Source organism: Mesorhizobium sp. B2-4-12, assembly GCF_006441575.1.
Classification (GTDB): Bacteria; Pseudomonadota; Alphaproteobacteria; order Rhizobiales; family Rhizobiaceae; genus Mesorhizobium.
This window is the reverse complement of sequence record NZ_VFVC01000004.1, coordinates 57,500-115,170: the sequence shown is the minus strand read 5'-3', so window position 1 is coordinate 115,170 and position 57,671 is coordinate 57,500. Positions and strand designations below refer to the sequence as shown.

Sequence of the window (57,671 nt, the reverse complement as noted above, 5' to 3'; positions counted from 1 at the left end):
TACCGCCAGCATGAGGTCGATGGCCTGGTTGTTGATCAGGTCCTTGGCGAGTTGGCCGGCTCGTGACGGATCCGACTGCGTGTCCTGGTCGAGGATCTCGATGCTGTATTTCTTGCCGCCGATCTCGAGGCCGCCGGCCAGTGCCTTGCGGGCAAGGTCGAGCACGTAACCGTCGGTCTGGCCAAAGCCTGCCAGCGGCCCGGTGCGCGGGCTGACGAAGCCGACCTTGAGCGTGTCGCCTGTCTGGGCGAAGGCTCTCTTGCCGCCAAGCGCGAGTGCCGCGCCACCGGCGATCGAGGTGGCGATGAACTGGCGTCGCGACACGCCACGAATGATGGGCCTGCTGCCGATGGAATGGGTCATGCGTTTCCTCCCTCTGTGCTCCTCGGTCGGTACAGTGCACCTGCGGTTTGGTTCAGTAAAATGATATTTTGCGGTGTTTTATTAACTCCTGGGTTAGGAGACTCCGCGCCGCAGCCGAGCTCGGTTCGAACCGTCCTGGGGCTCATGCGCCAGGCCGTGCCGCCTCGCGAATGGTTTGCAGCAGGATCATGAAGGCGGGCGAGGGGGCGGTGTCGGTGCGCATCGTCAGGCCGACCGGTCCTTTGGTTTCGTCCGTGTCGACCGGCAGGGCGACGAAGGCGCGGCTTGCGAGCTCGTTGGCGACCACGCCGGCCGAGATGATCCACACCGCGTTGCTCTGCCGCATGAAGGAGCGGCCGAAGGAGTCCGAAACCGTCTCGATTTCCGTCGCCGGCGCAGTCATGCCATTGGTGATGAACAGGCGATCGACAAAGGGGCGGATGACGGATTCCCGAGTTGGCATCAGCACCGGGAATTCGTCGAGCCTCGCGAAGATGTCGGCTCCCGGTTCCAGCAACGGATGCCCGGCCCGCACCACGAACAGCACCTGCTCGGAGTAGAGGTGCTCGAAGAAGAACCCGGTCATGTTTTCGGGCGCCGCGAGCCGTCCGACAACGAGATCGAGCGCGCCGATGCGCAATTGCTCAAGCAGCACGGCGTTCTCGCCGGTGACGATCTTGATCGCCGCCCCGGTGTTTTCCCTGAGAAACAGGCTCATGGCTTGCGGCATGACCTTCGCCGACACTGTCGGCAGGGCGCCGATGCGGATCGGATGGCGGTTGACGGCGCCGTCCTGGCGAACGGAATCGACGCCGCGCTTCAACGCCGTTATCGCCGAGCCGGCATGGTCCAGGAAGATTTCGCCAAGCCTTGTGACGCGAATGCCGCGCCCGTCACGCTCGACGACGGCCACGCCCAGCGCCTCCTCCAGTTCGCGCAGGGTCTTGGTCACCGCCGGCGCGCTGACATGCAGGAAGTCCGCGGCACGGGCCACGCTGCCCTGCCGTGCGACTTCCAGGAATGCTTGCAGATGACGGAACCGGATGCGGCTGTCGGGCATGAATTTGATAACCCTTGAGTTAATGAAATGGCGCAAAATATCATTTTACCGAACCAAACGCGGCGTGCAATGTGGAGATGGAGGATCGAACCCGTGCCATTCGTCACCATTGGCGGCATCACGCTGCACCACCGATATGTCGAGGCGAAAGGCAAAACGCCCCCGGTCGTGTTCATCAATTCGCTCGGCACCGATCTGCGGATATGGGATGAAGTCGTTACGCTTCTGGCCGGTGAGATGCCTCTGCTCGTCTACGACAAGCGCGGTCACGGCCTTTCCGACAATGGCAACGGCGTCCGTTCGATTGACGACCATGTCGACGATCTCTGCGCCCTTGTCGATCATTTCGGTTTCGACAAGGTCGTGCTGTTCGGTCTGTCGGTCGGCGGCATGATTGCGCAGGGCTTCCATGCCCGCCGTCCGGAACGTGTCGAGGGCCTGATCCTCAGCGACACCGCTCACAAGATCGGCACCATCGAAAGCTGGAACAGCCGTATTGCGGCCGTGGAGCGCTTCGGCATCGACGCGATCGCCGACGGTGTGATGAAAGTGTGGTTCACGCCGCATTTCCATGCCGCCCGCGCCGCCGACCTTGCCGGTTGCCGCAACATGCTGACCAGGCAGGCGCTGCCCGGCTATATCGGGACATGCAAGGCTGTCCGCGACGCCGATTTCACCGAGAGCGCGCGCCGCATTGCCGTGCCGACGCTCTGCATCGCCGGCGATCAGGACGGTTCGACGCCTCCCGATCTTGTCCGCTCTCTGGCCGATCTGATCCCGGGCGCGCGTTTCGAGATCATCCGCAATGCCGGACATATTCCCTGCATCGAACAGCCGGAGGCGCTGGTCGCGCTGATCCGCGGTTTTATCGCATCGCTTGCCCCTGGAGCAGAAACCCATGGATGAAGTCCCCGGCAACACAGCCAGATATCGGAAGGGTCTCGCCGTCCGACGATCGGTGCTCGGCGACCGCCATGTCGACCGCGCCGAGGTCGGCGCCACCGATTTCGATCAACCGTTTCAGGAACTGATCACCGAGGCCGCCTGGGGAACGGTGTGGTCGCGACCGGGCTTCAGCAAACGCGAGCGCTCGATCGTCACCCTGGCGCTGCTGGCGGCGCTTGGCCATGATGAAGAGGTCGCCTTGCATCTGCGCGCAACCGCCAACACCGGCGCCACACGCGACGATATCTGCGAAGCGTTCCTGCATGTCGCCATCTATGCCGGCGTGCCGGCTGCCAACCGGGCCTTCAGAATTGCCAAGGATGTGTTTTCGGAAATGGATGGAGCCAAGAATGCCTGAGTCCGGCTCGAACCGGGTGCCCGAGACCGGCGCTTTCTTTCAGCGCGACCGGACGTGGCACCCGCTGGCGCTGACGCCGGGCTACAAGAGCTCGGTATTGCGCTCGCCGCAGAAGGCGCTGCTGTCCTTCGACAACACGCTGTCGGAGATATCGGGCCCGGTCTTCGGTCATGCCATGCTCGGTGAACTGGACAACGACCTGATCCACAATTTCGCAAGGCCGGGCGAGAGCGCCATCGGCGAGCGCATCATCGTCCATGGCCGGGTGATCGACGAACGCGGCGTTGGCGTTCCCGGCGTGCTGCTGGAGTTCTGGCAGGCTAATGCCGGCGGCCGTTACCGCCACAAGAAGGATGGTTACCTGACGCCGCTCGACCCGAATTTCGGCGGTTGTGGCCGCACCTTATCGGGTGAGGATGGCGGCTACGCCTTTCGCACCGTCAAGCCCGGACCGTATCCCTGGCCGAACGGTCCCAATGACTGGCGTCCGGCGCATGTCCATTTCTCGGTTTTCGGCCATGGCTTTGCACAGCGGCTGATCACGCAGATGTATTTCGAGGGCGACCCGCTGATCTGGAAATGCCCGATCGTGCGCGGCATCGCCGATAAGGCGGCCATAGAGGCGCTGACGGCTGTTCTCGACACGCAGGCGACAATTCCGATGGATGCGCTCGCCTACAAGTTCGACATCGTGCTGCGCGGGCGCCGCTCCTCGCTGTTCGAAAACCGGATGGAGGGCAATTGATGGCCCAGTCGCTCGACCGGCTCAGGGAAAGCCCCTCGCAGACCGCGGGACCCTACGTCCATATCGGGCTGACGCCCAATTTCTGCGGCATCGGCGCTGTCTACCCCAGCGACCTCGGTGCAGCCATGGTCAACGACAAGACCAAAGGCGAGCGCATCAAACTTCACATCCGGGTTCTCGACGGCACCGGCACGCCGCTCAAGGATGCGCTGATCGAGATCTGGCAGGCGGACGCGGATGGGTTTTACAATTCGCCGGCCGAATTGCGCGGTGCCGCCGATCCGAACTTTTTTGGCTGGGGCCGTTGCCCGACCGACATGGAAACCGGGCTCTGCGCCTTCGAGACGGTCAAGCCGGGCCGGGTGCCTTTCCCAGATGGCCGCCTGATGGCGCCGCACATCACGTTGTGGATCGTCGCGCGCGGCATCAATATCGGCCTGCATACGCGGCTTTATTTCTCCGACGAGGAAGAAGCCAATGCCGGGGATCCGATCCTGGCGCGCATCGAGCACCGCGTTCGCGTGCCCACCCTGATCGCCGCGCGCCAAGGCGATACCTATGTCTTCGACGTCCATCTCCAGGGGGAGAAGGAAACGGTCTTCTTCGACAGCTAGGCGACCCCTGACATGACTGTCTCGCCCTTCGACCATCCGCTGCTCTCCGCGCTTCTGGGCGACGTGGGGGCGGCCAGGCATTTTTCCGTCGAGGCGGAAATCGAGGCGATGTTGGCCTTCGAGCGCGCGCTGGCGCAAGCCGAGGCCGAAAGCGGGGTCATCACCCAGGACGCTGCGTCGGCGATTACGGCGGTGCTGGCCTCGTTCCGGCCGGACACGGCCTTGCTGCGGTCCGCCGCCGCCAAGGATGGCGTCATTGTGCCGGAACTGGTGCGCCAGCTCAGGCTGGCGGTTAGCGAACCGCATGGCGACAAAGTGCATTTCGGGGCCACAAGCCAGGATGTCGTCGATACCGGTCTTGTACTTCGGCTGAAGTCCGTGGTCGAGCATCTCGGCCTGCTCCTGACCGAGACTGTTTTGCGCCTCGTCTCGCTCGAGGAGCGCTTCGGGGGCAGGGCGCTGGCGGGCATGACGCGCATGCAGAAGGCGATCCCGATCACCGTGGCCGACCGTATCGCGGCGTGGCGGACGCCGCTGCAACGGCATCAGGAAAGACTGTCGGAACAGTCCAGGCGCCTGCTGGTGGTGCAGTTCGGCGGTGCCGCCGGCACGCTGGAAAAGTTGGGTGGCAAGGGGCCCGCGGTGCGCGCGGCGCTTGCCGAAAAACTTGGCCTTGCCGATGCGCCGCAATGGCACAGCCAGCGCGACGCGCTCGCCGATTTTGCCGGCTGGCTGTCGCTGCTGACCGGCAGCCTCGGCAAGTTCGGCCAGGACATCGCGCTGATGGCGCAGGGTGGCACCGACATCGCGCTGTCGGGTGGTGGCGGCTCGTCGGCCATGCCGCACAAGCAGAATCCGGTTAAGGCCGAGGCGCTGGTGGCGCTCGCCCGTTTCAACGCAACGCAGCTTTCCGGCATGCATCAGGCGCTGGTGCACGAGCAGGAGCGTTCGGGCGCGGCCTGGACGCTGGAATGGCTGCTGCTGCCGCAGATGGTGGTCGCAACCGCCGCATCGCTGCGCCTGGCGGCCGAGCTGGCCCGGCAGATCGAAAGTCTCGGCCACTGATGCGCACCCAGGTCGTCATCGTCGGCTCGGGACCCTCCGGTCTGCTGCTTGGGCAGCTTCTGGCCGGCATCGGCGTCGAGACAGTCATTCTGGAACGCTCGAGCCGGGCGCATGTGCTTGGCCGTGTGCGAGCAGGGGTGCTCGAACAGGGTACCGTCGAACTGCTCGGAGAGGCCAGAGCGGCGGCGCGGCTGCATGCCGAAGGCCTACCGCATTCCGGCATCTCGCTGGCGTTCGACGGGCGTCTGCACCGCATCGATCTCGCGGCGCTCACCGGCGGCCAGCATGTCACCGTCTACGGCCAGACCGAGGTGACGCACGATCTGATGGACAAGCGCGAAGAGGCAGGGCTCGTCACCGTCTATGAAGCCTTGAATGTCGCACTGCATGACTTTGACGGTGACGCGCCTTTCGTCACCTACGAGAAGGACGGCATCACTCATCGCGTGGACTGCGATTTCGTCGCCGGCTGCGACGGCTATCACGGTGTCAGCCGCAAATCGGTGCCGGAGCGCGCGCTGAAAACCTTCGAGCGGCAGTATCCGTTTGGCTGGCTCGGCGTGCTGGCCGAAGTGCCGCCGGCCGATCATGAACTGATCTATGCCAATCACGAGCGGGGTTTTGCGCTGTGCTCGATGCGCTCGACACACCGCAGCCGCTACTATGTACAGTGCCCGCAGGACGATCGCGTCGAGGACTGGTCCGATGATCGCTTCTGGGACGAGTTGCGCCGCCGCTTGCCGGAGCAGACGGCGGCGGGCGTCACGACAGGGCCATCCTTCGAGAAGTCGATCGCGCCGCTGCGCTCCTTCGTTGCCGAGCCAATGCGCTTTGGCCGGCTTTTCCTGGTCGGCGACGCCGCCCATATCGTGCCACCGACCGGCGCCAAGGGCCTCAACCTCGCCGCCAGCGATGTGCGCTATCTCTTCAACGGGTTTCGGGAGTTCTATGAGGCCAAATCTCAAACAGGTCTCGACGCGTATTCCGGCAAGGCACTGGCGCGGGTCTGGAAAGCGGTGCGCTTTTCCTGGTGGATGACGACCATGCTGCACCGCTTTCCAGACACCGGCGAATTCGGCCAGCGCATCCAGGAGGCGGAACTCGACTATCTCGTGCATTCGCGCGCGGCATCGACCGCGCTCGCCGAGAACTATGTCGGCCTTCCATATTGAGGGCGGCTCGCCCTTGATGCCGGGCGGCATCGAACCGCCGGTATTCGCGTCGCATGATCCCGCATGACGTTGCACGTCATCTATAGCCCCTGTCGCGAGCGCATGCTGGAAGCGCAGAAGAAGCACCTGCCGACGTTCCAGGCGGTTCCGATTGCCACCGTCCGAGCAGGTTGCGCTCGACGTTCTCAGATGCGCCAGCACAACCGCCCCGCCAATGTCTTCGTCGCCGGCTTCATCGGCTCGCCGAAGATGAAAATGCTGCCTGTGCGGGTTCTCTCGGGCGGTGGAGAGGGCGTTGCCGTTGCCCTGCCGGGCGGCTCTAGTCTGGTCGTGCCGGTCAAGGCAGGAACGAATGCCGCGAACGCCGAGCTGCTGCTTGGCATCCGGCCCGAACATATCCGCACCGCCGATGCCGGCCAGTTCAAGGGTGAGGCCGTGCTGGCCGAACGGCTTGGCGGCCTGACCATCCTGCACGCCGACATTGGCGAGAAGGCAAGGCTTGTCGTGCAGACCGAAGGCACCGACACCACCCCGCTTCACAGCCCCATCGCCATGCAGGTCGATCCGGCCCACTGCCATCTCTTCGCCGCCGATGGCAAGGCGCTGGCGCCGCTCGGCAAAACCTGCGCCGCCTGACATCGTCAGCGCATCGAAAAATGGCCGGAGCAGCAAATGCCTCGGCCATTTGCATTGCTAAACGGTCGCGCCGGTCACTCGGCGGGAACGATATCAGCCGGCAGACTGTCGTCGGCTGTTCCGGCCAATGCCCTCGCGAGCTTCGCCTGATCGAGCTCGCCTTCCCAGCGCGCCACGACCAGCGTGGCGACGGCGTTGCCGACGAAGTTGGTCAGCGCCCGGCACTCCGACATGAAACGGTCGACGCCGAGGATCAGCGCCATGCCGGCGACGGGCACCGAGGGCACGACAGAAAGCGTCGCGGCAAGGGTAATGAAGCCGGCCCCGGTGATGCCGGCGGCGCCCTTCGAGGACAGCATCGCCACCAGAAGCAGCAGGATCTGGTCGCCGAAGGACAGGTGGATGTTCGTTGCCTGCGCGATGAACAGCGCCGCCAGCGTCATGTAGATGTTGGTGCCGTCGAGGTTGAAGGAATAGCCGGTCGGGATGACCAGCCCAACCACCGAGCGCTTGGCGCCGGCCTTTTCCATCTTCTCCATCAGCGAGGGGAGGGCTGCTTCCGACGAGGACGTGCCCAGCACCAGCAGCAGCTCTTCCTTGATGTAGCGGATGAGCGACAGGATGGAGAAGCCGTTATAGCGGCAGACCGCGCCCAGCACGACGAACACGAAAAGGAATGACGTCGCGTAGAAGGTGCCGACCAGCATGGCGAGATTGATGACCGAGCCGATGCCGTATTTGCCGATGGTGAAGGCCATGGCGCCGAAAGCCCCGATGGGGGCGGCCTTCATCAGCACGCTGACCAGCTTGAACATCGGCGCCATCAGCGCCTGCAGGAAATTGAGCACCGGCGCGCCCCTGTCGCCGACCAGCGCCAGCGCAATGCCGAACAGCACCGAGAAGAACAGCACCTGCAGGATATCGCCATCCGCGAAGGCGCCGACGATCGTGCCGGGAATGATGTTCATCAGGAAGCCGGTGACCGACTGGTCATGCGCCTTGGCGGCGTAGGTGTTGACGGTGGAGGCGTCGAGCGTCGCCGGGTCGATGTTGAAGCCGGCGCCCGGCTGCACGACATTGGCCACGACAAGGCCGATGATCAGCGCCAGTGTCGAGAAGGTGAGGAAGTAGAGCATCGCCTTGCCGGCGACGCGGCCGACCTTCTGCAGGTCGCTCATGCCGGCGATGCCGGTCGCAACCGTCAGGAAGATGACCGGGGCGATGATCATCTTGACCAGCTTGATGAAGGCGTCGCCGAGCGGCTTCATGCTCTCGCCGATCGACGGATAGTAGTGGCCGAGCAGGATGCCGACGGTGATCGCCACCAGCACCTGCACGTAGAGTTGGGCATAGAGGGGCTTGCGCTGCGCGGCAGGCGCGGCCGATTGGTCTGCGATGTGCATCGAACTCTCCCTGGCCGGATGGACGGCAAATGCACCGCCCTGCGTGACTTCTCCCATCGCGGCGTTCCGGTCGCCCGCCGCTAGCCAGGACTTTTGCAAGCGGCGTGCCAGATCGGGGAAAGACCGGAATCCCGGGATTCCGGGCGTTGTTCAGCGTCCTTCGGCTGGTACGTGTGCGGATTTCCGCACAGGGATCGTTTGCCTGGGCGGAATTTCGCATTAGAGTGCGGACAGGGCCGTGAGGAAAGGAGCAGGCAGACGCCGCCAGCAGACACCAATAGTGGCTATCCAGGCCTTGCCGGTCGCGAAGTGCTGCGCGACGCGGTGGCGCGGCTGCGCGATGGCCGCTGGCTTGCCGCCGTCATCGCCCTCGCGATCCTTGCCGGCGCGATCGCCATTGCCGGACGCATCGCCGCCGGCCAGGCGGCCGGCGATCTGCGGGACGGCGCGCTCGCCGCCCTGCCGCTGGCGGCGGGCACCCTGACCGGCGAGATCGAAAAGCAGCGTCTGGTGCCGCTCGTGCTGGCGCGCGACGACGCGGTGCGCGACGCCTTGCGCCGGGCCGGAAAGACGGCAGAGACCGCTCTCAACGAAAAGCTGAAAGCCATTGCCGGCGATGCCTCGGCGTCCGCTATCTACGTCATCGATACGGCGGGCATCGCGATTGCCGCCAGCAATGCCGGCGAGCCGACGAGCTTCGTCGGTATCGACTACAATTTTCGGCATTATTTCCAGGAGGCGATGGCGAAGGGGGCTGCCAGCCAGTACGGCCTCGGCACGATCAGCGGCCGGCCCGGGCTCTACCTTGCCAGCCGCGTCGATGATGGCGGCAAGCCGCTGGGCGTCGCGGTGCTGAAGGTTGAACTCGACGGCGTGGAGGCCAATTGGCGCTCCAGTGGGTTCCTGGTTTTCGTCACCGACGAACGTGGCGTCGTGCTGGCCACCAGCCAGCCCGAATGGCGGTTTCATGCACTGGCGCCGCTGTCCGCCGAAGACGCCGCCGCCGCCCACGAGCAGCTGCAACTGGCCGATGCGGCCTTCGACCCGCTGCCGATACGGCGCGGCACCGGTGACGGCCTGGCGACGATCGACAGCCCCGGCAAGCCGCGTCAGTTCGTCGAGGTGGTGCAGGGTTTGGCCGGTGCGGTCCCTGGCTGGCGTCTCTGGCTGCTGACGCCGGCCGACGCCGCGCTCTCGGCCGCCGCCAACACGGCGCGCCTGACGACATTGCTGGGGCTGCTGCTGACCGGCTTGCTTGCCTACGTGCTCACCCGCCGCCGACGCACACGCCGGTTGCGGCAGGAAGCGCTGGCGCGGATGAACGCCGAGCTGGAAAGCCGGGTCTCCACGCGAACGGCCGAGCTGACGCGCTCCAACACCGCCCTTGCCGGCGAAATCGCCGAGCGTGAGAGCGCCGAAGCCAAGGTGCGCCGGCTGCGTGACGATCTCGCCCAGGCCAACCGGCTTTCGATTCTCGGTCAGATCGCGGCCGGCGTGGCGCATGAGATCAACCAGCCGCTCGCCGCGATCCGCACCTATGCCGAGAATGCCGGCCGGTTCCTCGACAGCGGGAAGAGCGAACCGGCGAGTGCCAATCTGACGTCGATCGTCTCGATGACCGAGCGCATCGGCGCGATCACCGGCACCTTGCGCACTTTTGCCCGCCGGCCGGGCACCGCTGCCTCGCCGCTGCCGGTGCGCGAAGCGATCGACGGGGCACTGTCGCTGCTGTCCGGCCGCATCCGCGATTCCGGTGTCACCATCGTCAAGCCGCGTGGCAACGCGTCGCCGATGGTGATGGCGAGCCGCATCCGGCTGGAGCAGATCCTGGTCAACCTGCTGCAGAACGCACTGGACGCGATGAAGAACCAACCCGACCCCCGCATCGAGATCGAGCTCGCCGAGCAGGACGACAGGATTCTGATCTCGGTGCGCGACAACGGTCCAGGTCTCGGGCCGGAAGCGGCCGCCAATCTGTTCATGCCCTTCCAGACCACCAAGGAGAAGGGGCTTGGCCTCGGACTGGTGATCTCGCAGGAGATCGCCCAGGAACTGGGCGGCACGCTGCGGCTCGACCCCGGCAGCGCGGCGGGCGCGTCCTTCACCGTCGATTTGAGGCGGATTGAATGACCGAGGGATCAGGGCTTGTGGCGCTCGTCGAAGACGATGCCGACCTGCTGCACGCCACCACGCAATTGCTCGAACTTGCCGGCTTCACGGTGGTCGCTCTTGATGCCGCCGAGGCGGCACTCGGTGTCGTCGACAGGGATTTCGACGGTGTGGTCGTCAGCGACATCCGCATGCCCGGCATGAACGGGTTGCAGCTGTTCGACCGCATCAAGGCGATAGACCCTGACATACCCGTGATCCTGGTCACCGGACATGGCGATGTCGATCTTGCGGTGGCCGCACTCAAGGATGGCGTCTACGATTTTATTCCAAAGCCCTATGCCGGTGACCGCCTCGTCGAAGCGCTGAGACGGGCGAGCGAGAAGCGGCGGCTGGTGATGGAGAACCGGCGGCTGCGCGAGGCCGCGGTGCTCGCCGCCGACGGCCTGCCGCTGATCGGCGAAGCGCCCGCCATCCGGCGCCTTCGCGAGACATTGCGCCAGATCGCCGACATGGATGTCGACGTGCTGGTGGAAGGGGAGACCGGAACCGGCAAGGAGGTGGTGGCGGACCTCCTGCACAGATGGGGCCGGCGGCGCGCGAAGCCCTTCGTGGCGCTGAATTGCGGGGCCCTGCCGGAGACCGTCATCGAAAGCGAGTTGTTCGGCCATGAAGCCGGCGCGTTCACCGGCGCGCAGCGGCGGCGGATCGGCCGCGTCGAGCACTCCAGCGGCGGCACGCTGTTCCTCGACGAAATCGAATCCATGCCGCCGGCCCTGCAGGTCAAGCTGCTGCGGGTGCTGGAGACACGCAGCCTCACCCCACTCGGTTCGAACGAGACCCGGCGCCTCGATCTCAGGGTCGTCGCGGCGACCAAGGTCGATCTCGGCCGGCCCGACCAACGTGGCGATTTCCGCGAGGATCTTTATTTCCGCCTCAACGTGGTGACGCTGCGCATCCCGCCACTGCGCGAGCGGCGCGGCGACATACCGATGCTGTTCGGGCATTTCCTCGGCAAGGCGGCGGAACGCTTCGGCCGCCCGGTCGCAGCGATGAACGCGGCGGTAAGCGATCATCTCCAGTCGCATGACTGGCCGGGCAATGTGCGGGAGCTCGCGCATTTCGCCGACCGTGTCGCGCTTGGCCTCGGACCTGACGACGAGGCAAGGGCAGCGCCCGCGCGGTTGCCGGAATCCTCGGCGGCCTTGCCCGAACGGGTCGGGCAATACGAGGCACAGCTCATCCGCGATGCTTTGCGCGACCATGGCGGTGACGTGCGCGGCGCCATCGACGCCCTCGGCGTGCCGCGCAAGACGTTCTACGACAAGCTCAAACGCTACGGCATCGCCGCTGCCGATTTTCGCAATGGCGGTGATCCGGACGCTCAATCTGTCCGAGAGCGGATATAGATATTGCGCGAGGGCATTGCGCTTCGTAACGCTTCATTCCTTGCCCAGCTGTGTATTCCGGAAAGAGCCATGAACACGACACTCGAAACAACGGCAAACCCGTTGCCGGAAGACCTCGCCTTTCTCGGCGAGCGCCTGACGGCCTTCAATGACGGCGATGTCGGCGCGTCGGAAAGGAAGGCGCTGGCCGTGTTCGTGCGCGACGAGCATGGCGCGGTCGTTGCCGGCATCTCCGGCTACACGGCCTGGGGCTGGCTCTACGTGCAATGGCTGTGGGTCGATGAAAGGCTGCGCGGCCAGCACATGGCCGGCAGGATGCTGGATGCTGCCGAGCAGGAAGCTGTGGCGCGCGGCTGCCGGAACGCCTGGATCGACACCTTCAGTCCCAACGCCTCCAGGGTCTACCAGCGCCAGGGCTATCAACCCTTCGGGACGCTGTCCGATTTCCCGGTCGGTCGCAGCCGCATCTTCCTGCAGAAGAAACTGTTGGCTGAGTGATCAGCCCGCCAGACGTCCGCCGCGCATCGGCTGCGGGGCTCCGGTTGTGCTTGGAAAACTGATCGGCAGGCCGCGCAGCACACGCACCGCCAGGAAGGCAAAACATTCGGCTTCCACCGCGTCGCCGCTCCAGCCGAGCTTCTCGGCCAGCACCACTTCGACACCGGCGCGGCTGGCGAGCATCGCCATCATCGTCGGGTTGTGACGGCCGCCGCCGCTGACCACCAATTTTTTCGGCCGGCTTGGCAAAAGGTCAAGCGCCTTGCCGACGGCGGCGGCGGTGAAGGCGGTGAGCAGCGCAGCGCCATCCTCGGCGCCCAGGCCGTCGGCCATCGCGGCGCCGAAGTCGAAACGGTCGAGCGATTTCGGATAGGGTTTGGTCAGATAGGGGTGCTGCAGCAGCTTGGCCAGCCTGGCCTCATCGACCGTTCCCGCGCGGCCAAGCGCGCCGTCGCGATCCATTTCGCCGAGCCCCTTCGACTTGATGAAATCGTTGAGCGGCGCGTTGGCGGGGCCGGTGTCGAAGGCAACGACATTGTCGGCGCCGTCCCACCAGGTGATGTTGGCAACGCCGCCGAGATTGAGCACCGCCACCTCGCCGCTGGCGCCGGCGCTGCGCATCAGCGCGGTGTGATAGGCGGCGGCCAAAGGCGCGCCTTGTCCGCCGGCGCGCATGTCGGCCGAGCGGAAGTCGTAAGCGACCTTGGTACCCAGGATGGAATGCATCAGCTCGCCATCGCCGAGCTGCCGTGTCTGCCCGAGCCGTCCGACCTGCGGCGCGCGATGCAGCACCGTCTGGCCGTGAAAGCCGACGACACCGATATCGGCCATCGTCATACCATAGCCCTCGACCAGTTCTCTGACCGCCGCCGACTGGGCACGCGTCAGCGCTTCCTCCGCCCTGCGGAAGATCGCCGGCTCCGGTCCGGTGAAATTCCAGGCCCGTGCTTCTTTCAGCGTGTCTTCCAGCAGGGAACGGATCGACGCGGGATAAGGCATCAGCCGGTAAGTGCCGAAATCGTCGATTCTTTCGCCGTCGGTCTTGATCAAAGCGACGTCGATGTTGCCGTCCAGCACGGTGCCGGTCATCAGGCCGACGGCCCAGATTGGTTCCATGATCGCTTCCTTAGTCGATGTTGATGAGATCGCCGACCGCTTGCCGAAGCTGGACGATTCCGCTGTCGAAGTGACGTGTCGGATGGATCCGGTTGGTGAGCAAGGTCCACGCCTTGCCTTTGTCGAAGTCGATCCACAGGCCGGTGCCGGTAAAGCCGGTGTGGCCGATCGTTCCCGGGCTGCACAATGCGCCACCCGACCAGCCTTCGTAAGGCCGCTCCCAGCCATGGGTGCGGGTGGCGGACACGGATGTACGCATCAGCGCGATCGAGTGGTCGGATGCGCCATCGCCATCCAGCAGCCCTTGCGCGAAATCGAGCACCGAAGCTGCCGTGCCGAACAGGCCGGCATGACCCGCGCCTTGCAGCGCCGAGCAATTGTCGTCGTGCACCTCGCCGCAGAGTACGCGATGGCGCCAGGTGCAGTCCTCGGTCGCGGCGGCGGCGTCCGGCTCTGTTGACCAGGCAAAGCCCGGACCAGGTTCCAGGTCACGGATCGTTTTGCCCGACAGCCGTTCCAGAGCCAAGCCGAGCAGGATGAAATTGATATCGGAATAGACCGGGTCCCGAGCCCGCCATTCGCGCTGCAGGATGAAGGCGCGCAGCAAGTCGGGGTCGCGCCCATAAGTGTAGATCGGCTCGACGGCCGGAAAGGCCGTCTGGTGGCCGAGGCACTGGCGGAACGTCACCGTCCGCTCCCAGGCCCCGGCATCGTACTGGCGCAGATCAGGCAGGACGGAGATCAGCGGCGCATCGAGATCGATGACACCGCTCTCCGCCAGCGCCAGGATGCGCGGCGTCGTGAAGATGACCTTGGTCAGGGATGCGAGGTCGAACCATGTTTCGACGGTCATCGGCCGCTGCTTCGGCACGAGCTGCGCGGAGCCGATCGCCTTGGCGATGCGTTCGCCATTTCTGTCGACGATGCCAAGCACGCCGCCGGAAATGCGCTTGGTGACTACCGCGTCCGCTAGCGGTTGGAACGCGTGGTCGAAGAGATGGGCAAGGTTGGTCAACCCCGCCTCCTATTCGCAAGCTGGCGCTCCGTCCCACCCCCCTCTGTCCTGCCGGACATCTCCCCCGCAAGGGGGGAGATCAGATGTCGCCATCGCTTTCGCCAATCGCCTGCATTGTAAGGTGTGCGGGAGGCTAGAACTGCCAATCTCCCTCCTTGCGGGGGAGATGGCCGGCAGGCCAGAGGGGGGTGCTGTCCTGCAAACATGTCTAAGTTTCCACCCTCACCATATGATCTTCGCCCAACAGCTCCCACTTCGCCGGCGCCGGCTCAAACCCCTGCGGGCGCACCAGCGAGGGCACCTGGCGGGTGTCAATTTCAAAATGCTCGCGTCGTCGGTCGATGGTCGGAACGGCGGCGATCAGTTTCTTGGTATAGGAATGTTTCGGCTTCGACAGCACCGAGGTCGCGTCGCCGATCTCGACGATCTGGCCGGCATAGATGACGGCGATCCGGTGGGCGATCCGCTCGACCACCGCCATGTCGTGCGAGATGAACAGATAGGCGAGCCCAAACTCGCGCTGCAGGTCGACCAGCAGCTCCAGCACCTTGGCCTGCACCGAGACATCGAGCGCCGACACCGCTTCATCGAGAACCACGACGGACGGGTTGAGCATCAGCGCACGGGCGATGCACAGCCTCTGCCGCTGGCCCCCGGAAAATTCGTGGGGATAGCGTTGCAGGCTGTCTTTCGGCAGGCCTACGCGTTCGAGCAGGCTCGCCATCCTGGCGCGCGTCTTGGCATCCACGTGACCACCGGTGGCGATCACCGGTTCGGCCAGGATGCTTTCGATGGTCAGTCTCGGGTTGAGCGAAGCGTAGGGGTTCTGGAACACCATCTGCACCGGCTTGGCGCTGCGCTCGGCCGAGGCCGTTCGCGTGCTGACCGAGAAGCTGCCCCGCGTCGACCGCACCAGGCCCAGGACCGCCTTGGCTGTGGTGGATTTGCCCGAACCGCTTTCGCCGACGATGGCCAGCGTCTCACCCGGCATCAGGTCGAAGTCGACACCATCGACGGCGTGCACCGCGCCGGTGGCGCGGCTGAAGAAATTGCTCTTGAGCGGAAACCGCACCACGAGGCCGTCGACCGTCAAGGCCGGCTCCGTGCCTGCATCCTTGTCGCGCTGCCCGTCCGCGCGCGTCGCGCGGCCGTTGGCGAAATGCGGCACGGCGTGCAGCAAATGCTGCGTGTAGGGATGCCGCGGATTGTCGAGGATCTGGTTCAGCTCGCCCTGTTCGACGGCCCGTCCGTTCTGCATCACCATCATCTTGTCGGCGATGCCGGCGACCAGGCCGATATCATGGGTGATGAAGATCATCGACATGGCGCCTTCGCGCTTCAGTTCGGCCAGCAGCGCCATGATCTGCGCCTGCACGGTGACGTCGAGCGCGGTCGTCGGCTCATCCGCGATCAGCAGGCGTGGATTGCAGGCCAGCGCAATGGCGATCATCACCCTTTGCAGCATGCCGCCCGACAGCTGGTTGGGCGTGTATTTCAACCGCCGCGCGGCATCGGGAATGCGCACGCGGTCGAGCGCATCCCTGGCTGCCGCCGTGGCTTGCCGGCCGGTCAGGCCGCGATGCAGCCGGAACGATTCCTCGATCTGCGAACCGATCGTCAGCACCGGATTGAGCGAGGTCATCGGTTCCTGGAAGATCATGCCGATCTCGGCGCCGCGAATGCCGGTCAGTTGCGGCTCGGTCGCGCTCATCAGGTCGAAGATGGTGCCGTTGGCCCGCTTCAGTTGCATCGAGCCGCCTGTGATGCGGCCGCCGCCGAAATCGATGAGCCGGTTGATCGACAGCGCGGTGACGGATTTGCCGGAACCGCTTTCGCCGACAATGGCCAGTGTCTCGCCGTCGGCGAGGTCGAAACTGACGCCGCGCACCACCTCGTTGGCCTGCGGATTGCGGCCGAAGCCGACGCGAAGGTCGCGGATAGACAGAAGCGGGGTCATGCCGGCGCCCTCCGCATCTTCGGGTCGAGTATATCGCGCAAGGCATCACCAAGCAGGTTGAAGCCGAGGATGCTGATCATGATCGTCAGGCCCGGGAAGATCATCAGCCAGGGCGCGGTTTCCATCAGGTTGCGGCTCTCGCTCAGCATCAGGCCGAGCGAGGCGGCCGGCGGCTGCGTGCCCAGACCCAGGAAGCTCAAGCCCGCCTCGGTGAGCAGCGCCCAGGCCAGCGCCAGCGTCACTTGTACCGTCAAGGGCGCCACCAGATTGAGCAGCAGGTGGCGCGTGACGATATAGCTCGAACTGCTGCCGAAGGTGCGCGCGGCATCGACGAATTCGCGGGCCTTGAGCGACAAAGCAGGGCCGCGCACGACGCGCGTGAAGATCGGCGTGTAGACGATACCGATGGCGACGACGCTCGTCCATGTGCCGGGCCCGGCAACGGTGACGATGAGCAGCGCCAGCAGGATCGCCGGGAAGGCGAGCAGCACATCCATGATCCGCATCAGCACCCCGTCCCAGCGCCGGCCGAGCCAGGCAGCCGCCAGCCCAAGCACGGTTCCGGCAAGGGCCGCGAAGGCGACCGAGAAAAAGGCGACCGTGAAGGATTGTCCGATGCCAGCCATCAGGCGGCTGGCCACATCGCGCCCGAACAGGTCGGTGCCCATCCAGTAGGCGGCGCCGGGCGCGTGCAGCCGGTCGATGCGGTATTGCGTGATCGGATTGTGCGGCGTCAGCCCTAGCAGCCCGAGGATCGCGACCACGAGATAGGCGCCGACGATGATGCCGCCGATGCGGCCGCTGCCATGGGCGAAAATGGCGCGCAGGATACGCATCATTGTTCGCCCAGCCGGATGCGCGGATCGAGCGCGACATAGGCGAGGTCGACCAGGAGATTGACGATCATGAAGTTGAGGGCGATGAACAGCACGCTTCCCTGCACCAGCGCGTAGTCGCGCTGCAGGATGGCATCGAGCACCATGCGTCCGAGACCGGGCAGGGCGTAGATCTGCTCGACGATCACGGCGCCGCCCAGGAGATAGCCGAACTCGATGCCGCTCAGCGTCACGACCGGGATCAGCGCGTTGGGGAGCGCATGCCGCCAGATGACGCTGCGCGCCGGTGCGCCCTTGCTGCGCGCGGTGCGCACATAATCGTCGCTCAACACGTCGAGCATCGCCGAGCGCGATATGCGCGTGACTGACGCGGCGAAAGCGAAGCCGAGCGTGATTGCCGGCAGGATCAGCTGGCTGAGATTGCGTAGGGGATCTTGCCGGAGCGGCGCGAATTCGCCCATCATCGGCAACACGCCGAAGCCGGCCGACAGCGTGTAGATGATCAAGAGGCCAAGCACGAAGCTCGGCGTCGACTGGCCGATCATGGCGACGATGCGCACCCCGAGATCGGAAGGCTTCTCATTGTGCGTGGCGGCGTAAATCCCGGCCGGCATGCCGACGGCCAGCGCGATGATCATCGACAGGAGAGCCAGCTCCAGCGTCAGCGGGAAACGCTCGAGGACGACATCGAGGACCGGCCTGCCATAGGTGACGGAGATGCCGAAATTGCCGTGCAGGATGCCGCCGATCCAGCGCCAGTACTGGACGAACCAGGGTTGGTCGATACCGAAATAGGCGGCGAGCGAGTCCCGCTGCGCCGGCGTCAGCAGGCCGGCTTCGGTGCCCAGCATCGCCGTGATCGAATCGCCCGGCACCATCCGGATCGCGACGAAGACCAGGATGGACACACCAAGCAGGACGAGAGGAAACGTCGCCAGTCGTCGCATCAGATAGTTCACGCGAAGAAGTCCTCTCGTCTAGAGCATGATGCCGAAAAGTGTGAAGCGGTTTTCGGACGACATCATGCTCTATCTTTTGATCCAGAAGCAGATTCAGATTTCAGGTCGATTCGACCTGAAATCATCCGACTCTAGGGCCTGCGGCGGCTACTGCTGGATGGTAACCTTGCTCAGGCTGAACAGCGTGCCCGTCGGCGTCGGCACGAAGCCTGCAATGTTCTTCTGCTGGGCCGTGTAGCTGTAGGATGTGTAGAGCCATATCCACGGCGACACTTCGGCGAGGTGCTTCTCGAACTCGGCAAAGATCGCCTTGCGTTTCGCCGGGTCGGTCTCGGCGCGGCCCTTCTGCATCAGGTTGTCGAGCGTGTCGTCGATGTAGTTCGCCACCTTCTGCAGATTGCCCGTCTTGGTCCAGTAGCGGTTGTACATTGTGTAGGGGTCGGCACGGCCGCCATTGAGCGCGATCGCCATGTCGAAATCGCCCTTCAGCCAGGCGTCGACATAGACATTGAGCTCCATCATCTTGATGTCCAGCTTGACGCCGATTTCGGCGAGCTGCGACTGGATGACCTGGGCTTCCGCCGCGGCCGTCGGCGGTTCGCCGGTGGCGCCGATCACGGTCGCTGAAAAGCCATCGGCCAAACCCGCTTCCGCCATAAGCTTCTTGGCCTTTTCGACGTCACGCTTGTAGCAGAACAACTGGCTCGGATCGGTCGCCAGCGCCGGGATGGTCAGCGGTCCGGTGACCTTGCCCTCGCCGAGCGAAGCGGTGTCCAGCACCTCCTGCCGGTCGATGGCGCAGGAGATCGCCTGGCGCACCTTGAGCTCGGTCATCGGCTTGCGCGACGGGTTGAGCTGCAGAACGTGATAGGCCAGCACCGGCACGCGGTTGAGCTGCAGGCTGGGTTCCTTTGGCACCAGCGTGGCGACGAGCGGATCGTTGAGCAGCGCGAAGTCGACCTGCTTGGTGCGCATGGCGGCCAGTATCGCCGCCTCGTCGGGCAGCACGCTGATCTCGATACCGTCGACGCCGGTCGCGCCGCCAGCCCACTCCTTGTTGGCGCTCAGCACTTCCTTGGCGTTGGGATCCCATTTGTCGAGCTTGAAGGGACCCGAGCCGACCGCCTTGGTGCCGATCGAGCCGGCCTTGATTTCAGCCGCCGGAACGATGGCCGCGTTGACGTCGCTCATCGCCGTCAGGATCGGCACGTCGGGCTGCGACAAATGGAAGACGACGGTCGTCGCGTCAGGTGTATCAATGCTGGCGATCGACAGGAAATTCGCACGGGCGGCCGCACCCGTCTTCTCGTCGAGGATGCGCTCGAAGGAGGCCTTGACATCGGCCGAGGTGACCGCTGTGCCGTCCTGGAATTTCGCCTTGGGGTCGAGTTTGAAGGTCAGTTCCTTGCCATCCTTAGAGAATTCCCAGGACGTGGCGATGGCGGGAACGATCTGTAGGCTGGCGTCGACCCGCACCAGCGGCTCATAGATCAGTTCCAGGAGCCGCAGCGACGAAAAGGCCGTCTGCTTGTGCGGGTCAAGCCCGGTGGCGTCCTGCGACCACGCCATATGCAGCGTCGCCGCCTGCGGCGAAACCGTCGCGATGCCGAGCATCGCCGCCACGGCGAAGCCCGACAGCAATGTTCTTGTGAAGTGCCTTACCATTTTTTCGTCTCCCATTATGGTTTTGAACTCGATGCCTTGCAGTTTCCGCCGAGTGCTTCCAAGAGACACATGCTTTGGAGTATCGGCCCAGTCTATGCGGCTTCACGCCGTCTTGTCTCATGCGCCATCATGCCGTCATGTCGGTGATTGCTTTTCGCAGGAATCCCCCAGCCTTGCCGAGCGCCGCCCGCGCCTCCTCGACGCCCATGCCGGTGATCGTCACCAGGATGGCCAGCTTGACGTCGTTTCCGGTCTGGTCGAGAGCGTGCCGTGCCTGAGGCGCAGTGCAGCCGGTCGTCTGCATGACCATCCTGATTGCCCTGGCCACCAGCTTCTTGTTGGAAGGGTTGAGGTCGACCATCAGGTTCTGGAAACTCTTGCCGATGCGGATCATCGAGGCGGTGGTCAGCATGTTGAGCACCAGCTTCTGCGCGGTCCCCGATTTCAGCCGTGTCGAGCCGGTAAGCACTTCAGGACCGACGACCGGCGAGATGGCGATGTCGGCGATCCCGGCAATGGTCGATGCCGGATTGCACGAAAGGGCGACCGTGGTAGCGCCCATCTGCTTGGCATAGTTCAGCCCGCCGATGACGTAGGGTGTGCGCCCGCTGACCGCGATGCCGACCACCACGTCGTCCGGTGCGAGCTCGATCTCCCGCAGCGCCTGTGCGCCCATCTTCGGATCGTCCTCGGCGCCTTCGATCGACCGCACCAGCGCGTCGGAACCACCGGCGATGAGGCCGACAACCATGCCTTCCGGCACGCGGAAGGTCGGCGGGCATTCCGAAGCATCGAGAACCCCGAGCCGCCCGCTGGTGCCGGCACCGATGTAGATCAGCCGCGCGCGCTTCTGGAAGGCAAGCACGATGCGGTCGACCGCGGCCGCGATTTCCGGCAGCACCTTTTCGACAGCCGCCGGGACAACCCTGTCCTCGTCATTGATCTTGCGCAGGACGTCCAGGGTAGGCAGCAGGTCGATGTCGACAGTCCTCGGGTTTCGGCCTTCGGAAACCAGCCGGTCCAGCTCGGACATCAACCCTTGTTCAGTCATCTCGGTGCTTTCAAATCGCCGCGCGGCCGGGCGTCGAATATGGATCTTCGGCCGGTGCCGGTGCACACGGATGAATCAATCCGCCTGTCGCCATTCAGTCTCTGTTGTTTATTTTTTAGAATTCGATATTCGCACCGTCAACAGATTTTTGGAATATTTTATTCCTCACCCTACTAAGCCTACCGTGTGCAGAGTGACCGCTTGGCAAGAATGATCGCGCCGGATACGGCATCGCCGTCAGCGGGCTTGAGGCGGCGCCGGACATCGGGAGAGAGCCAGGGTTCGAGCGGGCTGGCGAGGCCGCCCAGCAAGGTCACGCGCGGCGCGCCTTTCTCGAACAGCACCCGCACCAGCGTGTCGATCTGCTCGGCGGCCCCTTGCACGATGCGCCGTCCGACAGGATCGCCTTGGTCGGCGTGGCGCATCACCATGGGCGCCAGCGCCGCGTAATCGGTGGCGCTGGCGCGGTCCATCCAGGCGACGGCTTCCATCGGGTCACCCTCGAAGCGCTGCATCACTTCCGCCAGCAGCGCCGTCCGCTCGTGCCGGCCGTCATGCGCGCGCAACGCCAGTTGCACGGCCTTCAGCCCAAGGTCGGCACCGCTGCCCTCGTCGGAGATCGGAAATCCGTAGCCGCCGGCGCGCAGGTCGCGGCCTTCGACAAAGCCGAGGCCAATCGAACCGGTGCCGGCAATGACGATGGCGCCGTCGAGGCCGGAATGCGCGCCAAGGCAGGCGCCGACGCCGTCGCTGACGAAATCGATGCTGGCAAAGGGATGCGCGATCGCTCGCAGCGCCTCCAGCGCACCCTTGCGGCCGATGCCGGCAAGGCCGATGCCGGCGCGGATCCGGGCGGTTTCGGCTGGGCCGAATCCTGTCTCCTCGACCGCCGCGCCGAACGCCTTTGCAATGGAGGCCCAGGCCGCGTCGATGCCGAGCCGGGTTGTCGCCGGGCCGGACAGACCCTGTCCCAGCACGGTGCCCTCGGCATCCTCGATGCGGGCTCGGCAGCCGGTGCCGCCGCCGTCGACGCCGAGGAAATAAATCGCGCCGCTCATGCGCCCAGCCGCTCTATGTCGGCGCCGCACAGACGCAGCTTGCGGTCCAGTTGTTCATAGCCGCGGTCGAGATGATAGACGCGGTTGATGGTTGTCTCGCCCTCGGCGATCAGCGCCGCCAGCACCAGCGACACCGAAGCGCGCAGGTCGGTGGCCATCACCTGCGCGCCGTGCAGTTTCGCGCCGCCGCGCACCAGCGCCGTCGTGCCCTGCAGCTTGATGTTGGCGCCGAGCCGCATCAGTTCAGGAACATGCATGAAGCGGTTCTCGAAGATGGTTTCGCGCAGCAGCGACGCGCCGTCCGCGCAACACATCAGCGCCATGAACTGCGCCTGCAGGTCGGTTGGAAAACCCGGATAAGGTTCCGTCGTGAGGTCGGCGGCCCTGAGCGGCCGCTCGCGCGACACGATGAGCCCGCGATCGCCGGGCCAGACGCTCACGCCCGTGGCCTCCAGCAATTGCACGACAGAGGCCATGTGCTCGAGCCGGGCACGGGTCAGTTCGAGCTGCCCGCCGGTGATCGCCGCGGCGATGGCATAGGTGCCGGCCTCGATGCGGTCCGGGATGATGTCATGCCTGGCGGCATGCCAGCCTGTGTCGCCCGCGATCAGGATGCGGTGCGTGCCGGCGCCTTCGATGCGCGCGCCCATGGCGTTGAGGCAGGCCGCGAGATCGGCCACTTCCGGTTCGCGCGCCGCGTTGAGGATCTCGGTTTCGCCCTTGGCTGCGGTCGCGGCCATCATGGCGGTTTCCGTTGCCCCGACCGATGGCGAGCTCAAGACGATGCGTGTGCCGGTGAGCCCGTTCGGCGCTGAAGCGACGATCAAGCCGTTCTCGATGGCGATCCGGGCGCCGAGTGCCGCGAGCGCGGCGACATGCATGTCGACCGGCCGCGCGCCGATCGCGCAGCCGCCCGGCAGCGAAACCCGGGCATGGCCGAAACGGGCAAGCAGCGGCGCCAGCACCAGCACCGTCGCCCGCATCTTCCGCACCGTGTCGTAGGACGTCTCCTTGGAAACGGCGGCCCTGGTATCGATCGTCGCGGCATGCGGCGACCGCGTCACGTCCGCACCGTGAAGCCGCACCACGCCGAGCATGTTCTCGACGTCGCTCACTTCCGGCAGGTTGGTCAGTTCGAGCGGGTAGGGGCTGAGCAGGGCGGCCGCGATCTGCGGCAAAGCGGCATTCTTGGCGCCGGAGATCGTCACCGCGCCTTGTAGTCTTTGTCCGCCGACGATCCGCAGTCTGTCCATGGCTGATACCTTGTGTAGCGTATCCGGGCGGCCGTCCGGCTCGCTTTCGGGAGCCCGTCTCGAATCCCGAGCTTTCGCAGGTCCAGTCGAAGAATTAATTCTGCGTTCTTGGCTGTCAATCGGAATTGGAATAATTTATTCCTCTGACGTCAAGCACCGGAGCACTGAATCAAAGGGATGGAGCATGATGTCGTCCGAAAACCGCTTCACACTTTTCGGCACCATGCTCTAGAGGATCCATGTCCGTTCTGAAGAAGATCAATGCGAAGCTCGACGGCATGGCGCCTGGCGATCGTGAGATCGGCCAGTACATCGTCGACAATCCCGACCAGATGCTGCGGCTGTCGACGGCCGCCCTCGCGGCCGAGATCGGCCGCAGCCAGTCAAGTGTGGTCAAGTTCAGCCAGAAGCTCGGCTATGCCAGCTACCAGGAGCTCAAGCTCGCCGTCAGCGAGGCCAAGGCGCGGGACTGGCAGGTGCCGGCCGGCGTCATCCACGGTTCCATCGAGGTCGGCGACGGTTTTCCGGTTATCCTGAAGAAGCTGATCGGCAGCAAGCTTCTGTCGATGCAGCAGACCGTGGCCGCCAACAGCGAGCGCATCATCTCCCGGACGCTGGAACTGCTGGATGGCGCGCGCCGCATCCACCTGGTCGGCGTCGGCGCCTCCTCGCTGGTGGCGCGCGATTTCTCCTACAAGCTGATGAAGCTCGGCCGCAATGTCGTGTACGACAGCGACAGCCACATCCAGATGGCCAATGTCTCGACGCTTGGGGAGGGCGACGTGCTGTTCGCGCTGTCCTATTCCGGCGCCAGCATCGAAACCTTGCGCATCGCCGAGCTTGCCCGCAAGCGCGGCACGATGGTGATCGCCGTCACCGGCCTTCAGGACAATCCGCTGAGCCGCGTCGCCGACATCCGCCTTTACACCATCGCCGATGAAGAGCGTGCGCGCTCCTCCTCCATCACCGCGCGCGACGCGCAGCTGACGCTGACGGACCTGCTGTTCATCCTGCTGGTGCAGAGGCAGCCGGACGCCAACGACTATGTCCACAACAGCGAAGCGGCGGTCTCGGTGCTGAAGGCCGAGCGATCGCCGTAAGGCCCTCAGACGCTTTCGAGATAGGTCTCGATCTCGAAGTCGCTGACATTGAGGGCGAACGTGTTCAACTCCTGACGTTTGCAGGCGATGAAGGAGTCGCGCAGGATCGCCGGGAAAATTTCCGCCACATGCGCCCCGCCTTCGAAGGCCGCGATCGCGGAAGCCCAGTCCGGCGGCAGCTTCGCCGGTGGAAGGCCTTGGCCATCGCTTCCGGTCGGGTCGCCTGGCGACATCTGCCTTTCGATGCCGATCAACGCCGCGCCCAGTATGGCGGCAAGCACAAGATAGGGGTTGGCGTCCGCGCCCGACACGCGATGCTCGATGCGCCGTGCGCCGGTCGGGCCGCCGGGAATGCGGATCGCGACCATGCGGTTCTCGTAGCCCCAGGCGACCGCGGTCGGCGCATAGGACCGCGGACGAAGCCTGCGGTAGGAATTGAAGTGCGGCGCAAACACCAGCGTGCTCTCGGCCATCGCCGCCAACAGCCCGCCGACCGCGTGGCGCATGATGTCGGAGCCTTGGTCGGTGCCGTCGTCGAACACATTGCGCCCTTCGGCGTCGATCAGGCTGAAATGGACATGGAAGCCGTTGCCGGCCCGATCGCCATAGGGCTTGGCCATGAAGCAGGCGGCAAAACCGTGCTTGCGCGCAATGCCCTTCACCGTGCGTTTGAACAGCACCGCGTCGTCGGCCGCGCGCAGGGCATCGGCGACATGGTTGAGGTTGATTTCGAACTGCCCGACGCCGTTTTCGGCGATCGCGGTGTCGACGGGAATGCCTTGCGCCCGGCAGGCTTCGTAGACGTCGTGGATGAAGGACTCGAAATCGTCGATCTCATCGATCGACAGCGCGGCGTCGGAATCGAGCCGGCGCCCGGTGACCGGCGAAACCGGCCCGACAGGCCGCTGCGACTGCGGATCGACGAGATAGAATTCGAGTTCCGTCGCCGCGACCGGGGTCAGGCCGAGCGCCTTGTAGCGGTCGAGGATGCGGGCCAGCGCACGCCGGGGATCGCCGAGATAGGGCGCGCCACTTTCGTCGGCGAGCCAGAGCGGGACCAGCGCGGTCGGATGCGCCGTCCAGTCCACCGGCAGGATGCCGCGTCCCGTCCAGTGGCAGAGTCCGTCGGCATCGCCGGTCGAGAACACCAGCGTGTTGCCTTCGATGTCCTCGCCCCAGATGTCGAGGCCGATCAGCGAGTAGGGCATGCGCAGCTTGCCTTCCAGCGCCTTGCGGGCCTGCTCCACAGGGATGCGTTTCCCCCGCATGACGCCGTTGAGATCGCACACCGCCGCCCTCAGGCTCTGGATGTCGTTCCTGCTTTCAAGCCAGCTCAGGACGTCCGCAATTGCATCGCTCAATTTCCAACCTCTGGTTTTCGAAGGTGCCCAAGCCTGGCCGGCTGCGCTATCCCTGATAAAAATGCTAGTGAGTTTTCGGAAAGCGTATCCGGCTGAGGCCGGATGCTTTTCCTTATTTTTTCAATTCACTAGCTGGGATGTCGGGAGGCATTTCAAAACCAATTTCGCGATCTGCGATCGCAACATAGAGGCAAGAGGGCCGAAAGCCAAGGGACATTCGACGTGCTTGATCGGCCGCGGCAGCCACGCCTAGGCTTTGGATCGCCGGGTAATCCTAGCTTCCAGCGTCCGGAAATCTGGCCTGCTGGAGGATGTGCGCGGCGCCCTCGTCGATGTCGCGAACGATGGCCGCGCGGGCTTGCGGGCCGTCCTGCGCCTCGATCGCGGCGACGACTTCCTCGTGATAGTCGATGTCGAGGATGGAGGAGAGATCGTCCTCGAACCCCATGGCGAGATTCCGGAGGAAGGGGCCAACCTGCATCCAGACGGTCTCGATCAGGAAGATCATCTGTTCGTTGCCGCAATGGCGATAGATCGAGAATTTGAAGGCGTAGTTCTTCCTCAGATAATCGTCGATATCGCCTTCGCGCGCCGCCAGGGTTAATTCCAGGCTGTGGCGCCGGATTGCCCGAAGATTGTTGCCGTTGATGCGTTCTGTCGCGAGTTCGGTCGCCGAGCCTTCGAGGATCGTGCGCACGGCGGTCAGTTGCGAGAACCGGTCGGCGGAGATCGCCGGCACCTCGACACTGCCGTTCGGCATCGGGCTCAGCGCCCGCAGCGCCTGCAGCCGCATGAAGGCGCTGCGCACCGGCATGTCGCTGGTGCCGAGTTCCTTGGCGAGCTTGCGCGAGGTGAGCTTCTGCCCGGGCGTGAACTGGCCCGACATCAGGGCCCGCACAAGCTCCAGATAGACCTTCTCATGCAACGGGACGGTGTCGACGGCGGTCAACCCGAATTGTGTTCTGTCGGCCATGGGCGGGGGGCACTACTTCATTCGTTCTGAAATCTACCCCGACGACATCTGCCGTGGACAGTCCCGATCGGGCCGGGCACGGCGAAAGCGCCGAACCCAGCGGTTTGTCGCCACATGATAGACGCTTCAATCGCTGCGCGGCAAGCCAACTTGTTTCTCTGCCGGCACGGCCGTGCCCAACGTGCTCTACAAGAAGATCCATGGCCCGGATGTGTTTCGCTATCTCGCCGAAGAATATCTGCCGGCGGCCTACCTGCTTGACCCGATCTATCATTTCCATCTGAGGAACGGGCGACCAGCCAGGTTCCGGAGCGCAAGGCGTCCCGAAGCGAAGGCCGAATCGCATGCGTTCGCCAGGGACCGGACAGCCTGCCGCGCATGGTCGGCCTCTTCATCACAAATCTTGACCTTTCGCGCTCTTGCACGTCCGGCCGCTCTCTGGCTTTTTGGGGCACCCATCCGAACGGACTGATTCGCGTCATGCCGCTCGATCGCAATGTCTTACAGGCAGTCTGCGGGTGGGTCGTGAAGCGCGCGCAATTGGCGAAGGAGAAGCAGCATGGCCGAGTTCAAGAAGCCGGAAATCTCCGAGATGAGGCCCAAGATCACCGTCATCGGCGTTGGCGGTGGCGGCGGCAATGCTATCAACAACATGATCGCCGAACAGCTTCAGGGAACTGAATTCATCGCCGCCAACACCGATGCCCAGGCGCTGACCATGTCGAAGGCGACGCGGCTGATCCAGCTTGGCGCGCATGTCACCGAAGGCTTGGGCGCCGGCTCGCTGCCCGAGATCGGCCGCGCCGCCGCGGAGGAATCGCTCGACGAAATCATGGACCATCTGGCCGGCACGCATATGTGTTTCGTCACCGCCGGCATGGGCGGCGGCACCGGCACCGGTGCTGCGCCGATCATCGCCCAGGCCGCGCGCAAGGCAGGCATCCTGACCGTGGGCGTCGTCACCAAGCCCTTTACCTTCGAGGGCAGGCGCCGCATGCAGATGGCCGAGGAAGGGATCGAGCGGCTGCGCGAAAGTGCCGACACGGTGATCGTGATCCCGAACCAGAACCTGTTCCGCATCGCCGATGCCAAGACCACCTTCGCCGATGCCTTCGTCATCGCCGACCGGGTGCTCTATTCCGGCGTCAGCTGCATCACCGATCTCATCGTCAAGGAAGGCCTGATCAATCTCGACTTCGCCGACGTCAAGTCGGTCATGCGCGGCATGGGCCGCGCCATGATGGGAACCGGCGAGGCGTCCGGCGAGAACCGGGCGATGAAGGCGGCCGAAGCCGCGATCGCCAATCCGCTGCTTGACGAGATGTCGATGAAGGGCGCGAAAGGCGTCCTGGTGTCGATATCGGGCGGCAGGGACATGACCCTGTTCGAGGTCGACGAGGCCGCCACCCGTATCCGCGAGGAGGTCTACGAAGACGCCGACATCATCGTCGGCGCGATCTTCGACAAGAGCATGGAAGGCCGCTTCAGGGTTTCGGTGGTGGCGACCGGCCTCGACCGTTCGCTCGGCGAGGGCGATGCCGACGCCGGCATCGCCCATAACCACTCCGTACCGCCTGCCGCGCGGATTTTGCAGTAGGATCTGTTTCCTTCGAATGACTGGCATCGGGGCGTCCGCTTGCGGAGCAACACGGTCAGGCCGCACTCGCTTGCACTCCGTACCGGAACGTTCCGCTCGGGCGGTGGCGTTTCACCTGGATGGCAGCGTGGGAATCGAGTTCCTGGTAGCGCGGAAGTGAGACCGCAACGCTTCCGTCATTCAGGGCGATTTCTCGCCGACCAGCTCAAATCGCTCGATCTCGCAGTGCCGGCCGACCACCGCCAGGATTTCCGTTGACGTTTCCGCCGCCTCGGGTTGCTTCCACTCGAGGTTGAAGGAGTACACGAAGCGGCCGCGGCCGGAGTCATGCTCCATCGTGGAAAGACGTGCGTCGTAGCCAAGCGGCCGCACCATTTCCCGAAGGTCGGGCGGTGAGGATTTCGCCGAGGAGACCGACAGGATCGCATGATGGTCGCGCGGAATCTTGAGGTCGATCCATTTCAACGCCTGGAGCGTTACCATCGTCAGCAGCGTTGCGATCGCGCCAAGGCCGAACTGGCCGCCGCCAAACGCAAGCCCGATCACGGTCATGATCCACATGCTGGCGGCGGTGGTGACGCCGGTCACAAGATCGCCGCGCCGAAGGATGGCGCCGCCGCCAATGAAGCCGACACCGGTCAGCACGCCAAGCGGAAAACGCAGGACATCCATGCGGGCGAAGGAGTCCGCCCCTTTGCCCATCGTATCAAGCAGCATGTTGGCTTGGATCATGGCAACCGCGGCCGCAAGGCCGACCAGGATGGTCGTGCGAAGCCCGGCGGTGTGGCCGCGCGCTTCCCTGTTCAGGCCAATGAGGAAACCTGCCAGCAGCACAAACAGCAGGCGCGCGACGAGATCGGGCCAAGTCGGATGAACCGGCATATCGCAGCAAAGCGGCTCGAACATTGTTTTCGTGCTCCGCCCTTGTCCCCAAGGTCTTCAGCCCCGCCCGGCGCTGGCGATTTCTTATGGCGCAATGCGTCGCACCCTCGAATCGAGACGGGGCACGCCGGTCATCGGACGGCCAAAGCCAGCACCAATCCCAGCACAACGATGCCGATCAGGCCGGCGACGAAGATGATGCGGTGAGTGCGCGTGCGCAGGATGATTTCGCCCTGCCTTGCGTCCTGTCCGGAAAAGACGGGTCCTTCCCTGCCGCGATCCTTGCTCATGACGTGCTCCTTCCTTGCCGCGCGCGCCGCGACGCTGAAGTGTCGATGTTAAAAACCTTTTTTGACGCTCGAAGTTCCAGCCGAACTGCCGCCGTACGTGCCACGTGGCTTCATCACGTCGGCGGCCTGGCCCAGTGCGAGGTCGCCAAGCGGCTGGGGATCCTGCAGAATGCGATCGACGCCGCCGGTATAGTCATACCGCTCGAGATCACCGATTGCCCTGGCGCCCTGCACGGCGGGCCTCGCAGGATCCCGGCAAGTGCGTGAAAAACGAAGAGCGGTTCGGCGCGTCAAACGCTGAACCGCGCCAGCAGCCGGCCGTTCAGCCGAATTTCGGATCGAGGCTACCCGACTTGTAGCGCTTGGCCATGTCCGACAGCGGGATCGGCTTGATCTTGGGCGCATTGCCGGCGGTGCCGAACTGCTCGAAGCGCTCCTTGCAGAGCTTCCTCATCGCCGCCATGGCCGGCGTCAGGTACTTGCGCGGGTCGAACTCGCTGGGGTTCTCGGTCAGCACCTTGCGGATCGCGCCGGTCAGCGCCATGCGGTTGTCGGTGTCGATGTTGATCTTGCGCACGCCATGTTTGATGCCGCGCTGGATCTCTTCCACCGGCACGCCCCAGGTCGGCTTCATCTGGCCGCCATATTTGTTGATGATCTCCTGCAGGTCTTCCGGCACCGAGGACGAGCCGTGCATGACCAGATGCATGTTGGGCAGGCGGCGGTGGATTTCCTCGATGACGTTCATCGCCAGCACAGCACCGTCCGGCTTGCGCGAGAATTTGTAGGCGCCATGGCTGGTGCCCATGGCCACCGCCAGCGCATCGACATGGGTGTCGCGCACGAACTGTTCGGCCTGCACCGGATCGGTCAGCAACTGATCGTGGCTGATCGCGCCCTCGACGCCATGGCCGTCTTCCTGCTCGCCGCCGCCGCTCTCCAGCGAACCGAGCACGCCGATTTCGCCTTCCACCGAAACGCCGCCCCAATGCGCCATGTCGACGACGCGGCGCGTGATGCCGGAATTGTAGGCGTAGTCGGCGGGCGACTTGCCGTCTTCCTTGAGCGAGCCGTCCATCATCACCGAGGTGAAGCCGTACTGGAACGCCGTGACGCAGGTGGCTTCGTTGTTGCCATGGTCGAGATGCATGCAGACCGGGATGTCGGGATGGATCTCGACCAGCGCGTCGATCAGCTTGGCCAGCACCACGTCATTTGCATAGGCGCGCGCACCGCGGCTCGCCTGCAGGATGACGGGCGACTTGGTTTCCTCCGCCGCCTCCATGATCGCGAGGCCCTGCTCCATGTTGTTCATGTTGAAGGCCGGCACGCCATAGCCGTATTCGGCAGCGTGATCGAGCAATTGTCTCAGTGTGATGCGAGCCAACGAATAGTCTCCCGTATCTGTTTCAAGCCTTTGGTTGCGGGCTATCCGCGCATCGTCCAGCCCGCCGATGTTTCTGGCCGGATTTCCGCGCGACCGCAACCGTCCCGGACCGTCCCGGCCGCAAATGTTGTTACAGCGCAGCGATAAAGGCCGGCTCCCCTTGACCGCCCCGCCTGACGGATGGGAGGCGGTGTCGGCGTGGGGTGAAAGAGGCTTCGGGCCGGGACGACCAGCGCTGAGTGTGCGCGGCAGTGCCGGCTTATTTCTGTCTGCCAAGCCTGGCCGCGAGGGAACGCCGCACGTCGGCTTCCGCCCCGTCAGCAGGTCGATCAGAACTTTGCTGGTGGCTGCCGGGTCACGCTTTTCGATGTTCTCCACAATCTGCCGGTGCAGGCTGAGCGTGCCGATCGCCAAGGACGCCAGGGGCATGCCTTCAAGGTCAGTTTCGATCTGAAGCTGTAGGCGGGCATCGGCAGGGCCGCGTCCCGCCGGCACCTGGGGTGCAGATCCCAGGATGGGCGGCGCGGCCTTGCGTCAGACCAATTGCAAAGCGTCAGAACGGTTCAGCGTTGGTAATCGCTGACCCGCTCAACTCCTGCCGCGTCCGAGCATCGGATAGGGCGGTGACGAGGCAAGGACATTGCCGATTGCGACGGCATCGGAAGTTTCTTGCCCCGTAGCCGGGCGAGGGGCGGCTCATGGCCTGAGCCGCCGCCGTCATGCCGCGATCTTTTCCCGAGCGGCGAGGATCTGCACGCAGGCGTTCGCCGCTTCCTTTCCCTTGACGGTGAAGTGTTCGAAGAAGAAGCGGTGATGCTCGGCGCTGTCGTGGTAGTTGTGCGGCGTCAGCACCGCCGAAAGCACCGGCATGCCGGTCGACAACTGGACGTTCATCATGCCGTCGATAACGGCGCCAGCGACGAACTCATGCCGGTAGATACCACCATTGACGACGAATGCCGTGCCAAGGATCGCGGCATAGCGGCCGGTCGCCGCCAGCGTCTTGGCATGCAGCGGGATTTCATAGGCGCCGGGCACGTCGAAGATTTCGACGGCAAAGCGCCCGTCGCCGAGCGCGGCAAGTTCCGCCTCGAAGGCGGCGACACACTGGTCGACGATATCGGCGTGCCAGCGCGCCCTGACAACGGCGACGCGTGTTTCATAGTCTTTGTGGGAATGCTGATTCATGGGTCCATCCTTCCGTTTCGAACCAGAATCAGGACGCACGATACGGAAGCCGGCCCGCCTGGGCGGTCCGTTTTCCGTTTCGTTCTCTTTCATCCGGACTGTGACCGTCGGCTCCGGAATCACACCGGATCTGCTGACCTTTCCAACGTCTATTGGAAAGCGCTCGCGGGCTTGGGTCTCGCGCATGCCCCCGAAAACCGGAAACCGGTTTTCGGAAAGGAATCGTGCGTAACTGAGAGTCCTTACCGCCGGTGGGGACTTTCACCCCGCCCTGAGAACATTAACGTGCTTTGTATGAAAGGGCGGGGTGCCGCTGTCAACCGTGCGAACGCCGGTGGCCCATCACGTCTATTTGGCCAGTCTGGCGCCATGCCGCCGCGGAAGCCGCAACCAGCATCAGCAGCGCCGCGACCATCGCGCAGACGACAAAGCCGAAATTGGAATAGAGTGGACCGAAACCGGTGGTGCCGACAAAGACCGCCAGGTAGGTCACCGCGCTGTTCAGGCCCATGATCGTGCCGCGCCGCGAGGGATCGAGTGCCGACAGGCGGGTCACCAGGACGTTCAGTCCGAAATGATTGGCAAGTCCCCACACCGCCACCATGGTCAGGGTCAGCCCGAAGCTGTTGCTTGTCGCGGCGATGGCCACATAGACGACGGCAACGAGAAGATAGGCGAACGGCATGACGCGGCGGGCACCCAGGCGATCGATCACGCCGTCGAGGAGAGCGGCCGCGCCGAAGCCGATGCCATAGGCGAGCGCGGCCCACCCATTGGCGCTCACCGGCTTGCCCAGCCCGCTGTGCAGGTGATCGCCGAGATAGCCGTAGACGCCGTAGAAGGCGGTCATGAAGGCCGCGCAGGCGATGAGCAGCGGCACGATGCCGGGAATGCTCAACGCCGCCAGCGGCGTTGGTGCCGGGCCAGTCTTCCTGGCGTCGCTCAGCGACGTCATCGCAAGGCTTGCCAGCGCGAGGATCGCGAGCAGCGCGACGGCGGCAAAAACGGCGCGCCAATGCACGAGATCGGCAAGCACGGCCGACAAGGAGACCCCGGCCACCATGCTGAGCGTCCATCCGGTCAGCACGACACCGATGGTCCCGCTTTCGCGGCCAGGTGGCGCGATGGCCGCGGAGCTGGAATAAATGGCCGGCATGGCGACGCCGGCGGCGATGCCGGCGAGCAGTTGGGCCGCGACCAGCATCAGCACCGTCGGTGCCGCCGCGCTGGCCACAAGGGCTATCGCCAGCAGCAGCAATGCCCCCTGCAGCATCCGGCGGGCACCGAGCCGGTCGATATAGCGTGCCAGGAACAGGGCGCTTGCCGAGGTTCCGAGGCCAAACGCTGCCGCCGCCACCATGACGGCAGGGACGCTGGTTCCGAACGACACCGCGACAGCAGGGGCTATCGGCCCGAGAACCAGCGAGTTCGAGCCGATCACCGCGATGCACCCGGTCAACAGATAAGCGAGAGCCGGGATGGGCGGCCGGACGTTTGCGGTTAGAGCTGCTGCTTGATTGCTGTTCGACATATCACCATAATGGCCGTATTTCATTCAGCTGCAATCGGGAATTCTCTCCATGGATGAAGAAACAAATGGCATTCCGCAGAACAGGCCAACGGCCCGGGATATCGATGCAATCGACCGAAAAATATTAGGCGTGCTGGTCGACGATGCGACCGTCAGCTATGCCGAACTCGGCGATCGCGTCGGCCTTTCGCCTCCGGCTGCCCACGAGCGCGTCAAGCGGCTTCGGCGCAGCGGCGCCATCCGCAACACAGCCGCCATCATCGATCCCAATGCGGTAAGGAAGCCGCTGCTCGCTTTCGTCCATATCGACACCAGGGGTTGGGGCAAGACCCCGGAGCTGATGGCGGTCTCCGAATATCCCGAGGTCGAGGAGATCCACACGGTCGCCGGGGATACATGCGTGCTGCTCAAGGTCCGCACCGAGGACACGCGGGCGCTCGAAGGACTTCTGTCGCGCCTTTACGATACGCCGGGCGTCACCTCGACGCGCAGCTATGTGGTGCTGTCGACCTATCTCGAACGACCGGTACAGCCCGGCATCACGGCACAATGGCCAATGCCGCGGCACCTGGTCAGGCCACTTTACTAAGTTGCCGACCGATCATCCCGCTCGGGGAACATCGCCTTCAGGCCATCGCGCGAGGCCTGGGCGACGCCGCGTTCGGTGATCAGTCCGGTGACCAGCCGCGCCGGTGTCACGTCGAAGGCAGGGTTCGCCGCGGGCGTCGCCTCCGGGGAGACGCGCACCTGGGCGATTTCGCCGCCGGCGGTCTTGCCCCAGACCAGCGAAACCTCGTCGGCCGAGCGCTGCTCGATCGGGATCTCCTTGAGCCCGTCATGCACCGTCCAGTCGATGGTGGGCGACGGCAGCGCGACATAGAACGGCACGTCATTGTCGGCGGCGGCCAGTGCTTTCAGATAAGTGCCGATCTTGTTGCAGACATCGCCGTCGGCGGTGGTGCGGTCGGTGCCGACGATGACCATGTCGATCTCGCCACGCTGCATCAGGTGACCACCGGCATTGTCAACGATGAGCGTGTGCGGCACGCCGTGGCCTGCCATCTCCCAGGCGGTCAGCTGGGCGCCCTGGTTGCGCGGCCGCGTCTCGTCGACATAGACGTGGACGGGAATGCCCGCCTCGGTCGCCAGGTAGATCGGCGCGGTGGCAGTGCCATAGTCGACGGTCGCCAGCCAGCCGGCATTGCAGTGGGTCAGGATATTGACTGTCTCGCCGGGCTGCTTGCGCGCGGCGATCGCCTTGATGATGGCAAGTCCGTTTTCGCCGATGGCGCGGTTCAGCCCGACGTCCTCGTCGGCGATCTCGCTGGCGCGCCGATAGGCGGCCGCGGCACGTTGTTCTGTTGGCAGCGGGCGGAGGAAGCGCCGCATCTCGTCGAGCGCCCAGCGCAGATTGATCGCCGTCGGGCGCGTCTCGTGCAGCGTCTCCCACACGGCGTCGAGCGCCGCGTCGGATGGATCATCCGTCATCTGCATGGCAACGCCATAGGCGGCGGTGACGCCGATCAGCGGCGCGCCGCGCACCCACATGTCGCGGATGGCGGTGGCGATGCCGGAAACGGTACCGATCGTCTCGATGCGGAAATCATGCGGCAGCCAGCGCTGGTCGATGATATCGACCGAACGCCCGTCATCGCTCAGCCAGATTGTCCGATAATGGCGGTCGCCGACGTTCAAATTCCGCTCTCCTGTTCGATCAGCGCGGCCAAATGGTTGACCTCGTCGATGCTGTGGATCTGGCGCCGGTTGACGGCGATGTGACGGCCGAATTTCAGCGCCTTGGCTTCACAACTGGCGCGCAGGTCTTCATTGGCAATGGTTTCGAAATCGGCATTGTGGGCTAGGCCGAGGATGCGCCTGTGCACCTCAATGCCGGCAAAGCCGAGCAGGTCCGTCCAGATCTGGTGCAGGACATGGTCGAGCGCCTGCTCGGCGCCGAGCCTGTCGCCCTGATCCTCGAACAGGCTCTTCTGGTAGAGCATGCCGGTGCGCTCGGTGCGCCACAGATGCGAGAATTCGGCGCGGAACACCGCCCACGTCTCGACGATGACATCGAGCAGGTGGGCGCGCATGGCATCGCGCTTGCCCTGTTGCTCATGCCCGCGCTGTGAGAAGAACGACATCCAGAAATTTGCGAGCAGCATGCCGACATCGAAGGCCATCGGGCCGTAGAAGGCGAACTCCGGATCGATCATCCGGGTTTCCGTGTCGGTGACCATGATCGAGCCGGAATGCAGGTCGCCATGCAGCAGCGTCTCGGCATTGGCGGCGAAGATATGCTTCAGCCGCTGCGCCTCGACCTTGAGGTCGCGGTCGGCGCGCAGTTCGGCAACCACGGCATCGAGCTGCGGGCTGGTGTGCCGGTTCATCTTGGCGTCGAAATAGGGGTCCGAGAACACCAGGTTTTCGGTGATGTCGCAAAGTTCGACATTGTCGGCGAACAGCGCCAGATCGGCCTTGCGATCCCTGGCTGTCATCGACAGATCGGAGCCGCGAAACAGCGTACGGGCCATGAACAGGCCGATATCCCTGGCAATGTTCGGCAGCTGGCGGCCTTCGATCAGCGCCCGCCGCAGAATGATGTGCGGCGACAGATACTCCATGATGATAAGCGCCTGGGCTTCATCGAAATGATGGATCGCCGGCACCGAGCCCGGCGCGCGTGCCTCCTGACGCGTCAGCGCGTGGTATTCGAAGAAGGAACGCTTCAGCGGCAGCGGCCAGCTGTCGCCGACCAGGCGGACATAAGGCAGGGCCTGCTTGACCACGGCGGCACCGCTGGCGCCCTCGACGATGAAGACGAGGTTCAGGTTGCCGTCGCCGACTTCGCGGACCTTCCATTGTGTCGCGTCCTTGCCGATCTTCGCGCAAAGCGCCTCGTTCGCGCCGAGACGCGTTGCAAGCGTCTCCACCGATAATGCTTCGAACGGCAATTTCCCAGTCATTCTTCTCCCTCCCGCTTATTTGCTCTGATCATAGGGGAGCCTTGGCGGCGAGGCCAAGCTAGGAAGCTGTCTGGCAATTGTCAATCGTGTTGACAATTGCCGAGATTGACCATAGCGTCACGGTCAGGGAGGAACGCATGATCGGCAATGCCGTGTTCCGCGTGGAGGGACTGAGGAAATCCTTTGGCCGCAACGAGGTGCTTGGCGGCATCTCGCTCGATCTGCATTCCGGCGAGGTCACCGTGCTGATGGGCGCCAATGGCGCCGGCAAATCCACCCTCGTCAAGATCATCAGCGGCGTCTACGAGCGTGGCGGTGGCACCATGACGCTTGCCGGGCAGGATTTCGCGCCGAACACGCCGGCGGAAGCAATCCGCGCCGGAGTCGTTACCGTCCACCAGAACATCAATGACGGCGTGGTCGCCGACCTCGATGTCGCCACCAACCTGACCCTGGACAGGCTGAGCGGGCAAGGCGCGCCGACCCTGTTCAATCCCGCCCGCGTGCGCCGCGAGGCCAAGGCGGTCGCCGACCGCATGGGTTTGGCCATCGATCTCAAGGCCCGCGTCAACGATCTGTCGCTGGCCGATCGCCAGATGGTGGCGATTGCCCGCGCGCTTGCGCATCAGCCGAAAGTGCTGATCCTCGACGAACCGACCTCATCGCTCTCAAGTGCTGAAGCCGACCGGCTGTTCGCGCTGGTCGACCGGCTGCGCGAGCAGGGCGTGGCGATCCTCTATATCTCGCATCGCATGTCGGATATCAGGCGGCTCGCCGATCGCATCGTCTCGATGCGCGACGGCGTCATTTCAGGGGTCTTCGATACTAAACCGCTCGATTATGAAGGCGCGGTCAACGCCATGCTCGGCCGCAAGATCCATCTCGACCGGATCATTGCCAGGAGTTCCGCCAAGGCGGTGCTGACCGTCGCAGGCCTTCGCATCGGGCAGGGCGCCAGGCCGATTTCGCTGACGCTTGGCGACGGCGAGGTGGTCGCCATCACCGGCCTCGTCGGCGTCGGCAAGACGGCACTCGCCGAAACGCTGTTCGGCGTGCGCCGGCCGCTCGCCGGCACCATGACGATGAACGGCAAGCCTTATGCACCGCGCTCGGCGGGCGACGCGATCGCCGCCGGTGTGTTCCTCGTTGCCAAGGACCGCGCCACCAGCGGCATCGTCGGCGGCTTCAACATCGAGCGCAATGTCAGCCTGCCGTTCCACAGGCGCATGTCGACTTTCAGCGTGCTCAAGCGCCGCCTCGAACGCACCGTCGCGCGCCGGCAGATCGAGGAACTGGGCATCGTCTGCCGCTCCGAGAAGGACGAGATGTCGGCATTGTCTGGCGGCAACCAGCAGAAGGTGATGGTCGCCCGCTGGATGGCGCAGAATGCCGCGCTGTTCATCCTCGACGAGCCGTTTCAGGGCGTCGACATTTCGGCCAGGCGCGACATCGCCGCCAAGCTACGGGCGAGCGCGAACGGCCGCGCGACGTTGCTGTTCGTTACCGAAATCGACGAGGCGCTGGAGACGGCGGACCGCATCCTAGTGATGTCGGAACACACGATCGTCGGCGAACACCGCAACGCCGATGTCGACCTCGACCGCCTGCTGGCCGAGGTCGCCGGCGGACAACTGCACAGCGCTGCCTGAGCGGGCGGCCGATGGAATTGGGATGGAGAGAGTATGGGTTCGGATCGGGTAAACAGGACAGCGGCGCCGGGATGCGCCGAATGACGCTTCGTGACTATGCCATCCGCTATGGCTTCATCGTCCTGCTGGTCGGGCTCGTAGCTTATTTCGCGATCGCAGCCGATGGGTTCGTATCACCGCAGAGTGCCGTCTTCATCTTTCAGTCAGTCGCCATCACCGGCGTGCTGGCGCTCGGCGTCACCGCCACGCTGGTCGTCGGCGGTTTCGATCTCTCGATCGGCTCGGTCGCCACCTCGGCCATGATGGCGGCCGCCTATGTCATGGTCGTGCTGGAACAGAACGCGGTCGTGGCGGTCATCGTCTGCCTGCTGATCGGCGCCATCGTCGGGCTGATCAATGGCTGGCTGATCGTCTACATGCGCGTGCCCGATCTCCTGGCGACGCTCGGCATTATGTTCCTGCTGGTCGGCCTGCAGCGCATCCCGACCGAGGGCCGCTCGATCGCCACCGGCATGACCATGCCGGATGGTTCTGTCGCCAACGGCAAGTTCGGCGACGCCTTCCTGGCGCTTGGCCGCCACCGATTCGATTTCTTCATCCCGAACCTCATTCCGGTGTCGGTGGTCGTGCTGTTGGTCCTCGCGCTGCTGATCTGGTTCTTCCTCGAATACACCCGTTTCGGCCGCATGATGTACGCCGTCGGCTCCAATGAGCGCGCCGCCGAACTCGCCGGTGCGCCTGTCAAGGCATACAAGATCTGGGCCTACGTTATTTCGGGTGTTTTTGCCTCGATCGGCGGCATTTTGCTCGCCGCACGGCTTGGACGCGGTGACATCGCCTCGGGTAATAATCTTCTGCTCGATGCGGTGGCTGCGGCGCTGATCGGCTACGCGGTGCTTGGCGCCGCCAAGCCGAACGCCTTCGGCACCGCCATCGGCGCGCTGTTCGTCGGCATCCTGCTGCAAGGCCTGACCATGATGAACGCTCCCTACTATACGCAGGATTTCGTCAAGGGCGTGGTTCTGGTCGTCGCCCTTGTCTTCACCTTTGCGCTTTCGGGCAGGGGCGGGAGGTAGTTTCGGCCGGACGGTTTTTTGGGTTCAACAAAAGTGGAGGAAACAAGGTGAACATCACAAGAAGACTTCTGGGGAAGGTGGCGCTCGGACTGGCCGGCGCAACCATGCTGATGCAGGTCCCGGCTTTTGCCGCGGATAAGCCGGCGCCGTTCGACAAGCCCGGCGTCAAGATCGCGCTGGTCCGCTATCTCTCGACCGGCGATTTCTTCCAGGCCTATCTCTCCGGCGTCGAGGCGCAATCCAAAGCGCTCGGCATCGACCTGCGCGTGCTCGACAGCCGCCAGGACGCCGCCCTCCAGTCGGACATGGTCGACCAGGCGATCGCGCTCGGCGTGCAGGGCATCATCATCCAGCACGGCCTGACGGAATCGATGAAGGACGCCGCCCAGCGCGCGGTCGACGCCGGCATCAAGGTGGTGGCCTTCGACGTCAATGTCGAAAACCCCAAGATCCCGCAGATCGAACAGTCGGACAAGGATCTTGCCCGCCTCGCGCTCGAACAGGCGGTCAAGGACAATGGCGAAAGCTGGAACGCCGGCTATGTCTATGTCGCCGGTATTGCGCCGCTCGACCGCCGCAACGAGACCTGGGTCGACGTGAAGAAGAAATATGCGGGGATCAAGGAAGTCGCCATGTTCGGCACGCTCGACAACCCGATCGCCAACTCCGTCGCCAACCAGGCGCGTTCGGTGCTGTCGGCTCACCCCGACATCAAGGTGATGTTCGCTCCGTACGACGAATTCGCCAAGGGCGTGAAGATCGCCGTCGACGAGGCGGGGCTGAACAAGGGCATCAAGATCTACTCGGCCGATATCTCGACCTCCGACATATCAGCGATGCGCGAGCCCGACAGCGCCTGGGCCGCCACCGCCGCCACCAACCCGGCCGTCGTCGGCCAGGTCTCCGTGCGCGCGCTGGCGCAGCTCCTCGCCGGCGAAGACCCCGGCCACAACGTCATCGTGCCGCCAACGCTGATCACCCAGAAGGAGCTGATCGACAAGGACATCAAGAACATGGAAGACCTGTCGGCCAAACTGCCGCAGTTTGCCCATGCCGACGTCGCCATGCCGGCCTGGATGCCGAACCCGAACGCGAAGTAAAGCTCGTCAACACACAAAGGAAAAGGGCGGCCCGTAAGCCGCCCTTTTTTATTGTCAATTGGAGGTGTTTACCGCAGCGCCGCCGCGATGTTGCCGCCGTCGACGGTCGTCACGTCGGCGGTCGTGCGTTCGGCCAGCACATGATGCAGGAAGGCCTGCGCCACGTCCTGCGCCGTCACTTCCTGCCCGAGCAGGTTGCCGGACATGTATTCCTTCTCCGACACGCCGCGCGCGCCCGAGCGGCTGGCGATCATGGCGTCGGTCAAAAGGCCGGAGCGGATGCGGTCGGCATTCACCGCGTTGGAACGGATGCCGTAAGCGCCGTAATCGAGCGCATACTGCCTGGACAAGAAGAGCGTCGCCGCCTTCGGCACGCCATAGGCGCCGAACTTCGGGCCTGGATTGACCGCCTGCTTGGAGGTGTTGAACAAAAGCGCTCCGCCCGTACCCTGTTCCAGCATGATGCGCACGGCGTTCTGCGCCACCGACTGATGGGCGAAGAAGTTGAGCTCGAAACTCTTGCGCAGCAGCGCATCGTCGAGTTCGCCGATGCGGCCTTCCCAGGCGGCGCCGGCATTGGACACCAGTATGTCGACGCCGCCGAAGACGGCAACCGCCTTGTCGAAGGCGGCACGCACCTGTGCCGGGTCGGTTATGTCGGCGCCGACACCGATCGAATTGTTGCCGGCTTTCTTGGCTGCATCGGCGGCCTTTTCGGCATCGAGATCGACGACCACGGCATGAGCGCCATTGTCGGCGAACAGTTTGGCTGTCGCTGCGCCGATCGCGCCGGCACCGCCGGTGATCAGCACCACCTGGCCGGTCAGCGGCTTTGGCTTGTTGGAAGCAAGCTTGGCCTGTTCGAGCGACCAGTATTCGAGCGGGAAAAGGTCGGCCTTGGAGAGGGGATGGAAATGCCCGACCGCTTCGGCGCCACGCACCGCCTCGATCCACATCTCGCCGACGTCGGAAGCGATCCTTGCATCCTTCAACGTGCGGCCATGGCCGAACATGCCGAGGCCCGGCACCAGCGTCAGGCGCGGCATGGGGTCGAGCATGGTCCGCTTGACGTCGTCGAGCGCGTCGTTTGTCTCGAAGTAGGCGCGATAGTCCTTGGCGAAGGCGTCGACATGGTTCTTGATCACGCCCTTGTAGTCGCTGATCTTTTCAGCGTCGGGCGCCGGCACCGCCATCGGCCCGGTCTTGATGCGGATCGACAGATCCGGGGTCGAAACACCGCGTCCGGCATAATCGGCGATCTTGGATGAGTTGATGAAATCGACGATCGCGTCCGAAGTGCGGAAATCGCTGATCATGCGGTCGAAGCGGCCTTCGCCGCGCGCCACCGCGACAGCGCCGCGCAGCATCGGCGCGATCGAGCCCGGCGTCGCGAGCCTTGCCGGCAGCGCTGCCTTCGCGGCCTTCGGCTTGGCGTGCTTGGCGACATAATCCTCGGCGACGTTCACGTAGTGGATCATCCGGTCGTAGGCCTGTTTGGCGTCGTCGCCGAAGGTGAAGATGCCATGCTTGTCGAGGATCAGGCCCTCGACATCGGGGTCGGCGTCAAACACGTCTGCCGCCGCCTTGGCGAGGTCGAAGCCCGGCATGATATAGGGCACGTAGCCCATCTTCTCCCCGAACACCGTCTTCACCAAGGGCTTGCTGTCTTCCTGGTCAACAATGGCCAGGATGGCGGTCGAATGGGTGTGGTCGACGAATTTGTGCGGCAGGAAGGCATGCAGCAGCGTCTCCACCGACGGGTTGGGCGAGGAGGGGTCAATGAGGTTTGCCCGCTGCAGGGCCACCATGTCCTCGTCGGAGAGCCTGTCCAGCGCGCGCGCCTTGAGCAGGGCGCCCATCTTGACCGCCGGCAGGCCTTGCGGCTCGATGACCGCCATGTCCCAGCCGCTGCCCTTGACACACAGCACGTCCCATTCATCGCCGACGAGGTCGGTCGCCTTGATCTTGCAGGAGGTGTTGCCGCCGCCATGCAGGACCAGCTGTGGCACGCCGCCGAGCAGCCGCGTCGTGTAGACGCGCAAGGCGAGGTCGCGGCCGACGCCCTTCTTCGCATAGTCGGCGACAAGTTTCTCGGCCGCGTCGTCGTTCCACAGGTTCTTCATGTTCGCTTCGTCCAGTTGCTGTCTTTGGATGGTGAAACAGGAATGCCGCGACGCCTTGATGACAGTGTGCCGGCGGCAAATGTGCCTTTTCTTCAGGGTGCTTTTTTGGGCGCCGCTCCGGCATGATCGAGCAGCCGCTGCGCCATATGCGCGCCGACCACCAGATGCGTGCAAAGTCCGCCGGCGATCGCCGCCAGCAGCGGTTCGAACTTGCTGTCCTCCTGCACCACCATCAGACGCCTGGCGATGGCGCGCAGCGATGCAAGCTCGGCGGAGATAACCCGGCGGTTATAGCTGCAGTCGAGCACCTTGCCCTCGGCATCGATGATCTGCCCGGCAATGACACCGGCGGCACCCCGGCTGCGCAACTCCGCCATTTCGCCCGATGTCAGCGCGCCGCATTTGACCAGGTGGCTGTCGGCATCGACCGCGCCGACCGAGTAGAGCGCCAGATCGCAGTCGCTGATATCGGACAGCTGCTCGCGGATCACCGGCTCGGCCCGCAGCGCCCGCGCCAGCTCTTCCGTCGACAGCACCAGCGGTGCGTAGAAATTGAGGCCCTTGGCGTTGAGCCGGCGCGCGATCTCCATCGTGCACTGGTCCGGCCGGTAGGAATAGGGTGCGCCGAGATTGCCGCAGAGCTGCACCACCGTCACATCCTGCAGGTCGGCATAGGACATGATGTCGGCGATCGTGTAGATCGTGCGGCCCCAGGCGACACCGATGCGGTCGCCCTTCTTGACCAGTTCGAGGAACACGCTCGCCGCCAGCACGGCGATGTCGGTGGAGGGGTCCGGGACATGGCTGTTTTCCGGCGCGATCCAGACCGCGTCGAGGCCCAGCGCGTCCTCGAGCCTGCGCGCCATCACGTCGTCGGTGAAAAGCTGGGTCGAGGTCGAGATGTTGACGATGCCGGTCTCGCGTGCCTTGCGCAGATACATCGCCACCGAGGCGCGGGAAATGTTAAGCTGGCTCGCCACCTGGTCCTGGCGTAGGCCGTGCGCATAGTACAGCCAGGCGGCCTTGTGGATGAGCTGTTCTGCCGGTCGGATCGCCATGCCGTCTCCTTGTCTGACATTAGTCACGGCTCTCGACAAAAGTCAAATTAGGATGTGCGGGCATCATCGCCTCTCGGCAGACGCTTAATCGGATCGCCGTTCTACAAAGCTGGTATAGCTTGGCATTTTCGATCATCCGGGGGGATAGCCTGACGAGAGGCCTGAGGTTAGAAAGCTTGAAAAAGGGACTTTGGGGAGGAACGGGATGGGAAATCCCTACGAACAGGATCTCGACCGGAATGCGGCCAACCATCAGCCGCTGACCCCGCTCACCTATCTCGAGCGGGCGGCAAAGACCTATCCTGATCACATCGCCATCATCCATGGCAAGCAGCGCATCACCTATCGCGATTTCTGGCGCCGCTCGCTAAAGCTTGCCTCGACGCTGCAAAAGCATGGCATCGGCAACGGCGACACGGTCAGCGTCATGCTGTCCAATACGCCGCCAATGCTGGAAGCGCATTTCGGCGTGCCGATGACCAGAGCGGTGCTGCACTCGCTCAACACCCGCCTCGATGCCGCGGTCATCGCCTTCCAGCTCGACCACGCCGAGACCAAGCTGCTCATCGTCGATCGCGAATTCTCCGGCGTCGTCCGGCAAGCGCTCGACCTGGCCAGGGTCAAGCCGCTGGTCATCGACTACGACGATCCCGACTACGCCGCTGATGCGCCCTACCCGAAAGGCGAGCGGATCGGCGCTTTGGACTATGAGGCGTTTGTCGCCGGTGGCGACGAGGATTTCGCCTGGTCGATGCCCGACGACGAATGGGACGCCATCTCGCTCAACTATACTTCGGGCACGACAGGCAATCCGAAGGGCGTCGTCTACCACCATCGCGGTGCGGCGCTGATGGCCTACACCAACACCATCCATGCCGGCATGGCCAAGCACGCCGTCTATCTGTGGACGCTGCCGATGTTCCATTGCAACGGCTGGTGCTTCCCCTGGACGCTCGCCGTCCAGGCCGGCACGCATGTCTGCCTGCGCTGGGTGCGGCCGAAGCCGATCTACGACGCCATTGCCGACCATGGCGTCACCCATTTGTGCGGCGCGCCGATCGTGATGTCGGTGCTGATCAATGCCAGGGATGAGGACAAGCGCGAGTTCCCACAGACGGTGACCTTCAACACGGCCGCCGCACCGCCGCCGGAAGCCGTGTTGTCCGGCATGGCCGATGCAGGATTCGCCGTCACGCATCTTTACGGCCTGACCGAGACCTATGGCCCGGCCGTGGTCAATGAATGGCACAGTGACTGGGACGCGCTCGACAAGGGGGCGAGGGCGGGCAAGAAGGCGAGACAGGGCGTGCGCTACGCAGCACTCGAGGGGCTGACCGTGATGGACCCCGAGACAATGAGGACGACGCCGGCCGACGGTGAAACCATCGGCGAGGTCATGTTTCGCGGCAACATCGTAATGAAGGGCTATCTGAAAAACCGCAAGGCGAGCGACGAAGCCTTCGCCGGCGGCTGGTTTCATTCCGGCGATCTCGGCGTCATGCATCCCGACGGCTACATCCAGCTCAAGGACCGCTCCAAGGACATCATCATCTCGGGTGGCGAGAACATCTCCTCGATCGAGGTCGAGGATGCGCTCTACAAACATCCATCGGTTGCCTCCTGCGGCGTGGTGGCGCGCCCTGACGACAAATGGGGCGAGGTGCCCGTGGCCTATATCGAACTGAAGCCCGGCAAGACCGCGACCGAGGCCGAGATCATCGAGCATTGCCGCACGCTGCTCGCCCGCTTCAAAGTGCCGAAAGCGGTTATTTTCGCCGAAATTCCCAAGACCTCGACCGGCAAGATCCAGAAATTCCGGCTGCGGGAAATGGCGAAGGTGGCGTGAGCGCACCGTCATTTTTGCTAGCGACGTCGCGGAAACCCTAGGATCCATGCCGCGACCTGGCGGCCGTGCTCCAACGGTCGTGAATGACTGCTGCGGGCAACAGTTCGCCTTTTGATGTAACATATTGATCCGCCTCATTCTTTGACTGACGTCACGGAATGGATCCTAGGGTCTGCGCTGCGTCGCTACGCTCCTTACTTCGCCCTAGGATGACGAATTCATGGGGGCTGATCGCCAATCGCGAGCGCCGGTTGTCGCACCCGCCCTCTGTCACCATCTGTCACCAATCGTACGCGTACGCCGATTTCGCGTTGACAGAAGGCCTCTTTCGATTTACGACTGATGAAAATTGAAATTCGTCACTAATAAATCGAAAGCGAAGATGTCCGAAGCTGCCAACATCGTGGCCGATGCCGCCAGACAGGAGAATGTCACCCGTATTCTCGATTGCGCCGAGCGCCTGTTCCGCCACTACGGCTATGGCAAGACCAATGTTGCCGACATCGCCCGCGAGCTCGGCATGTCGCCCGCCAACATCTATCGTTTCTTTGCCTCCAAGGTCGAGATCCACCAGGCCGTCTGCGGCCGCATGCTCGGTGCCAGCTACAAGATGGCGTACGAGATTTCACGCCTGCCGATCAGCGCCGAGGAGCGGCTGCGGCGCTACGTGCACGCGCAGTACAAGATGACGATGGAGGTGATGCTCGACGACCATAAGGTCCATGAGATGGTCATCGTCGCCCTCGAACGCGATTGGGGCGTCATCGACAAGCATATTGACAGCATCCACGACCTTTTCGCGGAAGTGATCCGCGAGGGCATCGAGGCCGGTGAGTTCGCCGAGCAGGATCCGGTGATCGCGTCACGCTGCTTCGGGGCCGCCACCGTCATCCTATGCCATCCGCAGATGGTGGCGCAGTGCCTCGCCAAGACCAACCGCGCGATGCCGGACGACCTTATCGATTACGCGATCAAGGCCCTGAAGAAATAGCCGCCGCCCGCCGGGCGCCGGTCGACAGTTCATCTCCAGTTCGGGAGTGCCAAGGTGTCTTTGTCCAATTCCATCCTCCGCAAATTGCCGGTCGCCGGCTTGATTGTCGCGGCGCTCGGGCTTGCCGGCTGCAGCCAGGAGAAAACCGAAGTCAAGGATATCATCCGCCCGGTCAAGGTCGTCGAGATCGCCCAGGCGCATGACATCCGCACGTTGTCTTATTCGGGGTCGGTGCGGGCTCGCACCGAAAGCGCCCTGGCTTTCCGCGTCAACGGCAAGATCACGGAGCGCCTTGTCGACATTGGGCAGCGTGTGGCGCCCGGCGACGTGCTCGCCCGCATCGATCCCTCCGATTACGACCTTTCGGTCAAGAGTGCGCAAGCCGCCCTCGATGCCGCCGAGCGGCAGGTCGAGACCGTCGAGCTTGCGCGCAAGCGGGCCGAACAGCTCTTTGCCAAGAATTTTGCCCCGAAATCGCAGCTTGAACAGGCGACGCTGACCTATGACCAGGCCGTCGCCACGCGCGACTCCGCCCGCTCGTCGCTTGACCAGGCCAAGAACCAGGTCGGCTATACCGATCTCAAGGCCGACAGGGACGGCATCGTCACTGCGGTCAACGCAGATGTCGGCCAGGTGGTCGGCTCCGGCACGCCGGTGGTCACGGTCGCGGTCGACGGCGAAAAGGAAGTGCTGATCGCGGTGCCGGAAATGGAAATCGCCGAGTTCAAGCCGGGCAAGATCGTCAGGGCCGGCTTCTGGTCCGACAGTGCACTGGCGCTCGACGGCAAAGTCCGCGAGGTTGCCGGCAGCGCCGATCCGCAGTCGCGCACCTTTGCCGTCCGCGTCAGCCTGCCTAACGACCCGCGCGTGCTGCTCGGCATGACCGCCAATATCGAGGCGTCGGCGGCCAACGAGAAGCAGCTCGTGTCGATCCCGCTGAGCGCGCTGGCGCAGAAGGATAGCCAGTCGATCGTCTGGACCGTCGACCGTGGCGCCGACACCGTCCATGCCCGTCCGGTCAAGGTCGCCGAGTTCGCCGCCGGCGGCGTGCGTGTCGCCGAAGGGTTGAAGCCTGGCGATATCGTGGTCGCCGCCGGCACGCAGTTCATGACCGAGAATCTGAAGGTGAAGCTCGCCGGCGCCATGGCGCAGCAATCCGCCTCCGCCGAGAGTGATGACGCCAGCCGGCTGCGCTGACGGCAGACAGATCGGCCGCGCGTTCCCGCGGCCGCAGGTTTCCGGGCGGCGCACGCCCCGAAGGTCGAGACGTCAAGGCCGATGTACCCCCCGCATCGATCCTCGCGTCCCACCGCGATGAGTGTCTCTCCGCTCGAAGAGTCGCGCCGCCCGGAAGCCAGTATCGAACGCAGATGATTTCGTTTCGCGCGCCGCGCTTCGTCGAAGCATCAGGCGCCGGCAAACAAGCAAAGTGGATCAGCACCGATGACGACCTCCACTGAAGAAAAGCGGCCATTCAACCTTTCGCGCTGGGCCATCGGCCATCCCTCCATCGCGCGGTTCCTGTTCGGCCTTATCATCATCGCCGGCGCGCTCGGCCTGATGCGCATGGGCCAGAAGGAGGACCCCGACTTCACCTTCCGGGTCATGGTCGTGCAGGCGATCTGGCCGGGCTCATCGATCCACGAGATGGAGGACCAGGTCGTCAACAAGATCGAGCGCAAGCTGCAGGAGACCCCGCATCTCGACTTCGTGCGCTCCTTCACCCGCGCCGGCAGCGCCATCATCACGGTGCAGATCAAGGGCGACACCAATGCCGCCGAGGTGACGGACGCCTTCTACCAGGTGCGCAAAAAGATCGGCGACATTGCAGGCGACCTGCCGCAGGGCCTGCTCGGCCCCTATTTCAACGACGAGTTCGGCGACACCTTCATCACGCTGCATTCGATCAGCGGCGACGGCTTCTCCTATCCCGAGCTCAAGAAATTCGCCATCCAGGCGCGCGACATGCTTCTGACGACGCCCGGCGTCGAGAAGGCGGTGATCATCGGCGATCAGCCGGAAAAACTCTATATCGACGTCTCATCCAAGGCGCTCGCCGAACGCGGCCTGACGCTGACTGACCTCCAGAACGCGATCAAGGGCCAGAACAATGTCGATCCGGCCGGCTCCGTGGACACCGGCGTCAATTCGGTACGCATCTCCGTCGAAGGCGACGTCACCAAGGCCGCCGACATCAGGGAATTGCGCCTGCGCGCCGGTGGTCAGGTCACCCGGCTCGGCGATATCGCCACTGTGACGTCAGGGCTCGAAGATCCCTTCCAGCGCAAATACCGCTTCAACGGCCACGACAGCGTGCAGCTTGGCGTGGTGATGGCGAAGGGCTTCAAGGTCACCGATGTCGGCAAGGATGTCGAGGCGACCTACAAGCGCTTCGAGGCGGCGCTGCCTTATGGCGTCTCTGTCGACCAGATTTCCGATCAGCCCGAGGTCGTCAGGGATGCCGTCAGCGAGTTCATGCACGCGCTCGGCGAAGCGCTGCTGATCGTGCTCGTCGTCTCGTTCCTGTCGATCGGCTGGCGCTCCGGTCTGGTCATCGCCATTGCCATTCCGCTGGTTCTGGCCGCCACCTTCGCCATCATGTACGAGCTTGGCATCGACCTGCAGCGCATTTCTCTGGGCGCGCTGATCATCGCGCTCGGCCTGCTCGTCGACGACGCCATGATCGTCGTCGAGATGATGGAACGCAAGCTGGAGGAGGGGCTGGTCAAGATCGAGGCGGCGAGCTTCGCCTATACCTCGACCGCCTTCCCGATGCTGACCGGTACGCTGATCACCACCGCCGGCTTCATCCCCGTCGGCTTCGCCGCCTCGACCGCAGGTGAGTATGTGCGTACCCTGTTCTATGTCGTCGGCATCGCGCTGATTGTGTCATGGTTCGTCGCGATCTATTTCACGCCATGGCTGGGCAACATGATCCTGAAGCAGCGCAAGCATGCCGGCAGCCATCATGATGTCTTCGACACGCGCTTCTATCGCCGGCTGCGCGCTACGGTCGGTTGGGCCGTGCGCCATCGCATCATCGTGCTGGTCATGACGCTGGTGACTTTCGGCACCAGTCTGTGGGCGTTCCAGTTCATCCCGCAGAATTTCTTCCCGCAATCTTCGCGGCCGGAGATTCTCGTCGATCTCTGGCTGCCGGAAGGCACCTCGATCAAGGAGGTCGAGGCGCAAGCCAAGGCGCTCGAAACCAAGATGATGGATGACAAGGACAAGCGCTTCATCGCGACCTATATCGGCGAGGGCGCGCCGCGCTTCTTCCTGCCGCTCGATCAGCAGCTGCGCAATCCCAACTTTGCCCAGATGCTGGTGATGGCCAATGACGAACCGGCGCGCGAGCGGCTGGTCATCAAGCTGCGCCGCGTGCTCGCGGAGGATTTCCCGTCGATCCGCGCCAAGGTCGACCGCCTGTTCCTCGGACCGCCGACCGGATGGCCGATGCAGATGCGCGTCATGGGTCCGGATCGCCAGGAGGTGCGCCGCATCGCCGACCAGGTGAAGGCGAAGTTCCGCGAGGATCCGCTGCTTGGCGCGGTCCATGACGATTGGCTCGAACCCGTTCCGGCGATGAAGCTGGTCATCGACCAGGATCGTGCCCGTGCGCTCGGCGTCACCTCGCAGCGCATCCGCCAGATGCTGCAGGCAACGATGTCCGGCGCGCCGCTCGACGACTTCCGCAACGGCGAGGAGACGGTCTCGATCGTCGCCCGCGAACCGGATGCCAGCCGCAGTCTCCTTTCCTCTGTCGATTCGGTCTATATCCCGACCGATTTCGGCGGCTTCGTACCGCTGTCGCAGGTGGCCAAGGTCGTGCCGGTGCTGGAGCAAGGCATCGAGTGGCGCCGCGACCGCCTGCCGACCATCAGCGTGCGTGCCACGCTGCCCGACGGCGTGCAGTCCAACGATGTCGTGGCCAAGATGTACAAGGACATGCAGGGCCTGCGCGACGGGCTGGCGCCTGGTTACAAGATCGAGATTCAGGGCGGCGCCGAGGATTCGGCCGAAAGCCAGGCTTCCATCGCCGCCAAGGCACCGGTCATGCTGGCCATCATCGTTGTTCTCCTGATGATCCAGCTGCAGAATTTCGGCAAGGCGATGCTGGTGCTGGCGACCGGTCCGCTCGGCATCATCGGCGCTGCCGCCGCGCTGTTGATCAGCGGCGCGCCGTTCGGCTTCGTCGCCATCCTCGGCGTCATCGCGCTGCTCGGCATCATCATGCGCAACTCGATCATCCTGGTCGACCAAATCGATCAGGACATCGCTACCGGCATGGACCGTTCCGAGGCCATCATCGGCTCGGCGGTTCGCCGCTTCCGGCCGATCGTGCTGACGGCGATGACGGCGGTGCTGGCGCTGATCCCGATCTCGCGCGCCGTGTTCTGGGGGCCGCTGGCCTACGCCATGATGGGCGGCATTCTCGTCGCCACCGTGCTCACCATCCTGGTGCTGCCAGCCGGCTACGCGCTGTTCTTCGGCCGCGAGCCGAAGAAGGCCAAGACCGATGAACAGGCGTCCGACTCCGAGTTGCCTGCCGAAAGGCCGCGACTGGCACTGGCCGCCGAATAAATCGCACCGGCCGGGCCGTGCGGTCCGGCTGGCACGTTCGCTTCCATCCATCCCGGCTTTCGCAGGGATGGATTGGATCGATGGAAGATGTGGGCCGGACACCGACAGGCGCCCGGCCTATTGCGTTGGTCAGATGACGAACACCCAATTGGCGATGAGCATCACCGCCACGCCGGCGACCAGGGTCAGATAGGGCAGCATGCCCGCCTTTTTGACCGAGAGGTCGGCTCCCGCCATGCCGAGGTCCGCCAGCATGTGATCGGGGAACTTGCCTTTGTCCTGGATGTAATGGCGGAAGCAGAACACCGGGATGATCAGCGCGGCGGTGATCAGCCCGGCCCATAGCGCCAGGGGATTCCAGACCTTGGCACCCGCGCCCATGAAGATCGCGTTGACGTAGGCGAAGATCGCCCCGATCCCCAGAAGCCAGGTCGGCGCCTTCCAGGGGCGCGCGATATGGCCGTTGTCGATGCGATGGATCCAGCCGGCGTTGAGGTTGAGGAAGTTGAAGATGATGTAGCCGCAATTCGACACGGCGAGGATGAAGAAGAAACTCGTCGCGTCGGCCGAGGCGATGGCCAGCACGATCAGGTTGAAGCAGAGGTCGGTCCACATGGCGCGGGTCGGCGCGCCGTGCTCGTTGACATGGCTGAGGTAGCGCGGCAGCCAACCGTCGACCGAGCCCTGGTAGAGCGTGCGCGAAGATCCGGCCATCGCCGTCATGATGCACAGCACCAGCGCCAGGATCATCAGCATCACCAGCAGGCTATGGATAAGCTGGCCGCCGCCGACCATGCCGGCCAGCGCATCCGCCACGCCGGAGCCGTCGACGATCGGCGTCGCCAGCATGCCGTTCAGGCCGAGCACGCCCTGGAAGGTGAAGGGCACCAGGATGAACAAAAGCATGCAGAGCAGGCCGGAATAGAAGATGGCCTTGAAGGTGTCGGTGCCGGGGTTCTTGAACTCCGAAGTATAGCAGACGGCGGTCTCGAAACCGTAGGTCGACCATGCGGCGATGAACATACCGCCAAGTGCCAGCGTCCAGCCGGCGATGTTCCAGTAGCCGGGCTCGGGCGCGTAGGCGGCCGCGAGCGGAACCAGCGGCGAGAAATTCGCCCAGTCGATCTGTCCCGTGAAGATCGGCACGACGCCGACGATCAGCATCGGGACGATGACGAGCAGCCCGATATACTTCTGCACGCTGGCCGTGCCGAGAATACCGCGATGCTGGATCGAGAAGATGATCAGCATCAGCACGGCGCCGATGAAGAAGGTGGCGTTGAAGGTGAAGGAAACCGGACCCAGCGTGTGGCTGAAAAGCGTCCAGTTGCGGATCGCCGGCGTTGCGGCTGCGGTGACCGCCGTGATGGCGTCGGCCGGAGCGGTTCCGGCGTGCGCGGCGATATAGGCCACGACTTCCGCCGATGTCTCGGTGAAGATCGGCACCGGCGCCAGCGCGTTGAGGATATAGGCGGCGGCGATCGAGCAGCCGAGCGACAGCACCGGCGACCAGGCGAACCAGTTGCACCACACCGAGAGCGGCGCGATGAACTTGGAGTAGCGCAGCCAGGCCGTCGCGCCGTAGATCGAGGCGCCGCCCGACTTGTTGGGGAACAGGCCAGCGATCTCGGCATAGGTGAAGGACTGGAGGAAACCCATGATCATGGACACCGTCCAGATCAGGAAGGCAAGCTTTCCCGTCGTGCCGGCAATGCCGCCGATCGAGAATAGGACCAGCGCCGGAACGCCGCTCGCCACCCAGAAGGCGCCGCGCCAGTCGATATGCCTGAGCAGCTTGCTTTCGGCAGGCTGCTCCAGGGCAGTGCTTATCGTGCTCATGTCGGTGAATTCCCCTTTTTGATGTTCCCCGCCGGCGATGCTTCGGCTTTGCGAAGCTTGCTCCCCGGCCAATGATCGGTACGATCCCGGTGTTTCCACTCAGTCGTATTTTTTTCTTAAGAGTGAAGATTGACCCGGCGCGCTTTCACGTCAAGCGATTTGTCACGTCGTGCACATCACGCTTGCGAGCGCAGCCCGCAATGCGGCTTGCGGGCATCACCGGCAAGCCAAATCCATGTGTCGGAGCGCAGCGCTCAGGAGCGTGGTTTGGTCTTCTGCGGATCGTAATGGGCGAAGGCGACCACCCGCGCGGGTAGCCGCTTGGCATGGCCGTCGAGCTTGCCGATTTCGACCTCCGTGCCGACGGCCGCGTGTGTGACGTCCAGCCTCGCCAACGCGATGTTCTTGTTCAGCACCGGCGAGCGCATGCCCGAGGTTACAACGCCGATCTGAGCTCGGCCGACATGGACGCAATCGCCGTGGCCGACAGCGACATTGCTGTCGATGTCGAGCCCCACCAGTTTGTTTTGTGGGTTCTCCTTGCGGCGGATCAGCGCCTCGCGGCCGATGAAGTCGTCGGTCTTGGTCTTCAACGGCACGGTGAAGCCGATGCCGGCCTCGAACGGGTCGGTCTGGTCGGAGAATTCGTAACCGGCAAAGATGAGCCCGGCCTCGATACGCACCATGTCCAGCGCCTGCAACCCCATCGGCTTCAGTCCGTGCGGCTGGCCGGCTTCCCAGATCGCATCGAACACTTTTTCGGCGTCGCGCGGATGGCACCAGATCTCGTAGCCGAGTTCGCCGGTATAGCCGGTGCGCGATACGACGACCGGAATGCCATTGCCGCCGCCGATACGTGCCACCGCGAAGCGGAACCACTCCAACTCTTCGATCGACGGCTGCAGCGGCGACGTCCATATCACCTGCTTGAGAATGTCGCGGCTCTTCGGACCCTGTACTGCGACATTGTGCATCTGGTCGGTGGAGGAGCGCACCAGCACGTTGAGCCCGAGCTTTTTCGCCGTGTCGCGCAGCCATTCGCCGGACAGATCGTCGCCGCCGACCCAGCGGAAATTGTCCTTGCCGAGCCTGAGCAGCGTGCCGTCGTCGATCATGCCGCCATGCTCGTAGCACATGGCGGAGTAGACGACTTGGCCGACGCCAAGCTTCTTGACGTCTCGGGTCAGCGTGTATTGCAACAGCGCTTCGGAATCCGGACCGGTGACCTCGAACTTGCGCAGCGGCGACAGGTCCATGATCACCGCGTCCTGACGGCAGGCCCAGTATTCGGCGATCGGTCCCTCCTTGGCGAAGGAATTGGCCAACCAGTAGCCCCGGTACTCGACAAAGTCGCGGGTGTGCTTGGCAAAGCTCGAATGAAAGGCTGTCTCGCGGGTCATTTTCGGTTCCGAGTCGGGCGTCATGCGTCTGGCGATCGCTCGCGAGAATTTGTGCTGGCCGGAATAGGTCCGCACATGGATGTCAGTCAGATCCCAGCCATTGGCCGGCGTCGTGTCGTCGGGGCAGGCCGAGGACACGCAGACGATGTCGGTCAGCGCGCGCAGCAGCACATAATCGCCGGCGCGCGACCACGGCTCGTCGGAAACCATGACGCCATGCGCATCGATGGCCGTGTTGAAGAAGAAGTTGATCGCCATCCAGCCGGCGCGGGGATCGACGCCCTTGTCGGAGAGCGCGCGGTTGAAATTCTCCGAGCAGTTGGTGTGGCCGGGATAGCCGATGTCGTCGTAATATTTGGCAGCACAGGCAAGCGCGAACGCATCGTGCCGGCCGCATGTGTCCTGAATAACCTCGACCAGCGGCCCCATGTCCTGGTCGTAGTATTTCGAATGCAGGCCAGGCATCGGATAGCTCGACCCCATCAGCGTGCGTGTCGTCGTCACATCGAGCGGATGGTCGAGACCCTTGTCCAGCTTGCGCGCGGAGAAGCATTGAAAGTCGGTGCATTGGCGCCCGTCGACATCGATGATCTGCAGATAGTCGCCGGCCTTGACGAAGTAGGATTCGGCTGTTGCCGAGTGGACGCGCAGGTCGAGCACCGGATCGGCGAGCGGATCGGCAAGCTGGGATTTTGTCTTCAGGTGGACCGTGGCGCGCCGCACGATGACGGTGAGCGGTGTCGCGGTGTCGTGGCCATCGACCAGCATCGGCCCGCCGGGCGCGGCGATCAGCATCGCGCCGTCGCGGGCGACGGCAAACGCCTGTTCCGTACCGGCAGGCGTCGAGCCGCCGAAGATGCGCACCGCCTTGGGTTGGTCGACTTGCACTTGCCGGCGCTCGAGCCCACGGCGCACGGAGGCGAGACTGTCGTCGCCTGCCGCCAGCAACGCCTTGATGCCGGCGGCGTTGCTGTTCGACTTCTCGCCAAGAATTCCTGGGTCGGTGACGCCGCTCTGATCCCACGCCAGTAGCTCGCAAGCCTGGCCGCCTTCGACATTGCGCACCGTGATCGTATCGCCGGCCTCGACGTCGATCAGCACCGCGCCATTGCCCTGGATCGTATAGCGCTCCATGCCTGGCGGCAGCGCGATTTGGCCGGGCCGCAGGATGAGGCTCGGCCTGGGCGGTCCGGCTGCGACGGTGGGGTAAGGCGACTGGCTCATTTCAGCCTTGCGGTTCGAGCACCAAGTTTGCCTGTGCGTGAAATTATTTTAGCAGGGAGAATAGCAGCGAGGTTGAGTTTGGCAAGGCGGAGGTGGCTTTTTTGGGAGCGTAGTTCAGGTCGAATTTCGCCGGCCCGCTCTATTCCCGGGCGTCGGCGCTGCCCCTCATCTGGCTGCCGCCATCTTCTCCCCGTAAACGGGGCGAAGGACGCTTTCATTGGCGGTTTCGCCCATCTCCAACGTTGCAAAAAACGGCGCCGGCGTGGGGTCAGCTTCTTTCTCCCCGGGGGAGAAATGCCCGGCAGGGCAATGAGGGGCGGCGCCAAGATCTACAGCGGCGCCAAAATCTACAATTGTCGAGCTAAAATTCCTCCGAATGCCCAATCTCGATTCCATACTCGGCAACCGAGTCGAGCATCGTGTGCCACAGGCTCTCGGCAAATGTCGCGAACACCAGAACGTTGAACACCGCCTGGCCATCAGTCCGATCATTACCGCGCCACAGCGTGACGCTGGTGTGATCCATCGAGGTCGCGGCGGCCGCACCGATCGGGAACGCCTCGGCGTGCAGATCGATCGACGACAGCTTGGCCAGCATCATGCGCGCCTTGGCACCGGAAATGCTGATCAGCACCCGCGCATGCGACTGGTCCGACAGCGAGGCGGCGCCGGAAAACGCCGGCGTCAGCGCGCCCATCCCTCCCTTCGACAGGACGAAAAACTGGTCCGGTCCCGACCAGATCAGCGTGGCATCCGCCGTCCGCACTGCCTTGGGCGTTTCTGGAGCGGCGACACCGAAATAGCCGTTGGCGGCTGTCGCCATTTCGGCCGCCTTGCCGCGCCGCGCCATCACCTGGACGAGGTCGAAATTACGAATCTCGGTCAGCGACACACCGGCATCGCCGTGTGCGCCGTACGGTCCAGCGACGAGCGCGCGTTCGAGAGGGCTGCGGACCTCCCAGGAAAACTCAGCCACGCTGGCGCCCTCCATCCGGGTCGTAGAAGACGGGATTGCAGAGTTCGACATCATAATCCTCGCCGCGCAATGGATCATGCGCGTGCACGATCTCGCCGATGCGCTCACGGCCGCGCTCGACGAGTGCGAGCCCGATCCACTGGTCTGATGTCGGCGAGAAGCAGACCGAGGTGACATAGCCCTGATCGTTGCCGGGTCCAGGTGTCTGGCCCTTCGGGATGATGTGCGCGCCTGAGCGCAGCCGGCTCGCCTTGTCGGTCGGCTTGACGCCGACCACGACCTGCCGGTCCGGCGCGACCAGCGCCTCGCGGCCGGCCATGACGCGGCCGATGAAATCCTTCTTGGTCGACATCATCTTGCCGAGGCCGAGGTCGGCGGCCGTCGTCGTGCCGCTAAGCTCGGGTCCGGCGACATGGCCTTTCTCGATCCGCATCACGCCGAGCGCCTCGGTGCCGTAAGGCGTCACGCCGAAAGGCTTGCCGGCCAGCATCAGATTGCGCGCCATGGCTTCGCCGTAGCGCGCCGGCACGGAAATCTCGAACGCCATCTCGCCGGAGAAGGAGATGCGGAACAGTCGCGCCTTGATGCCGCCGCGCAACGCCACTTCGCGCGCGCCCATGAACGGGAAGCCCTCATTGGAGAGATCCTCGGCCGGATCGACGATCTCCTTCAGCAGGTCGCGGGTCTTGGGTCCGGCAATGGAGAATTGCGCCCACTGATCGGAGACCGAGGTCAACTGCACGTCGAGTTCGGGGAACAGCACCTGCCGGCAGAATTCCAGATGCTGCATCACCAGCCCGGCCTTGGCGGTGGTGGTGGTCAGGAAATAATGGTCCTCGGCCAGCCGCGAGGTCGTGCCGTCGTCATGGACCAGACCATCCTCGCGCAGCATTAGTCCGTAGCGTGCCTTGCCGACCGCGAGATTGGAGAAGGTATTGATATAGACTCGGTCGAGGAAGGCGCCGGCATCCGGGCCATGCACGTCGATCTTGCCGAGCGTCGAGACATCGCAGAAGCCGACGCCTGAGCGCACCGCCTTGACTTCTCGGGTCACCGATTCCAGCCAGTCTTTCTCGCCGGCGCGCGGATACCATTGCGCGCGCTTCCATAGGCCGGTGTCGACGAAGACCGCGCCCTGTTCGGCCGCCCAGTGATGCGACGGCGTCAGCCGCGTCGCATGGAAGGTCTCGTCGCGGTGATGGCCGGCAAAGGCTCCGATGGCGACCGGCACGTAAGGCGGCCGGTA

Annotated in this window: 48 protein-coding genes and 1 riboswitch (2 of these 49 running past the window's edge); of the genes, 20 read left to right on the top strand and 28 right to left on the bottom strand. The window is 64.2% G+C overall.

Features of this window, described 5'->3' with window-relative positions; genetic code table 11:
- Both FJ934_RS04105 and pcaQ read right to left on the bottom strand, forming a co-directional pair.
- Positions 1-363 carry the 5' portion of an ABC transporter substrate-binding protein gene (locus FJ934_RS04105; RefSeq protein ID WP_140607380.1) on the bottom strand. 954 nt of this gene lie to the left of the window's left edge, so the window shows 363 of its 1,317 coding nt (coding positions 1-363); the start codon lies at positions 361-363; the stop codon falls past the left edge of the window.
- A 142-nt stretch (positions 364-505) separates the two neighbouring features.
- Positions 506-1,423, bottom strand: coding sequence for a pca operon transcription factor PcaQ (pcaQ, locus tag FJ934_RS04100; protein ID WP_140607379.1), 918 nt, complete (start codon positions 1,421-1,423; stop codon positions 506-508).
- A 93-nt stretch (positions 1,424-1,516) separates the two neighbouring features.
- Here pcaQ and pcaD point away from each other — a divergent pair, with 93 nt between their 5' ends.
- From pcaD to FJ934_RS04065, 7 genes are all read left to right on the top strand, one after another.
- Positions 1,517-2,329, top strand: a complete 813-nt coding sequence (pcaD, locus tag FJ934_RS04095) for a 3-oxoadipate enol-lactonase (protein WP_140607378.1) — start codon at positions 1,517-1,519, stop codon at positions 2,327-2,329.
- The gene (gene pcaC / locus FJ934_RS04090) at positions 2,322-2,726 is read left to right on the top strand and encodes a 4-carboxymuconolactone decarboxylase (protein WP_140607377.1); all 405 of its coding nucleotides are present in this window, start codon (positions 2,322-2,324) and stop codon (positions 2,724-2,726) included. Before pcaD ends, pcaC begins: the two co-directional genes overlap by 8 nt.
- Positions 2,719-3,471: a protocatechuate 3,4-dioxygenase subunit beta gene (gene pcaH, locus FJ934_RS04085; protein WP_140607376.1), complete on the top strand. Its 753-nt coding sequence runs from the start codon at positions 2,719-2,721 to the stop codon at positions 3,469-3,471. The genes pcaC and pcaH overlap by 8 nt, the downstream gene beginning before the upstream one ends.
- Positions 3,471-4,085 carry a protocatechuate 3,4-dioxygenase subunit alpha gene (gene pcaG, locus FJ934_RS04080; RefSeq protein ID WP_140607375.1) on the top strand — a complete coding sequence of 205 codons (615 nt, stop codon included), beginning with the start codon at positions 3,471-3,473 and terminating at the stop codon, positions 4,083-4,085. The genes pcaH and pcaG overlap by 1 nt, the downstream gene beginning before the upstream one ends.
- Positions 4,086-4,097: 12 nt before the next feature.
- Complete coding sequence (locus tag FJ934_RS04075; RefSeq protein ID WP_140607374.1) at positions 4,098-5,150, top strand: 3-carboxy-cis,cis-muconate cycloisomerase; 1,053 nt, start codon at positions 4,098-4,100, stop codon at positions 5,148-5,150.
- Positions 5,150-6,322 (top strand): 4-hydroxybenzoate 3-monooxygenase, encoded by a 1,173-nt coding sequence (gene pobA / locus FJ934_RS04070; protein ID WP_140607373.1) that lies wholly within the window; start codon positions 5,150-5,152, stop codon positions 6,320-6,322. The genes FJ934_RS04075 and pobA overlap by 1 nt, the downstream gene beginning before the upstream one ends.
- 63 nt (positions 6,323-6,385) lie before the next feature.
- On the top strand, positions 6,386-6,958 hold the full coding sequence (locus FJ934_RS04065) for a TOBE domain-containing protein (protein WP_140607372.1): 573 nt from the start codon (positions 6,386-6,388) through the stop codon (positions 6,956-6,958).
- A gap of 74 nt (positions 6,959-7,032) precedes the next feature.
- Here the strand turns inward: FJ934_RS04065 and FJ934_RS04060 are convergent, their stop codons facing one another.
- On the bottom strand, positions 7,033-8,361 hold the full coding sequence (locus FJ934_RS04060) for a dicarboxylate/amino acid:cation symporter (RefSeq protein ID WP_140607371.1): 1,329 nt from the start codon (positions 8,359-8,361) through the stop codon (positions 7,033-7,035).
- A 309-nt stretch (positions 8,362-8,670) separates the two neighbouring features.
- On the opposite strand from FJ934_RS04060, the gene FJ934_RS04055 reads away from it, so the two are divergent.
- The 3 genes from FJ934_RS04055 to FJ934_RS04045 all read left to right on the top strand — a co-directional run bounded on the left by FJ934_RS04055 (position 8,671) and on the right by FJ934_RS04045 (position 12,377).
- Positions 8,671-10,491, top strand: a complete 1,821-nt coding sequence (locus tag FJ934_RS04055; RefSeq protein ID WP_140607370.1) for a sensor histidine kinase — start codon at positions 8,671-8,673, stop codon at positions 10,489-10,491.
- Positions 10,488-11,879: a sigma-54 dependent transcriptional regulator gene (locus tag FJ934_RS04050; RefSeq protein WP_140607369.1), complete on the top strand. Its 1,392-nt coding sequence runs from the start codon at positions 10,488-10,490 to the stop codon at positions 11,877-11,879. Before FJ934_RS04055 ends, FJ934_RS04050 begins: the two co-directional genes overlap by 4 nt.
- 69 nt (positions 11,880-11,948) lie before the next feature.
- Positions 11,949-12,377 carry a GNAT family N-acetyltransferase gene (locus tag FJ934_RS04045; protein ID WP_140607368.1) on the top strand — a complete coding sequence of 143 codons (429 nt, stop codon included), beginning with the start codon at positions 11,949-11,951 and terminating at the stop codon, positions 12,375-12,377.
- Here FJ934_RS04045 and FJ934_RS04040 read toward each other — a convergent pair whose 3' ends face one another.
- From FJ934_RS04040 to murA, 9 genes are all read right to left on the bottom strand, one after another.
- Positions 12,378-13,493, bottom strand: a complete 1,116-nt coding sequence (locus FJ934_RS04040) for an anhydro-N-acetylmuramic acid kinase (protein ID WP_140607367.1) — start codon at positions 13,491-13,493, stop codon at positions 12,378-12,380. It lies immediately after the preceding gene.
- Positions 13,494-13,503: 10 nt separating this feature from the next.
- Entirely contained in the window at positions 13,504-14,508 is a 1,005-nt protein-coding gene (locus FJ934_RS04035; RefSeq protein WP_140607366.1) for a serine hydrolase, read from the bottom strand.
- A gap of 208 nt (positions 14,509-14,716) precedes the next feature.
- A complete protein-coding gene (locus FJ934_RS04025) occupies positions 14,717-16,465 on the bottom strand; it encodes an ABC transporter ATP-binding protein (RefSeq protein WP_140607365.1) in 1,749 nt (582 codons plus the stop codon).
- A complete protein-coding gene (locus tag FJ934_RS04020; protein ID WP_140607457.1) occupies positions 16,462-17,301 on the bottom strand; it encodes an ABC transporter permease in 840 nt (279 codons plus the stop codon). The genes FJ934_RS04025 and FJ934_RS04020 overlap by 4 nt, the downstream gene beginning before the upstream one ends.
- On the bottom strand, positions 17,301-18,260 hold the full coding sequence (locus FJ934_RS04015) for an ABC transporter permease (protein WP_140607364.1): 960 nt from the start codon (positions 18,258-18,260) through the stop codon (positions 17,301-17,303). Before FJ934_RS04015 ends, FJ934_RS04020 begins: the two co-directional genes overlap by 1 nt.
- Before the next feature lie 147 nt (positions 18,261-18,407).
- Positions 18,408-19,925: an ABC transporter substrate-binding protein gene (locus tag FJ934_RS04010; RefSeq protein WP_140607363.1), complete on the bottom strand. Its 1,518-nt coding sequence runs from the start codon at positions 19,923-19,925 to the stop codon at positions 18,408-18,410.
- Between the two features lie 127 nt (positions 19,926-20,052).
- On the bottom strand, positions 20,053-20,976 hold the full coding sequence (gene murQ, locus FJ934_RS04005) for an N-acetylmuramic acid 6-phosphate etherase (RefSeq protein WP_140607362.1): 924 nt from the start codon (positions 20,974-20,976) through the stop codon (positions 20,053-20,055).
- Between the two features lie 179 nt (positions 20,977-21,155).
- The gene (locus FJ934_RS04000; protein WP_140607361.1) at positions 21,156-22,034 is read right to left on the bottom strand and encodes an N-acetylglucosamine kinase; all 879 of its coding nucleotides are present in this window, start codon (positions 22,032-22,034) and stop codon (positions 21,156-21,158) included.
- Positions 22,031-23,287 carry a UDP-N-acetylglucosamine 1-carboxyvinyltransferase gene (gene murA / locus FJ934_RS03995; RefSeq protein WP_140607360.1) on the bottom strand — a complete coding sequence of 419 codons (1,257 nt, stop codon included), beginning with the start codon at positions 23,285-23,287 and terminating at the stop codon, positions 22,031-22,033. The genes FJ934_RS04000 and murA overlap by 4 nt, the downstream gene beginning before the upstream one ends.
- Positions 23,288-23,526: 239 nt before the next feature.
- Between murA and FJ934_RS03990 the strand changes: the two genes are divergently transcribed.
- Positions 23,527-24,387, top strand: coding sequence for a MurR/RpiR family transcriptional regulator (locus FJ934_RS03990; RefSeq protein WP_140607359.1), 861 nt, complete (start codon positions 23,527-23,529; stop codon positions 24,385-24,387).
- Between the two features lie 5 nt (positions 24,388-24,392).
- Here the strand turns inward: FJ934_RS03990 and FJ934_RS03985 are convergent, their stop codons facing one another.
- Together FJ934_RS03985 and FJ934_RS03980 are read right to left on the bottom strand one after the other, a co-directional pair.
- Entirely contained in the window at positions 24,393-25,748 is a 1,356-nt protein-coding gene (locus FJ934_RS03985; protein WP_140607358.1) for a glutamine synthetase family protein, read from the bottom strand.
- Positions 25,749-26,022: 274 nt separating this feature from the next.
- On the bottom strand, positions 26,023-26,721 hold the full coding sequence (locus FJ934_RS03980) for a GntR family transcriptional regulator (protein WP_140607357.1): 699 nt from the start codon (positions 26,719-26,721) through the stop codon (positions 26,023-26,025).
- 559 nt (positions 26,722-27,280) lie between these two features.
- Between FJ934_RS03980 and ftsZ the strand changes: the two genes are divergently transcribed.
- A complete protein-coding gene (gene ftsZ / locus FJ934_RS03975) occupies positions 27,281-28,318 on the top strand; it encodes a cell division protein FtsZ (RefSeq protein ID WP_140607356.1) in 1,038 nt (345 codons plus the stop codon).
- Positions 28,319-28,498: 180 nt separating this feature from the next.
- On the opposite strand, the gene FJ934_RS03970 is transcribed toward ftsZ, so the two are convergent.
- From FJ934_RS03970 to FJ934_RS03945, 6 genes are all read right to left on the bottom strand, one after another.
- The gene (locus FJ934_RS03970) at positions 28,499-29,224 is read right to left on the bottom strand and encodes an MgtC/SapB family protein (RefSeq protein ID WP_140607355.1); all 726 of its coding nucleotides are present in this window, start codon (positions 29,222-29,224) and stop codon (positions 28,499-28,501) included.
- A gap of 107 nt (positions 29,225-29,331) precedes the next feature.
- Positions 29,332-29,490: a peptide ABC transporter permease gene (locus FJ934_RS03965; RefSeq protein WP_140607354.1), complete on the bottom strand. Its 159-nt coding sequence runs from the start codon at positions 29,488-29,490 to the stop codon at positions 29,332-29,334.
- 48 nt (positions 29,491-29,538) lie between these two features.
- Positions 29,539-29,724 carry a hypothetical protein gene (locus FJ934_RS03960; protein WP_140607353.1) on the bottom strand — a complete coding sequence of 62 codons (186 nt, stop codon included), beginning with the start codon at positions 29,722-29,724 and terminating at the stop codon, positions 29,539-29,541.
- 88 nt (positions 29,725-29,812) lie between these two features.
- Entirely contained in the window at positions 29,813-30,877 is a 1,065-nt protein-coding gene (gene fba, locus FJ934_RS03955; protein ID WP_140607352.1) for a class II fructose-bisphosphate aldolase, read from the bottom strand.
- 717 nt (positions 30,878-31,594) lie between these two features.
- Entirely contained in the window at positions 31,595-32,065 is a 471-nt protein-coding gene (locus tag FJ934_RS03950; protein ID WP_140607351.1) for a 6,7-dimethyl-8-ribityllumazine synthase, read from the bottom strand.
- A 77-nt stretch (positions 32,066-32,142) separates the two neighbouring features.
- Positions 32,143-32,348: riboswitch (FMN riboswitch) on the bottom strand.
- A 33-nt stretch (positions 32,349-32,381) separates the two neighbouring features.
- Positions 32,382-33,596 (bottom strand): MFS transporter, encoded by a 1,215-nt coding sequence (locus FJ934_RS03945; protein ID WP_140607350.1) that lies wholly within the window; start codon positions 33,594-33,596, stop codon positions 32,382-32,384.
- Between the two features lie 49 nt (positions 33,597-33,645).
- Between FJ934_RS03945 and FJ934_RS03940 the strand changes: the two genes are divergently transcribed.
- On the top strand, positions 33,646-34,185 hold the full coding sequence (locus tag FJ934_RS03940; protein ID WP_140607349.1) for an Lrp/AsnC family transcriptional regulator: 540 nt from the start codon (positions 33,646-33,648) through the stop codon (positions 34,183-34,185).
- On the opposite strand, the gene mtnA is transcribed toward FJ934_RS03940, so the two are convergent.
- Positions 34,182-35,291 (bottom strand): S-methyl-5-thioribose-1-phosphate isomerase, encoded by a 1,110-nt coding sequence (gene mtnA / locus FJ934_RS03935; protein ID WP_140607348.1) that lies wholly within the window; start codon positions 35,289-35,291, stop codon positions 34,182-34,184. The two genes, FJ934_RS03940 and mtnA, sit on opposite strands and share 4 nt — an antisense overlap.
- Positions 35,288-36,559: an S-methyl-5-thioribose kinase gene (gene mtnK, locus FJ934_RS03930; protein WP_140607347.1), complete on the bottom strand. Its 1,272-nt coding sequence runs from the start codon at positions 36,557-36,559 to the stop codon at positions 35,288-35,290. Before mtnK ends, mtnA begins: the two co-directional genes overlap by 4 nt.
- 137 nt (positions 36,560-36,696) lie before the next feature.
- Here mtnK and FJ934_RS03925 point away from each other — a divergent pair, with 137 nt between their 5' ends.
- The 3 genes from FJ934_RS03925 (at position 36,697) to FJ934_RS03915 (ending at position 40,384) form a co-directional block, all read left to right on the top strand.
- Positions 36,697-38,208, top strand: coding sequence for a sugar ABC transporter ATP-binding protein (locus tag FJ934_RS03925; RefSeq protein ID WP_140607346.1), 1,512 nt, complete (start codon positions 36,697-36,699; stop codon positions 38,206-38,208).
- 80 nt (positions 38,209-38,288) lie between these two features.
- Positions 38,289-39,284, top strand: coding sequence for an ABC transporter permease (locus tag FJ934_RS03920; RefSeq protein ID WP_140607345.1), 996 nt, complete (start codon positions 38,289-38,291; stop codon positions 39,282-39,284).
- Between the two features lie 47 nt (positions 39,285-39,331).
- Positions 39,332-40,384 carry a substrate-binding domain-containing protein gene (locus tag FJ934_RS03915; RefSeq protein ID WP_096455692.1) on the top strand — a complete coding sequence of 351 codons (1,053 nt, stop codon included), beginning with the start codon at positions 39,332-39,334 and terminating at the stop codon, positions 40,382-40,384.
- A 68-nt stretch (positions 40,385-40,452) separates the two neighbouring features.
- Here the strand turns inward: FJ934_RS03915 and FJ934_RS03910 are convergent, their stop codons facing one another.
- On the bottom strand, positions 40,453-42,507 hold the full coding sequence (locus tag FJ934_RS03910) for a bifunctional aldolase/short-chain dehydrogenase (protein WP_140607344.1): 2,055 nt from the start codon (positions 42,505-42,507) through the stop codon (positions 40,453-40,455).
- Between the two features lie 92 nt (positions 42,508-42,599).
- Positions 42,600-43,565 (bottom strand): sugar-binding transcriptional regulator, encoded by a 966-nt coding sequence (locus tag FJ934_RS03905; protein ID WP_140607343.1) that lies wholly within the window; start codon positions 43,563-43,565, stop codon positions 42,600-42,602.
- Positions 43,566-43,770: 205 nt separating this feature from the next.
- Between FJ934_RS03905 and FJ934_RS03900 the strand changes: the two genes are divergently transcribed.
- From FJ934_RS03900 to FJ934_RS03885, 4 genes are all read left to right on the top strand, one after another.
- Positions 43,771-45,411 carry an acyl-CoA synthetase gene (locus FJ934_RS03900; RefSeq protein ID WP_140607342.1) on the top strand — a complete coding sequence of 547 codons (1,641 nt, stop codon included), beginning with the start codon at positions 43,771-43,773 and terminating at the stop codon, positions 45,409-45,411.
- A 382-nt stretch (positions 45,412-45,793) separates the two neighbouring features.
- Positions 45,794-46,402 carry a TetR family transcriptional regulator gene (locus FJ934_RS03895; protein WP_140607341.1) on the top strand — a complete coding sequence of 203 codons (609 nt, stop codon included), beginning with the start codon at positions 45,794-45,796 and terminating at the stop codon, positions 46,400-46,402.
- Between the two features lie 54 nt (positions 46,403-46,456).
- Positions 46,457-47,599, top strand: coding sequence for an efflux RND transporter periplasmic adaptor subunit (locus tag FJ934_RS03890; protein ID WP_140607340.1), 1,143 nt, complete (start codon positions 46,457-46,459; stop codon positions 47,597-47,599).
- Positions 47,600-47,845: 246 nt separating this feature from the next.
- Positions 47,846-50,986 (top strand): efflux RND transporter permease subunit, encoded by a 3,141-nt coding sequence (locus tag FJ934_RS03885; protein WP_140607339.1) that lies wholly within the window; start codon positions 47,846-47,848, stop codon positions 50,984-50,986.
- A gap of 129 nt (positions 50,987-51,115) precedes the next feature.
- On the opposite strand, the gene FJ934_RS03880 is transcribed toward FJ934_RS03885, so the two are convergent.
- The 4 genes from FJ934_RS03880 to FJ934_RS03865 form a co-directional block, all read right to left on the bottom strand.
- Positions 51,116-52,825, bottom strand: coding sequence for an APC family permease (locus tag FJ934_RS03880; RefSeq protein ID WP_140607338.1), 1,710 nt, complete (start codon positions 52,823-52,825; stop codon positions 51,116-51,118).
- Positions 52,826-53,079: 254 nt separating this feature from the next.
- The gene (locus FJ934_RS03875; protein ID WP_140607337.1) at positions 53,080-55,449 is read right to left on the bottom strand and encodes an aminomethyltransferase family protein; all 2,370 of its coding nucleotides are present in this window, start codon (positions 55,447-55,449) and stop codon (positions 53,080-53,082) included.
- Between the two features lie 361 nt (positions 55,450-55,810).
- On the bottom strand, positions 55,811-56,425 hold the full coding sequence (locus FJ934_RS03870; RefSeq protein ID WP_140607336.1) for a sarcosine oxidase subunit gamma: 615 nt from the start codon (positions 56,423-56,425) through the stop codon (positions 55,811-55,813).
- A protein-coding gene (locus FJ934_RS03865; protein ID WP_140607456.1) for a sarcosine oxidase subunit alpha crosses the window boundary here: on the bottom strand, positions 56,418-57,671 show its final stretch. The gene runs 1,728 nt beyond the window's last position; the window shows 1,254 of its 2,982 coding nt (coding positions 1,729-2,982); its start codon lies off the right edge, out of view — the gene reads right to left on this strand; its stop codon occupies positions 56,418-56,420. The genes FJ934_RS03870 and FJ934_RS03865 overlap by 8 nt, the downstream gene beginning before the upstream one ends.

Excerpts from the sequence above, each read along its gene's own strand:
- pcaG (WP_140607375.1), top strand. The coding sequence starts at position 3,471 with ATGGCCCAGTCGCTCGACCGGCTCAGGGAAAGCCCCTCGCAGACCGCG.
- FJ934_RS03910 (WP_140607344.1), bottom strand. The coding sequence starts at position 42,507 with ATGAAGAACCTGTGGAACGACGACGCGGCCGAGAAACTTGTCGCCGAC.
- FJ934_RS04065 (WP_140607372.1), top strand. The coding sequence starts at position 6,386 with ATGACGTTGCACGTCATCTATAGCCCCTGTCGCGAGCGCATGCTGGAA.
- FJ934_RS03895 (WP_140607341.1), top strand. The coding sequence starts at position 45,794 with ATGTCCGAAGCTGCCAACATCGTGGCCGATGCCGCCAGACAGGAGAAT.
- FJ934_RS03905 (WP_140607343.1), bottom strand. The coding sequence starts at position 43,565 with ATGGCGATCCGACCGGCAGAACAGCTCATCCACAAGGCCGCCTGGCTG.
- FJ934_RS04000 (WP_140607361.1), bottom strand. The coding sequence starts at position 22,034 with ATGAGCGGCGCGATTTATTTCCTCGGCGTCGACGGCGGCGGCACCGGC.
- FJ934_RS03875 (WP_140607337.1), bottom strand. The coding sequence starts at position 55,449 with ATGAGCCAGTCGCCTTACCCCACCGTCGCAGCCGGACCGCCCAGGCCG.
- pcaH (WP_140607376.1), top strand. The coding sequence starts at position 2,719 with ATGCCTGAGTCCGGCTCGAACCGGGTGCCCGAGACCGGCGCTTTCTTT.
- FJ934_RS03950 (WP_140607351.1), bottom strand. The coding sequence starts at position 32,065 with ATGAATCAGCATTCCCACAAAGACTATGAAACACGCGTCGCCGTTGTC.
- FJ934_RS04025 (WP_140607365.1), bottom strand. The coding sequence starts at position 16,465 with ATGACCCCGCTTCTGTCTATCCGCGACCTTCGCGTCGGCTTCGGCCGC.
- FJ934_RS03885 (WP_140607339.1), top strand. The coding sequence starts at position 47,846 with ATGACGACCTCCACTGAAGAAAAGCGGCCATTCAACCTTTCGCGCTGG.
- murA (WP_140607360.1), bottom strand. The coding sequence starts at position 23,287 with ATGGACAGACTGCGGATCGTCGGCGGACAAAGACTACAAGGCGCGGTG.
- FJ934_RS03945 (WP_140607350.1), bottom strand. The coding sequence starts at position 33,596 with ATGTCGAACAGCAATCAAGCAGCAGCTCTAACCGCAAACGTCCGGCCG.
- pcaQ (WP_140607379.1), bottom strand. The coding sequence starts at position 1,423 with ATGCCCGACAGCCGCATCCGGTTCCGTCATCTGCAAGCATTCCTGGAA.
- FJ934_RS03965 (WP_140607354.1), bottom strand. The coding sequence starts at position 29,490 with ATGAGCAAGGATCGCGGCAGGGAAGGACCCGTCTTTTCCGGACAGGAC.
- FJ934_RS04020 (WP_140607457.1), bottom strand. The coding sequence starts at position 17,301 with ATGCGTATCCTGCGCGCCATTTTCGCCCATGGCAGCGGCCGCATCGGC.
- FJ934_RS03880 (WP_140607338.1), bottom strand. The coding sequence starts at position 52,825 with ATGAGCACGATAAGCACTGCCCTGGAGCAGCCTGCCGAAAGCAAGCTG.
- FJ934_RS03940 (WP_140607349.1), top strand. The coding sequence starts at position 33,646 with ATGGATGAAGAAACAAATGGCATTCCGCAGAACAGGCCAACGGCCCGG.
- FJ934_RS04050 (WP_140607369.1), top strand. The coding sequence starts at position 10,488 with ATGACCGAGGGATCAGGGCTTGTGGCGCTCGTCGAAGACGATGCCGAC.
- FJ934_RS03980 (WP_140607357.1), bottom strand. The coding sequence starts at position 26,721 with ATGGCCGACAGAACACAATTCGGGTTGACCGCCGTCGACACCGTCCCG.
- FJ934_RS03900 (WP_140607342.1), top strand. The coding sequence starts at position 43,771 with ATGGGAAATCCCTACGAACAGGATCTCGACCGGAATGCGGCCAACCAT.
- murQ (WP_140607362.1), bottom strand. The coding sequence starts at position 20,976 with ATGACTGAACAAGGGTTGATGTCCGAGCTGGACCGGCTGGTTTCCGAA.
- FJ934_RS04060 (WP_140607371.1), bottom strand. The coding sequence starts at position 8,361 with ATGCACATCGCAGACCAATCGGCCGCGCCTGCCGCGCAGCGCAAGCCC.
- FJ934_RS03920 (WP_140607345.1), top strand. The coding sequence starts at position 38,289 with ATGACGCTTCGTGACTATGCCATCCGCTATGGCTTCATCGTCCTGCTG.
- FJ934_RS03925 (WP_140607346.1), top strand. The coding sequence starts at position 36,697 with ATGATCGGCAATGCCGTGTTCCGCGTGGAGGGACTGAGGAAATCCTTT.
- FJ934_RS03970 (WP_140607355.1), bottom strand. The coding sequence starts at position 29,224 with ATGTTCGAGCCGCTTTGCTGCGATATGCCGGTTCATCCGACTTGGCCC.
- pcaC (WP_140607377.1), top strand. The coding sequence starts at position 2,322 with ATGGATGAAGTCCCCGGCAACACAGCCAGATATCGGAAGGGTCTCGCC.
- pobA (WP_140607373.1), top strand. The coding sequence starts at position 5,150 with ATGCGCACCCAGGTCGTCATCGTCGGCTCGGGACCCTCCGGTCTGCTG.
- FJ934_RS03990 (WP_140607359.1), top strand. The coding sequence starts at position 23,527 with ATGTCCGTTCTGAAGAAGATCAATGCGAAGCTCGACGGCATGGCGCCT.
- mtnK (WP_140607347.1), bottom strand. The coding sequence starts at position 36,559 with ATGACTGGGAAATTGCCGTTCGAAGCATTATCGGTGGAGACGCTTGCA.
- FJ934_RS04075 (WP_140607374.1), top strand. The coding sequence starts at position 4,098 with ATGACTGTCTCGCCCTTCGACCATCCGCTGCTCTCCGCGCTTCTGGGC.
- FJ934_RS04045 (WP_140607368.1), top strand. The coding sequence starts at position 11,949 with ATGAACACGACACTCGAAACAACGGCAAACCCGTTGCCGGAAGACCTC.
- FJ934_RS04040 (WP_140607367.1), bottom strand. The coding sequence starts at position 13,493 with ATGGAACCAATCTGGGCCGTCGGCCTGATGACCGGCACCGTGCTGGAC.
- ftsZ (WP_140607356.1), top strand. The coding sequence starts at position 27,281 with ATGGCCGAGTTCAAGAAGCCGGAAATCTCCGAGATGAGGCCCAAGATC.
- FJ934_RS04010 (WP_140607363.1), bottom strand. The coding sequence starts at position 19,925 with ATGGTAAGGCACTTCACAAGAACATTGCTGTCGGGCTTCGCCGTGGCG.